Source organism: Winogradskyella pacifica (assembly GCF_003386275.1).
Lineage (GTDB): Bacteria > Bacteroidota > Bacteroidia > Flavobacteriales > Flavobacteriaceae > Winogradskyella > Winogradskyella pacifica.
This window is the reverse complement of the sequence record NZ_QREI01000009.1, coordinates 57,672-115,342: the sequence shown is the minus strand read 5'-3', so window position 1 is coordinate 115,342 and position 57,671 is coordinate 57,672. Positions and strand designations below refer to the sequence as shown.

General features: G+C 33.8%; 52 protein-coding genes (2 of these 52 cut by a window edge). 17 read left to right on the top strand and 35 right to left on the bottom strand.

The genetic code is table 11. The features are described from left to right. From DFQ09_RS16285 to DFQ09_RS16245, 9 genes are all read right to left on the bottom strand, one after another. A protein-coding gene (locus DFQ09_RS16285; protein WP_115812236.1) for an acyloxyacyl hydrolase crosses the window boundary here: on the bottom strand, positions 1-271 show its beginning. The gene continues 821 nt to the left of window position 1, outside the view; 271 of the gene's 1,092 nt are visible here — the first part of the coding sequence; its start codon is at positions 269-271; its stop codon lies beyond the left edge, outside the window. 256 nt (positions 272-527) lie between these two features. Further along, on the bottom strand, positions 528-857 hold the full coding sequence (locus tag DFQ09_RS16280) for a 2Fe-2S iron-sulfur cluster-binding family protein (RefSeq protein ID WP_179349664.1): 330 nt from the start codon (positions 855-857) through the stop codon (positions 528-530). Then, a complete protein-coding gene (locus DFQ09_RS16275; protein ID WP_115812232.1) occupies positions 857-1,906 on the bottom strand; it encodes an NAD(P)/FAD-dependent oxidoreductase in 1,050 nt (349 codons plus the stop codon). Before DFQ09_RS16275 ends, DFQ09_RS16280 begins: the two co-directional genes overlap by 1 nt. 3 nt (positions 1,907-1,909) lie before the next feature. Further along, positions 1,910-2,488, bottom strand: a complete 579-nt coding sequence (locus DFQ09_RS16270; RefSeq protein ID WP_115812230.1) for a precorrin-2 dehydrogenase/sirohydrochlorin ferrochelatase family protein — start codon at positions 2,486-2,488, stop codon at positions 1,910-1,912. Between the two features lie 2 nt (positions 2,489-2,490). Next, a complete protein-coding gene (gene cobA, locus DFQ09_RS16265; protein WP_115812228.1) occupies positions 2,491-3,270 on the bottom strand; it encodes a uroporphyrinogen-III C-methyltransferase in 780 nt (259 codons plus the stop codon). Positions 3,271-3,280: 10 nt separating this feature from the next. Beyond that, on the bottom strand, positions 3,281-5,368 hold the full coding sequence (locus DFQ09_RS16260; protein WP_115812226.1) for a HEPN domain-containing protein: 2,088 nt from the start codon (positions 5,366-5,368) through the stop codon (positions 3,281-3,283). A gap of 9 nt (positions 5,369-5,377) precedes the next feature. Continuing rightward, a complete protein-coding gene (locus tag DFQ09_RS16255) occupies positions 5,378-5,998 on the bottom strand; it encodes a phosphoadenosine phosphosulfate reductase domain-containing protein (RefSeq protein ID WP_115812224.1) in 621 nt (206 codons plus the stop codon). Beyond that, the gene (locus tag DFQ09_RS16250) at positions 5,995-6,255 is read right to left on the bottom strand and encodes a DUF2061 domain-containing protein (protein WP_092470317.1); all 261 of its coding nucleotides are present in this window, start codon (positions 6,253-6,255) and stop codon (positions 5,995-5,997) included. Before DFQ09_RS16250 ends, DFQ09_RS16255 begins: the two co-directional genes overlap by 4 nt. Positions 6,256-6,379: 124 nt before the next feature. Then, positions 6,380-6,790: an RrF2 family transcriptional regulator gene (locus DFQ09_RS16245; protein WP_115812222.1), complete on the bottom strand. Its 411-nt coding sequence runs from the start codon at positions 6,788-6,790 to the stop codon at positions 6,380-6,382. A gap of 290 nt (positions 6,791-7,080) precedes the next feature. Here DFQ09_RS16245 and metK point away from each other — a divergent pair, with 290 nt between their 5' ends. Beyond that, positions 7,081-8,373 (top strand): methionine adenosyltransferase, encoded by a 1,293-nt coding sequence (gene metK, locus DFQ09_RS16240; protein WP_115812220.1) that lies wholly within the window; start codon positions 7,081-7,083, stop codon positions 8,371-8,373. Between the two features lie 102 nt (positions 8,374-8,475). Here metK and DFQ09_RS16235 read toward each other — a convergent pair whose 3' ends face one another. After that, positions 8,476-9,408: a dihydrofolate reductase gene (locus DFQ09_RS16235; RefSeq protein ID WP_115812218.1), complete on the bottom strand. Its 933-nt coding sequence runs from the start codon at positions 9,406-9,408 to the stop codon at positions 8,476-8,478. Between the two features lie 312 nt (positions 9,409-9,720). Here DFQ09_RS16235 and DFQ09_RS16230 point away from each other — a divergent pair, with 312 nt between their 5' ends. Continuing rightward, a complete protein-coding gene (locus tag DFQ09_RS16230; RefSeq protein ID WP_115812216.1) occupies positions 9,721-10,017 on the top strand; it encodes an isoamylase early set domain-containing protein in 297 nt (98 codons plus the stop codon). A gap of 64 nt (positions 10,018-10,081) precedes the next feature. Here DFQ09_RS16230 and DFQ09_RS16225 read toward each other — a convergent pair whose 3' ends face one another. The 6 genes from DFQ09_RS16225 to DFQ09_RS16200 all read right to left on the bottom strand — a co-directional run bounded on the left by DFQ09_RS16225 (position 10,082) and on the right by DFQ09_RS16200 (position 16,232). Next, a complete protein-coding gene (locus tag DFQ09_RS16225) occupies positions 10,082-10,918 on the bottom strand; it encodes an energy transducer TonB (RefSeq protein ID WP_115812214.1) in 837 nt (278 codons plus the stop codon). Between the two features lie 9 nt (positions 10,919-10,927). Further along, entirely contained in the window at positions 10,928-11,752 is an 825-nt protein-coding gene (locus tag DFQ09_RS16220) for a thymidylate synthase (RefSeq protein WP_115812212.1), read from the bottom strand. A 156-nt stretch (positions 11,753-11,908) separates the two neighbouring features. After that, entirely contained in the window at positions 11,909-13,621 is a 1,713-nt protein-coding gene (locus tag DFQ09_RS16215; protein ID WP_115812210.1) for a NupC/NupG family nucleoside CNT transporter, read from the bottom strand. Positions 13,622-13,637: 16 nt separating this feature from the next. Continuing rightward, positions 13,638-14,255: a bifunctional nuclease family protein gene (locus DFQ09_RS16210; protein ID WP_115812208.1), complete on the bottom strand. Its 618-nt coding sequence runs from the start codon at positions 14,253-14,255 to the stop codon at positions 13,638-13,640. Positions 14,256-14,440: 185 nt separating this feature from the next. Continuing rightward, positions 14,441-15,403 (bottom strand): electron transfer flavoprotein subunit alpha/FixB family protein, encoded by a 963-nt coding sequence (locus tag DFQ09_RS16205; RefSeq protein WP_115812206.1) that lies wholly within the window; start codon positions 15,401-15,403, stop codon positions 14,441-14,443. A gap of 82 nt (positions 15,404-15,485) precedes the next feature. Next, positions 15,486-16,232 carry an electron transfer flavoprotein subunit beta/FixA family protein gene (locus DFQ09_RS16200; RefSeq protein WP_115812204.1) on the bottom strand — a complete coding sequence of 249 codons (747 nt, stop codon included), beginning with the start codon at positions 16,230-16,232 and terminating at the stop codon, positions 15,486-15,488. A gap of 315 nt (positions 16,233-16,547) precedes the next feature. On the opposite strand from DFQ09_RS16200, the gene DFQ09_RS16195 reads away from it, so the two are divergent. Beyond that, entirely contained in the window at positions 16,548-17,525 is a 978-nt protein-coding gene (locus DFQ09_RS16195) for a pyruvate dehydrogenase complex E1 component subunit beta (protein WP_115812202.1), read from the top strand. Between the two features lie 90 nt (positions 17,526-17,615). Beyond that, positions 17,616-20,126, top strand: coding sequence for a DUF5686 and carboxypeptidase-like regulatory domain-containing protein (locus tag DFQ09_RS16190; protein ID WP_115812200.1), 2,511 nt, complete (start codon positions 17,616-17,618; stop codon positions 20,124-20,126). A gap of 59 nt (positions 20,127-20,185) precedes the next feature. Here DFQ09_RS16190 and cysM read toward each other — a convergent pair whose 3' ends face one another. Beyond that, positions 20,186-21,064, bottom strand: a complete 879-nt coding sequence (gene cysM, locus DFQ09_RS16185; protein WP_115812198.1) for a cysteine synthase CysM — start codon at positions 21,062-21,064, stop codon at positions 20,186-20,188. Position 21,065: 1 nt separating this feature from the next. Beyond that, positions 21,066-21,854 carry a serine O-acetyltransferase EpsC gene (gene epsC / locus DFQ09_RS16180; protein ID WP_115812196.1) on the bottom strand — a complete coding sequence of 263 codons (789 nt, stop codon included), beginning with the start codon at positions 21,852-21,854 and terminating at the stop codon, positions 21,066-21,068. 240 nt (positions 21,855-22,094) lie between these two features. On the opposite strand from epsC, the gene DFQ09_RS16175 reads away from it, so the two are divergent. Continuing rightward, positions 22,095-22,622, top strand: coding sequence for an inorganic diphosphatase (locus tag DFQ09_RS16175; protein ID WP_020895505.1), 528 nt, complete (start codon positions 22,095-22,097; stop codon positions 22,620-22,622). Between the two features lie 145 nt (positions 22,623-22,767). Beyond that, positions 22,768-25,188: a sodium-translocating pyrophosphatase gene (locus tag DFQ09_RS16170; RefSeq protein ID WP_115812194.1), complete on the top strand. Its 2,421-nt coding sequence runs from the start codon at positions 22,768-22,770 to the stop codon at positions 25,186-25,188. A gap of 189 nt (positions 25,189-25,377) precedes the next feature. On the opposite strand, the gene DFQ09_RS16165 is transcribed toward DFQ09_RS16170, so the two are convergent. From DFQ09_RS16165 to DFQ09_RS16150, 4 genes are all read right to left on the bottom strand, one after another. Beyond that, positions 25,378-28,104: a TonB-dependent receptor gene (locus tag DFQ09_RS16165; RefSeq protein ID WP_115812192.1), complete on the bottom strand. Its 2,727-nt coding sequence runs from the start codon at positions 28,102-28,104 to the stop codon at positions 25,378-25,380. A gap of 76 nt (positions 28,105-28,180) precedes the next feature. Further along, the gene (locus DFQ09_RS16160; RefSeq protein WP_115812190.1) at positions 28,181-29,053 is read right to left on the bottom strand and encodes a GLPGLI family protein; all 873 of its coding nucleotides are present in this window, start codon (positions 29,051-29,053) and stop codon (positions 28,181-28,183) included. A 110-nt stretch (positions 29,054-29,163) separates the two neighbouring features. Further along, the gene (locus DFQ09_RS16155; protein WP_115812188.1) at positions 29,164-30,012 is read right to left on the bottom strand and encodes a GLPGLI family protein; all 849 of its coding nucleotides are present in this window, start codon (positions 30,010-30,012) and stop codon (positions 29,164-29,166) included. Then, complete coding sequence (locus DFQ09_RS16150; protein WP_115812186.1) at positions 30,012-30,404, bottom strand: hypothetical protein; 393 nt, start codon at positions 30,402-30,404, stop codon at positions 30,012-30,014. The genes DFQ09_RS16155 and DFQ09_RS16150 overlap by 1 nt, the downstream gene beginning before the upstream one ends. A gap of 124 nt (positions 30,405-30,528) precedes the next feature. On the opposite strand from DFQ09_RS16150, the gene DFQ09_RS16145 reads away from it, so the two are divergent. The 5 genes from DFQ09_RS16145 to DFQ09_RS16125 all read left to right on the top strand — a co-directional run bounded on the left by DFQ09_RS16145 (position 30,529) and on the right by DFQ09_RS16125 (position 34,739). Continuing rightward, positions 30,529-32,070 carry a sensor histidine kinase gene (locus DFQ09_RS16145; RefSeq protein WP_115812184.1) on the top strand — a complete coding sequence of 514 codons (1,542 nt, stop codon included), beginning with the start codon at positions 30,529-30,531 and terminating at the stop codon, positions 32,068-32,070. Then, positions 32,060-32,743 carry a response regulator transcription factor gene (locus tag DFQ09_RS16140; RefSeq protein ID WP_115812182.1) on the top strand — a complete coding sequence of 228 codons (684 nt, stop codon included), beginning with the start codon at positions 32,060-32,062 and terminating at the stop codon, positions 32,741-32,743. Before DFQ09_RS16145 ends, DFQ09_RS16140 begins: the two co-directional genes overlap by 11 nt. A gap of 127 nt (positions 32,744-32,870) precedes the next feature. Next, entirely contained in the window at positions 32,871-33,665 is a 795-nt protein-coding gene (locus DFQ09_RS16135; protein WP_181897201.1) for a hypothetical protein, read from the top strand. 3 nt (positions 33,666-33,668) lie between these two features. Further along, positions 33,669-34,283, top strand: a complete 615-nt coding sequence (locus DFQ09_RS16130) for a deoxynucleoside kinase (RefSeq protein ID WP_020895516.1) — start codon at positions 33,669-33,671, stop codon at positions 34,281-34,283. After that, on the top strand, positions 34,284-34,739 hold the full coding sequence (locus tag DFQ09_RS16125) for a glycosyl-4,4'-diaponeurosporenoate acyltransferase CrtO family protein (protein WP_115812180.1): 456 nt from the start codon (positions 34,284-34,286) through the stop codon (positions 34,737-34,739). On the opposite strand, the gene DFQ09_RS16120 is transcribed toward DFQ09_RS16125, so the two are convergent. Beyond that, complete coding sequence (locus DFQ09_RS16120) at positions 34,732-35,736, bottom strand: App1 family protein (RefSeq protein ID WP_115812178.1); 1,005 nt, start codon at positions 35,734-35,736, stop codon at positions 34,732-34,734. The two genes, DFQ09_RS16125 and DFQ09_RS16120, sit on opposite strands and share 8 nt — an antisense overlap. Before the next feature lie 163 nt (positions 35,737-35,899). Between DFQ09_RS16120 and DFQ09_RS16115 the strand changes: the two genes are divergently transcribed. From DFQ09_RS16115 to lspA, 4 genes are all read left to right on the top strand, one after another. Beyond that, positions 35,900-38,455 (top strand): S9 family peptidase, encoded by a 2,556-nt coding sequence (locus DFQ09_RS16115; protein WP_115812176.1) that lies wholly within the window; start codon positions 35,900-35,902, stop codon positions 38,453-38,455. A 131-nt stretch (positions 38,456-38,586) separates the two neighbouring features. Continuing rightward, complete coding sequence (locus DFQ09_RS16110; protein WP_115812174.1) at positions 38,587-40,140, top strand: NAD(P)/FAD-dependent oxidoreductase; 1,554 nt, start codon at positions 38,587-38,589, stop codon at positions 40,138-40,140. Between the two features lie 96 nt (positions 40,141-40,236). Continuing rightward, positions 40,237-41,130 (top strand): ACP S-malonyltransferase, encoded by an 894-nt coding sequence (gene fabD / locus DFQ09_RS16105; protein ID WP_115812172.1) that lies wholly within the window; start codon positions 40,237-40,239, stop codon positions 41,128-41,130. Positions 41,131-41,141: 11 nt separating this feature from the next. Further along, complete coding sequence (lspA, locus tag DFQ09_RS16100) at positions 41,142-41,645, top strand: signal peptidase II (protein ID WP_115812170.1); 504 nt, start codon at positions 41,142-41,144, stop codon at positions 41,643-41,645. 10 nt (positions 41,646-41,655) lie between these two features. On the opposite strand, the gene DFQ09_RS16095 is transcribed toward lspA, so the two are convergent. From DFQ09_RS16095 to DFQ09_RS16080, 4 genes are all read right to left on the bottom strand, one after another. After that, positions 41,656-41,847, bottom strand: a complete 192-nt coding sequence (locus DFQ09_RS16095; protein WP_020895523.1) for a hypothetical protein — start codon at positions 41,845-41,847, stop codon at positions 41,656-41,658. 189 nt (positions 41,848-42,036) lie between these two features. After that, the gene (locus tag DFQ09_RS16090) at positions 42,037-43,314 is read right to left on the bottom strand and encodes a metal-dependent hydrolase family protein (protein WP_115812168.1); all 1,278 of its coding nucleotides are present in this window, start codon (positions 43,312-43,314) and stop codon (positions 42,037-42,039) included. 15 nt (positions 43,315-43,329) lie between these two features. Continuing rightward, a complete protein-coding gene (gene galE, locus DFQ09_RS16085) occupies positions 43,330-44,349 on the bottom strand; it encodes a UDP-glucose 4-epimerase GalE (RefSeq protein ID WP_115812166.1) in 1,020 nt (339 codons plus the stop codon). Positions 44,350-44,440: 91 nt separating this feature from the next. Further along, entirely contained in the window at positions 44,441-45,589 is a 1,149-nt protein-coding gene (locus tag DFQ09_RS16080; protein WP_115812164.1) for a DegT/DnrJ/EryC1/StrS family aminotransferase, read from the bottom strand. A 124-nt stretch (positions 45,590-45,713) separates the two neighbouring features. On the opposite strand from DFQ09_RS16080, the gene DFQ09_RS16075 reads away from it, so the two are divergent. Next, on the top strand, positions 45,714-46,952 hold the full coding sequence (locus tag DFQ09_RS16075) for a 3-deoxy-D-manno-octulosonic acid transferase (protein ID WP_181897200.1): 1,239 nt from the start codon (positions 45,714-45,716) through the stop codon (positions 46,950-46,952). On the opposite strand, the gene DFQ09_RS16070 is transcribed toward DFQ09_RS16075, so the two are convergent. From DFQ09_RS16070 to DFQ09_RS16060, 3 genes are all read right to left on the bottom strand, one after another. Next, positions 46,953-47,555 (bottom strand): alpha-ketoglutarate-dependent dioxygenase AlkB family protein, encoded by a 603-nt coding sequence (locus DFQ09_RS16070; protein ID WP_115812159.1) that lies wholly within the window; start codon positions 47,553-47,555, stop codon positions 46,953-46,955. Positions 47,556-47,583: 28 nt separating this feature from the next. Continuing rightward, positions 47,584-48,873: a T9SS type A sorting domain-containing protein gene (locus DFQ09_RS16065; protein ID WP_115812157.1), complete on the bottom strand. Its 1,290-nt coding sequence runs from the start codon at positions 48,871-48,873 to the stop codon at positions 47,584-47,586. 157 nt (positions 48,874-49,030) lie between these two features. After that, entirely contained in the window at positions 49,031-50,353 is a 1,323-nt protein-coding gene (locus tag DFQ09_RS16060; RefSeq protein ID WP_115812156.1) for a M20/M25/M40 family metallo-hydrolase, read from the bottom strand. Between the two features lie 206 nt (positions 50,354-50,559). Between DFQ09_RS16060 and DFQ09_RS16055 the strand changes: the two genes are divergently transcribed. Further along, positions 50,560-51,009 (top strand): hypothetical protein, encoded by a 450-nt coding sequence (locus DFQ09_RS16055; protein WP_115812154.1) that lies wholly within the window; start codon positions 50,560-50,562, stop codon positions 51,007-51,009. Positions 51,010-51,068: 59 nt separating this feature from the next. On the opposite strand, the gene DFQ09_RS16050 is transcribed toward DFQ09_RS16055, so the two are convergent. The 5 genes from DFQ09_RS16050 to DFQ09_RS16030 all read right to left on the bottom strand — a co-directional run. Beyond that, positions 51,069-52,082, bottom strand: a complete 1,014-nt coding sequence (locus tag DFQ09_RS16050) for a LacI family DNA-binding transcriptional regulator (RefSeq protein WP_115812152.1) — start codon at positions 52,080-52,082, stop codon at positions 51,069-51,071. 268 nt (positions 52,083-52,350) lie between these two features. Further along, positions 52,351-53,940 carry a T9SS type A sorting domain-containing protein gene (locus tag DFQ09_RS16045; protein WP_115812150.1) on the bottom strand — a complete coding sequence of 530 codons (1,590 nt, stop codon included), beginning with the start codon at positions 53,938-53,940 and terminating at the stop codon, positions 52,351-52,353. Between the two features lie 1,004 nt (positions 53,941-54,944). Then, a complete protein-coding gene (locus DFQ09_RS16040) occupies positions 54,945-55,853 on the bottom strand; it encodes a glycoside hydrolase family 17 protein (protein ID WP_115812148.1) in 909 nt (302 codons plus the stop codon). Positions 55,854-55,875: 22 nt separating this feature from the next. Then, positions 55,876-57,288, bottom strand: a complete 1,413-nt coding sequence (locus DFQ09_RS16035; protein WP_115812146.1) for an MFS transporter — start codon at positions 57,286-57,288, stop codon at positions 55,876-55,878. 6 nt (positions 57,289-57,294) lie between these two features. Continuing rightward, positions 57,295-57,671 carry the end of a glycoside hydrolase family 30 protein gene (locus DFQ09_RS16030; RefSeq protein ID WP_115812144.1) on the bottom strand. It continues 1,129 nt past the right edge of the window, so the window shows 377 of its 1,506 coding nt (coding positions 1,130-1,506); its start codon lies beyond the right edge, outside the window; its stop codon occupies positions 57,295-57,297.

Here is a 57,671-nt window from a genome sequence, read left to right as displayed (position 1 = left end):
ATGTCTCATTTTTTAAATCTTGATAAATAAAAGATGCCCCATAATCTGGATAATTATAACGTTGTTCCCAAGCTTCGTTTCCAAATGTTTTTTTATTCCAACTAAAAACAAAACCTTCTGGATGGCCTTTTATTAAGTGTGCAATACTGTTATTGTGAAGTGCGATATTGCCAGCAAAATAATTGAGATCAAAGTATGTATTATCTTTTTCTTGTTGTCCATAGAGCACTATAGACATTAGTAATAAAATTGAAGATAACAGATTTCGCATTGGCAATTATTGAGGTGCAAAAATAGTCAATAATTACAATTAGACACTTAGGTAAGGGACAAGACTTTACACAAATAAAGTAGCGATTAACGCTATAGCTGTTAACACTAAAAGTTGCAAAGCAAATCTAAAATCTGATTTATACTTATTTATTAATTTCATGATTACGGGCTTAATAATAAAGTGCAAATATCTAACTAAATGAATATTCTTCTGTTAATTAAAACCTAAGAAATTGTTATCTATTTAATCCCTTTTAGGACTCTGGCGCTAATTCTATTTCTAAGCCATTTAAAATATCTGAAATCGGAATTTGACAACTCAGTCTGCTATTATCTTTTACATTAAAAGCTTCAGATAACATCGCCTCTTCTTCGTCTTCCATTGTATTTAACTTATGCGCTGAGTTCACATAACATTGACAAGAGGCACACATTGCCATACCACCACAAATTCCGATTGTCCCTTCTGGTGCCAACTCATAAGAACGTATTACCTCCATTAAATTCATGGCCATGTCTGTTGGAGCTAAAATGGTGTGCTTTTCACCATATCGGTCCGTAATATGAATGGTAACATCTTGCATTATACTATTGCCTTTACGACTGCTTTTGGTGATTCTTTTCTTGTACCATCAAAACCATTTATACCACTTACGGTTGTATATTTTAGAACGAATTTCTTTCCTGGATTTAATCGTTTGTATGCTGATTGACACATTAAGGTGGCTTCATGAAAACCACAAAGAATTAATTTTAATTTTCCTTCATAGGTATTGACATCGCCTATGGCATATATACCGGGAATATTCGTTTGGTAATCTACTGTATCTACCTTAATTGCATTCTTTTCAATCTCCAATCCCCAATCTCCAATTGGCCCTAATTTTGGTGATAAACCAAAGAGTGGAATAAAAGCATCTGCCTCTAAAATTTGAGTGTCTCCATCTTTAGTCACCGCTACTCCTTCAATTTTATGTTCACCGTGAAGTCCTGTAATTTCAGCTGGTGTAATGATGTTGATTTTGTTGAGTAATTTTAATTCTTGAACACGTTCTACAGAATCTAAAGCCCCTCTAAATTCATTTCGTCGGTGAACCAAAGTCACTTCTGAAGCGACATCTGCTAAGAAAATACTCCAGTCTAAAGCAGAATCTCCTCCTCCTGCTATTACCACTTTTTTATCGCGATACACTTCTGGATCTTTAATAAAATATGCTAAACCGTTATCTTCATAGATAGCAATATTTTCTAATTGTGGTTTTCTTGGCTCAAAACTTCCTAAGCCACCAGCAATTGCTATAATTGGAGCGTGATGTTGTGTACCTTTATTTGTCGTAACTATAAAACTTCCATCGGCTAAAGTCTCAATGGTTTCTGCACGTTCACCTAAAGTAAAACCAGGTTGAAATTGTTTGCCTTGTTCTAATAAATTAGCGGTTAAATCACCGGCTAAAATTTCAGGAAATCCCGGAATATCATAAATTGGTTTCTTAGGATATAATTCGGAGCATTGACCACCAGGTTGGGGCAATGCATCAATTAAATGGCACTTTAATTTTAGCAATCCAGCTTCAAATACTGTAAATAAACCTGTTGGTCCTGCTCCTATAATAAGTATATCTGTTGTAATCATAATCTACATTTTTTCGACTAAACCTTTAGTGAATTCGTTTAATTTTTCAACTTTCTGCTCAAAGTCTCCTTTAATTGTTTTTCTATATATATTGAGATTCTTTACTAAATCATCAATATTTTCTGGTATGACATCTTCAAAAAACTGACGTAATCGTTTGGCTGTAGTTGGTGATTGTCCATTAGTGGAAATCGCCACTTTTACATTGCCTTTAGTTACGATGCCTCCCATATAAAAATCACAATATGGCGGATTGTCTGCCACATTAACCAATTTGTTTTGTGAGCGACAATCCTTATATATTTTGATATTTACTTCGGGCTGATCTGTTGTTGCAATCACCATATGATGCCCTTTTAAATAGCCGTTTTTATAAATATCGTCAACACGTTTTACGTTTCCGGTGTTAGCAATTGCAATCGTTCCTTCTCTATACATTGGTGATACCATAGTGACATTTGCATCTGGACTCGATTTTAAAAGAAACGTTAGTTTTTCTTCTGCGACATTACCACCTCCCACAATCAAGACATTGAGGTTTTTAGCTTTTAAAAAGATGGGATATAAATTATTCCGTTCCATAACTAAGCCGTTTGTTTTTGTATATTATACTGTGCTAAATCTGCTTTAGTATAAATATCTGTGAGATCGACGCGCTGATTTACAACTTCGCCGATAATAATAATTGCAGGATTAGATAATTGTTTGTCTTTAACAATAGCTTCGATATTAGACATTTTACCAATACCTACATTTTCATTTGGTCTTGTTCCATTTTGAATAATAGCAATAGCTGTTTCGGACTTTCCTTCCTTAGAAAAAATCTGAACAATTTCGGAAAGTTTACTCATTCCCATTAAAATAACCACAGTAGCTGTCGATTTTGCTGCTAAAGCAATATCTCCAGAAATTTCATGAGATTTTGTGGTTCCTGTAATGACCCAAAAACTTTCAGCGGCATTCCGCTTCGTTAATGGAATACCTTGATACGCTGGCACTGCAGCCGATGATGAAATACCTGGAACAATAGCCACTTCTATCGCATATTCCTTAGCATAATCTAATTCTTCTGCACCACGACCAAAAATAAAAGGATCACCTCCTTTTAAACGCACCACATGACCAAATCTTAAAGCGCGTTGCACTATTAATTCGTTAATTTGATTTTGCTGGTACGCATAACACCCTTTTCGTTTACCAACAAAAATTAACTCTGTATTTGGCGCTGCATATTGTAACAATTCTACATTTACAAGTGCATCATACATAATGACATCTGCAGATTTTATGGCTTTAATGGCCTTTACAGTAATTAAATCTACATCTCCTGGGCCTGCGCCTACTATGGTTAATCTTGGTGTCATACTCTTAGTTTTATGCAACAATTTGTCTATCTCTAAAAGCTCTGACACTTTTTAAAAATTGTTCTGCTGCGTTTATATAATTATTGGCAAAGTCTTTAGTTGGAGGAAATACTTTGATTTGATAAATAAGATCTGAAAAAGATGTTCCTAATTCTATTTTTTTAGTTTCTACAAAAAGTTCATCAAACTGTGAAATAATACCAGCTTGCGTATTTGTGCTGATATTTTCTGAAAGCAAAATGGCTTTTGCTGAATTTACCATAGAACGATACGCTTCATAAATCGCACTCGAATATACTTTGTTAGAATAAGCCTCTTTTGATTCTTCAATTTTCTCATCGCTTTCTAGGAATAGTGTGGCAATTAAATCGATAACAACTCCGGCACACTCACCTATTCCAATAGCTTTTACATATTGTTCTTCTGTTCCCCAATCGATAAAATCTTCTTGAGTCAAATTTTCAGTGTCCGATAAATCCGTTAACAAGTGATAGAAATACTTTTCGCCTTTTTCTTTATAATAGTCGACGAATTGTTTGCCTTCCGCATTTGCTTCAAAATCGTTTAGTATTCTTCTTAAAGCGTCTGGTCCTCTTCTACTCGGAATTTTAACCACCTTATCCGCGAAATACGCATTTCCGTTTCCTAAGTTTCCACCTCCTAAAAGCACTTGCAATGCCGGAGCTACTAATTTATCTTTCGTCCGAATTGACATCCCTTGAAAACCAATATTTGCCATATTATGTTGTCCACAAGCATTCATACAACCACTGATTTTAATCATTAAATCAGAATTTTCGAGATACTGAGGATACTCCGTTTTAATAACACGTTCTAATTCTTCGGCTATCCCAGTACTACTTGCAATCCCTAAGTTGCAAGTATCAGTACCAGGACATGCTGTTATATCGACAGCTTTATTATAACCCGCTTCAACGAAACCTAACTTCTCTAATTCAACATAAAAAAATGGCAACAAATCTTCTTTTACAAAAGGGATTAAGATGTTCTGACGTAAACTCAATCGCAATTCACCTGCAGCATAGTGCTCAACCAAATCGGCTAATAAGCGTGCTTTATCAGTGTAGAAATCACCCAATAAAACTTTGATTCCAATGGCAACATACCCCTCTTGTTTTTGAGGAATTACATTGGTCGATTTCCATAAATTATACGCCTCCGTATGTTTAATTTCTACATTTGGAGCCGTTACAGAAACTGGTTTTGACACCTTATAGTTTGAAGTATCAATCGTTACTGATTTAAATTCTATGGCATTTTGTTCTTCTTCAACCAAGACTTTAAAAGCGTCTAATCCTAAATCTTTTATCAAGAATTTAAGTCGTGCTTTGGCTCTACTTTTACGTTCTCCATAACGATCGAACACTCGCAGAACTCCTTCCATCAACGGAATAATTTTATCTGACGGTAAAAATTCATAAAACAAATCGGCATGTCTTGGTTGTGATCCTAATCCGCCACCTAACATTACCTTAAAACCTTTAACTCCATTTTCAATTTTGGCGATAAAACCTAAATCATGCATGTACGATAACCCTGTATCTTCATCTGATGCTGAAAAGGATACTTTAAACTTTCGACCCATTTCTTGACAAACAGAATTCCGTAAAAAGAACTTGAATAAGGCATCTGCATAAGGAGAGACATCAAAAGGTTCGTTAGTGTCAATACCGGCTGTTTCAGATGCTGTGACATTTCTAACCGTATTACCACAAGCTTCTCTAATAGTGACATCATCGCGCTCCAATTCTGCCCAAAGTTCTGGTGTTCTATTAATATCCACGTAATGAATTTGAATATCTTGACGTGTTGTAATATGCAATCGACTTCTAGAATATTCATCTGAAACTTCAGCAATACGGCGCAATTGATGACTCAAGACTTTACCATAAGGTAATTTGATTCTAATCATTTGTACACCTTCTTGGCGTTGACCATAAATTCCTCTAGCCAAACGAAGGCTTCTGAATTTTTCTTCGTCAATTTTCCCCTTTTGAAAAAGCTCAATTTTATTGGCTAATTCAAGGATATCCTTTTGTACTACTGGATTTTCTAATTCTGTTCTAAAACTCTGCATCTGTTCTATTTATTGAAAATGTATACCACATTCTCTATTGAGAAGTGCTTTTATAGGATCGAAATAATAGTTGTTTTTCGCTAATTGGTTATCCTCTATATATTGATCTAAATCCGAATCGCTCCAATAGTAAAACGGACTCACTTTAAGAATACCATCCTTACTATAACTTAAAATATTTTTCTTGTCTCTATACTCTGTTTGTCTTACTCTTATATTGGTAAACCATACATCTGGATTCTGCTCTTTTAAAGCACGTCTAAACGGCTCTAGCTTCACAGCTTCTGAAAAAATCGCGTGATTATCATCCTCTAAACTTGGTAATCCTATGGTTGAATCAATCTCTTCTCTAGTATACAAACTTTGATACTTTAGAATATTAAGTTTATATTTTTCGATCAACTTAGAAGCATGTTCGTAAGTTGTTGGTTGATTATATAAGGTATCGCACCACACTACTTTTATATCTTTATCGAGTTGAGACATTGTACTCAATAAAACCGAAGAATAGATTCCAAAACTAGTTGTCACAATCTTATTATCAGACAACTTTAAAGCCCATTCTGCAATTTCATTCGGAGTTTTATCTCGTAATTTTTTATTCCAAACGTCTATATCTATGTCTATCATTTTCCCCATTTTATAGAATTCCAAGTACGTTCATGAAAGAAATAAAGCACCATTTTAGATACTAATTCTATACCTCCAATTGAAAATGCTAAGGCCAAAGTCCCGGTAACTAGATAAGAAATGGTTACTGTTGCTAATGTGCCAACAACTCTCCAACTTATAGTTTTTACGATGCTTCTCTTAATATTCTCTTGAGTAGTATTAGATTCTTGTTTATCATTTTCTAAACTTAAATCTGCTTGTAATACACGATTCATAATTGTTATTAATTTTATAATCCTTTTACCCTATGGATTTAGTAGGATAATGCAAACATAGAAATTAATTACAGTTTAAGACCTAATAATTTCGAAAAAAAAGGATAAAAAAAATAAGAATATACTAATTAGACAAATCAGCTAAGGTTGTATTACGGAATATTTCGAGTGTATTATCGCGTACTTTGAGCATTAATTTATTTACAGCGCAAGCGTCTTCATCCAAGCAGTCATCGCACTTTTCATAAAAATTTAAACTCACACACGGCACCATTGCAATCGGACCTTCTAATAATCGCATCACTGTTGTCATAGGAATTTCTTTTGGATCCTTTAATAAGTAGTATCCTCCACCTTTTCCTTTTTTAGACCCCAATAATCCGTTTTTTCTTAAGGTTAATAATATACTTTCCAGAAATTTTTGAGATATATTTTCTGTTTTTGAAATTGTAGATATTTGAACAGGAACACGATCTTTCTGTCTTGCCAAGTGTACCAAGGCTTTTATTCCGTATTTTGTTTTCTTTGAAAGCATGATGTAAATCTAGCACTTTTTTATAAACTTCGAATACTAAATTGTACTTCAGAATACATCAAAACCTAATAAATTCATAAAAAAAGGGAATTAAAATTTCATTCCATATAATTTTTCTACTTTTGTACCATCAAAAATTGAGAGGAAAAATTTGATCTGATTGCAACCTCTGACGCGGAATTTTATTCTGCTGAAACAAAAAATGCTAAAGCAGTAAGTTTTCTACTTCTCTAGCGACCAAGCAATCTGAAATTTTTCCGTAGATTTAATATAACCTAAACATAGGACATATGCCATATTTATTTACTTCAGAAAGTGTATCTGAAGGACACCCAGACAAAGTAGCAGATCAAATTAGTGATGCTCTAATCGATAACTTTTTAGCTTTTGATCCAGAATCGAAAGTTGCTTGCGAAACTTTAGTAACTACAGGACAAGTTGTTCTTGCTGGTGAAGTTAAATCTAACACGTATCTTGATGTACAGAAAATAGCAAGAGATACCATTAACAAAATAGGCTACACTAAAAGTGCTTATATGTTTGATGGCAATTCTTGTGGAGTATTTTCTGCCATACATGAGCAATCTGAAGAAATTAATCGTGGTGTAGATAGAGCCTCAAAAGAAGAGCAAGGTGCTGGTGACCAAGGTATGATGTTTGGTTATGCAACCAACGAAACCGAAAATTATATGCCTTTAGCTTTAGACTTATCTCACAGAATTCTAAAAGAATTAGCTGAGATACGTCGCGAGAATAAAGACATTAAATACTTAAGACCAGATTCTAAAAGTCAGGTTACCATAGAATATAGTGATGATAATGTACCACAGCGTATTGATGCTATCGTGGTATCGACACAGCATGATGATTTTGTATCACCTAAATCACAATCTAAAGCTGATATTGCAGCTGCAGATGATGAAATGTTAGCTAAAATCAGAAAAGAGATTATTGAAATCTTAATTCCTAGAGTTATTGCTAAGTTACCGGAGCATATTCAAGACTTATTTAATGATGATATTACTTATCACATTAACCCAACAGGGAAATTTGTAATTGGTGGACCTCATGGTGATACTGGCTTAACAGGTCGTAAAATTATTGTGGATACTTACGGAGGAAAAGGTGCACATGGTGGAGGAGCTTTCTCTGGAAAAGATCCAAGTAAAGTAGATAGAAGTGCGGCTTACGCAACAAGACATATTGCTAAGAACTTAGTTGCTGCGGGTTTATGTGACCAAATTTTAGTGCAAGTTTCTTATGCTATTGGTGTTGCTAAACCAATGGGTATTTTTGTTGATACTTATGGTACTTGTCATTTTAATTTAACAGATGGTGAGATTGCAAAAACCGTTGAAAACCTATTTGATATGCGACCAGCTTTTATTGAAGAACGTTTAAAATTACGTCAACCAATGTATAGCGAAACTGCGGCTTATGGTCACATGGGAAGACAGAACGAAGTGGTTACTAAATCATTTGAGCAACCGAATGGTGAACCTATTACATTAAACGTAGAGTTATTTACTTGGGAAAAGTTAGACTATGTTGATAAGGTAAAAGCTGCTTTTGAAATAGTTTAGATTTTAGATCATTATAATATATAATAAAACACCCTAACTTAATTTTAAGTTAGGGTGTTTTATTATAAGCAGTTCTTAAAATTAAGTCAATATTTTAAATTTTTATTTTCTTAAATACGTAATAAATGAAAACGCATACGCATGCTTTTCATCAGCATCATGCGTTGTTCTATTTACTTCTTGCCATTTGGTCTCATCTATTTCCGGGAAAAACGTGTCCGCATTTTCAAACTCAGCATGTACGCGTGTTATTTCGAGCTTATCCACTAAAGGCATGGATTGCTTATAGATTTCACCTCCTCCAATAATAAATGGTTGTTTATCTGATCTCGCTGCGTCTAAAGCATCATGAAGTGAATTAACAACAATAACATCACTGGGAACTTTATAGCCGTCTTGCCTTGTAATAACAATATGAGTACGGTTTGGTAACGGTTTCGGGAAGCTTTCAAACGTTTTACGTCCCATAATAATATGATGACCGTTAGTTAAGGATTTAAAATGTTTAAGATCGTCACTTAGGTGCCAAATTAAATCGTTGTCTTTCCCAATAGCATTATCTTCACCTGCAGCCACAATAATGGTTAACTCAGAAGTCTTTTTTTTTTGTAGTGTGGTTTCTTTTTTACTCGTTTCTGTATACGCTTGCGTCTGAGCAATTTTAGTCTCCTCTTTAACAAGGTTCTGTTTTAACTTATCTATGCGTGCTTGTTGTTGATTTACTAGCTTTTCAAGTTGTTGCTTTTCCCAGTCTTTACCCATAAATTTATTGATAATAAAAACACTTACAAAGTGATAAATAAATAGAAAAAACCATGCTAAAATCGCGTATACAAACCAATCAATACCAGCAGGTTTAAAAGTTTCTCCAATTTTTAAAACGGTATTTGCTAAAATTAAAAAGACGGCACCAATTAAAAAGATGACGAAATGAACATACAATCGCTTCTTTTGCTTGATGCGTTTTTGAGCATTTTCAATGAGCTCTAATTGATCTTTATCTATGGTTGTAACTTGTTTTTTTTTGCCGAACATAATCGTAATTTAATAAGATAAAGATACTTTATTTTCACTAAATCGATTGGGAGATTTTAGCCGTTTTCTACTTTTTTCTTTTCGAAAACGATATCACTGAAAATCAATACAATATGAATAAGTTCTTTTGTTATTAATCTATTAAAATAAGCATAGAAATTTTACGTAGAATATGATTAATTGAATCCAATATTATTAAATCCATAAATCTTTAGTTTTTAGACAATTAAACATTTACAAGTACTGTATTCTTTTCTATTTTTGTTTTATAATTAATTCTATTATTAAAATTTATTATTAAAATTTATTATTATGGCAATAAAAAAACAGTATTTAAAGTCTAAACCTGTTTGTAAAGTAACATTTTCTGTTCCTGCAAAAGAGGCAAAAAATGTAGCAGTTGTTGGAAGCTTTAACGAGTGGAATACTGAAGCTACTGAATTAAAAAAACAAAAGAACGGAACTTTTAAAGGCACTTTAGATTTAGCTAAAGGTACAACTTATGAGTTTAGATACTTGGTTGATGGTGCGTACATCAATGATGATCAAGCAGATTCTTATGCATTCAACGCATTTGCAGGAGAAGAAAATTGTGTAATCAATTTATAGGTTTTTTCTATAAAATAAAAACATTTTAAAAGCGTCTCGATTTAGTTCGAGGTGCTTTTTTTGTTTACCCTAACAACCTAATATTCACTAAAGCACTAAAACGTGTCTCAACAGGTTTTCCATCGCTCGATCCTGGTGCTTTAAATTTTGGCATTCGTTTTATAAGCTGAATCACATCTACAGCAATAGCTTTATGGTGTGCCTTAACATTAATTTGCTCGGTTCTCCCCTTTTTATTAATCACAAACTCTACAAAAAATTTAGTGGTTAAATCCGTTGGAAAGGCCTTATCTGCGAGTTCATAATTAAAACTCACTTTAAGATAATCTATAATTTTATCTGAAGTACATTGTTTAGTCTGCTCAAAACTTAACTCTTCACTACAGCCTCTATACACCGGATAGGTTACATCTGTTATTTGATCATTTTTATTACTTACAATCGCGATTATAGGAAAAGAGAAAGGTACTTCAATCGGTTCACCCCTAAAATAACCAGGTGATGCGAACTTTGGCAGTAATTTTAAAACACGTAATGCTTCATTTTCCAAATATTTATCTGGGCCTTCTGCTGTGCCATCAACAATATTGGCTTGTTCATCAACGTTAAATGCAACTAATATTCTAACTTTTCCTGAAGGGACTTTAGAATCGTCTGGTAGTATTGTGTTGAAATTTTCTTTAAAAAACTCACCTAACTTTTGATTTAAACATTCCTTTTTTTCAGAATATGTCTTACTATTTTCACACCCTTTATATATAGGAACATCTTCAACAATATTAAAGCTTTTTATATCATTTGTAGCCGCTATAGAATCTAATTCAGACTGTTTAGGCACCTCTTCTTGAGCACATAATAACAAACTACCTAGAAATATAATAAAAGTAAAAAAGTATTTCATGTACTAAACTTATATTGCCACTTTACCTTTAATATGTGGATGTGGGTTGTAATCTACCAATGTAAAATCTTCAAATTTAAAGTCGAAAATATCTTTTACTTCTGGATTTAATATCATTTTAGGCAACGGTCTAATCTCTCTCGACAATTGCAATTCTAGTTGCTCCTTATGATTATTATAAATATGAGCATCACCAAACGTATGGATAAAATCACCTGCTTCATAGCCACAAACCTGAGCCATCATCATAGTAAATAAGGCGTAAGATGCAATATTAAACGGCACGCCTAAAAACGTATCTGCACTTCGCTGGTAGAGTTGACAAGATAATTTTCCATCAGCTACATAAAATTGAAAAAAGGCATGGCAAGGAGGCAAAGCCGCTTTTCCATTAGCTACGTTTTCTGAAAAAGATTTAGACGTATCTGGTAACACTGACGGATTCCAAGCCGAAACTAACATTCTACGGCTATTTGGATTATTCTTTAAAGTTGTAATGACTTCTTTAATCTGATCGATTTCTTCACTAGCCCAATTTCGCCATTGATGACCATAAACGGGTCCAAGGTCCCCATTTTCATCCGCCCATTCATTCCATATTTTTACACCATTTTCAGTAAGATAATCGATATTAGTATCGCCTTTTAAGAACCAAAGCAATTCATATATTATAGATTTTAAATGTAACTTTTTGGTCGTTACCATTGGAAATCCTTCACTTAAATCGAAACGCATTTGGTAACCAAAAACACTTTTTGTTCCAGTACCAGTACGATCTCCTTTTTCGTTGCCTTCTGCTAAAATATGCTTTACTAAATCGTGATATTGTTTCATAACATTTCCCACGAAAGTGGGAATCTCTTTTAATTAAACTTTACTGTAATTCTAAATTACTGATTAGATTATCAGCAATACGAAAATAAGAAAAAAAGCACCAAATGTGATATCTGATGCTTTAGTATATGTGAAATATTATTTTTTATAATTCTGTTACCCAATAATCATTCCCGCAATAGTCGCAGAAATTAAAGAAGCAATTGTTCCACCGATTAAAGCTTTCATTCCAAATTTAGACAATTGTGTACGCTGTCCTGGTGCTAAAGAACCAATACCTCCAATTTGAATACCTATAGATGCGAAGTTGGCAAAACCACATAACATATAAGTGGCCATAATAATAGACTTTTCATACGTAAGATGGGTTGCGTTCGCTGCATTTTTTAAATCAGCCAATTGTATATAACCGATAAACTCACTTGCCGCTAGTTTAATTCCAAGCAACTGTCCCATCAAAGCCATATCTTCAGACGCCACACCTATAAGCCACATTAATGGGGCAAATAAATACCCTAAAAGAAATTCTAATGATAAACTGTCGTATGGCGTATTACCTGCTATAATTTCATTTAGAGACGTAAAATGCCAATCTATATTTAAGGCCGTAATGGTAAGACCATCAAATCCCGCAAGACCTCCAAGAATTCCATTTATCATAGCAATAAAAGCAACGAATACTAATAACATTGCACCAACATTAACCGCTAATCGTAAACCTTCCGTTGTTCCGTTAGCTATAGCTTCTAAAATATTAGAACCTATCTTTTCTTGTGATACGGTAACGTCTGTATTGACGTCTTCTGTTTGAGGGAATAATATTTTTGAAATGACTATCGCTCCTGGCGCTGCCATTACTGAGGCTGCCAATAAATGCTTCGCATAAAATAATTGTAACGCTTCATCTTCACCTCCTAAAAAGCCAATATAAGCGGCTAAAACAGCACCTGCAACGGTTGCCATTCCACCAATCATAACTAACAGAATTTCGGACTTATTCATTTTCTCCAAATACGCCTTAATCAATAAAGGTGCTTCCGTTTGACCTAAGAAAATATTACCTGCAACACTTAAACTTTCTGGACCAGAAATTCCAAGAACCTTAGATAATAACCATCCCATACCTTTTACAACTTTCTGTATGAGCCCTAAATAGAATAGAACAGAGGTTAAAGCTGAGAAGAATATAATGGTTGGTAATACTTGAAACGCAAAAATAAACCCGAAAGAGTTGATATCTAACATCCCTCCAAATAGAAATTCACTACCTGCTTGGGTAAATCCAAGAATAGCAATAAAACCTTGCCCTATATATTCAAAAACTGTCTTTACAAAATCTACTTTTAAAACTCCAATTGCTATAACTAGTTGAAACACTAATCCGATACCGACAGTTTTCCAATTAATAGCTTTACGGTTACTACTGAACAGAAAAGCAATGAAAATCAAAGTTACCATTCCTAAGATCCCTCTCCATAAACTGGTAAATGAAAACCCTTGATTGGGTATTATTTCACCTAGAGTAACTTCGGGGCTCGCAATAATTTCTTCTTTTTTAGACACTAAATTGAAACGCATCTCTTTACCAGAGAAAACTAATGTAGAATCTGTTAGTTCTGATATTTTATATCTTTTAATTGAGTTTAATGAATCGTTGTGATAAAGTACCAATAAGTTATTTTGGTACATATAATCACCTTTAAGACTGTTTACTGAATTTGAAGAAAAATTAAATTCTCCGTCCTTAAACTCTAAAGTAGAGTAACTACTTTCGGGAGCTTTAGACTCCCATGTCTTCTCAAGTTCCTGAGCCGTTATTGATGAAAACCCAATAAAAATAGCCAGAAAAGCCTTGAAAAACTGATTCATAAAAGAGGGGTATTAGTTAGCGTTTAGAAATTTCGTCTCTTACTTTGGCTGCCTTTTCATAATCTTCATTATTAACAGCCTCATTTAAGAGTTCATTGAGTTCTTCGAGAGATTTATTTTTATACCCTTCTTGCTCTGCAGATGCAGCCTCAATTTCTTCAACAATAAGGTCATCAACAAGAATACTATCTTGCTCTTCATCATCTTCCTTTTTAGGATTGACTTTAAGATAGATTCCTGCTTTATCTAAAATATTTTTATAAGTAAAAATTGGAGCTTGAAAACGTAGCGCTAATGCAATTGCATCGCTGGTTCTAGCGTCTATAATTTCTTCAATTTTATCGCGTTCACATATTAAGCTTGAGTAGAACACACCATCAACCAACTTATGAATAATCACTTGCTTGACAACAATATCGAAACGATCTGCGAAGTTTTTAAATAAATCGTGAGTTAAGGGACGTGGAGGTCGGATTTCTTTTTCTAATGCAATAGCAATAGACTGCGCCTCAAAAGCACCAATTACTATTGGTAGTTTCCGATCACCATCTACTTCATTAAGTATTAAAGCGTAAGCACCATTTTGGGTTTGACTGTAAGAGATGCCTTTGATATTTAAACGAACTAAACTCATAATTTATAAAACACAAAGAACTGTTTAAATTTGGACTTTACCAACTGCATTGTGCAGATTTGGTTAATTTCCTCTATACTTTCGATAAAACGCAAGTGAATAAGAGGAATCTAAATTTAAACAGTCCTTATTAATACCACATCCTTTTTTTATGAATTGGTATTCAATATTACAAGGTAATAAAATTATGCGTTTGCAGCTTTAAAAGCCTTTAATTTTTCTATTAATTTAGGCACAACTTCAAATGCATCTCCTACAATTCCATAGTCTGCAGCCTTAAAGAAAGGCGCTTCCGGATCTGTATTTATTACCACTTTTACTTTTGAAGAGTTAATACCAGCCAAATGCTGAATCGCTCCAGAAATACCAATAGCAATATAAAGGTTAGATGCAACAGGTTTTCCTGTTTGACCCACGTGTTCTCCATGTGGTCTCCATCCTAAATCTGATACAGGTTTAGAACATGCCGTTGCTGCTCCTAAAACTTCTGCAAGTTCTTCAATCATTCCCCAGTTTTCCGGACCTTTTAATCCTCTACCACCAGAAACAACGATTTCCGCATCTGCAATACTTACTTTATCTGTTGCTTTATCTACAGACTCAACTTTTACCCCAGATTCTGGAATTGAAGGTGAAAAATCTTCTATTGACGCATTGCCGCCCGACTCTACCAATCCGAATGAATTATTAGATAAACCAACAATTTTTACATCCGTAGCTATTTCTGTATTAGCAAATGCTTTATTTGTAAATGCCGAATGTTTTACTGTAAACGGCGATACGTTAGATGGTGCTGCAACCACATTAGACACATAACCAGCATCTAAACCTACTGCTAACAATGGTGCTAAATATTTACTATTGGCGCTTGCACTAACGACAACCACTTTTGATCCTTCATTTTTTGCAGCATCTTCTAAGATACCTGCATATTTTTTAGCGTTAAATGCTTTTAAAGATTCGTCTTTTACCAAAAGCACTTTAGAGGCTCCGTAGTTACCAAGCTCTTCTGCATTATCCGCATTAATAGCCACAGCAGTTACTGAAGTTCCCATTTGGTCTGCAACCGCTTTAGCATAAGACACAACTTCTAAAGCCGCCTTTTTAAATTTTCCGTTTTCGGATTCTGTATATACTAGAATTGACATAATATTTTTTAAAATTTAAAATTTCAAGCACCAAATCCCAAAGACTGAGCGATTGGATTTTGGAATTTGAGATTTGGTTTTTTTATATAACTTTAGCTTCGTTATGAAGTAAGTTTACTAATTCGTCTATATTATCGGCATCAACCAATTTAACGGCACCTTTAGGAGCTGGTTTTTCAAAACTCACTGCCTTAGTTTCTGCATTAACATCTGTAGGCTCTACAACCGTTAACGGTTTTTTACGCGCCATCATAATACCTCTCATATTAGGAATACGAAGATCACTTTCTTCAACTAATCCTTTTTGACCACCAATAACTAAAGGTAATGAGGTACTAACCGTTTCTTTACCTCCATCAATTTCCCTAACAGCTTTTGCGTTGGTTCCATCAACTTCTAAATTAATACAATTAGCAACAAAATTTGCACCAATCATTCCTGCTAACATACCAGGAACCATGGCTCCATTATAATCAATAGATTCTCTACCTGCAATAACTAAATCGTAACCACCATCATTAACAACTTTGGCTAATTGTCTTGCAACCGCATAACCGTCAGTGGCTGGTGTATTTACTCTAATCGCTGAATCTGCTCCTATAGCTAGAGCTTTTCTTAAAGTTGGCTCAGTTTCTGCTCCTCCAACATTAACAACATCTACACTTGCACCTTGTTTTTCTTTAAACCACATAGCGCGTGTAAGACCAAACTCATCATTAGGATTAATAACATACTGAACACCGTTAGTGTCAAACTTTGTATCTCCATCTGTAAAATTAATCTTCGATGTGGTATCAGGTACATGACTAATACATACTAATATCTTCATATAAAATAATTTATTTTAAACGTCTTATTCTTGAGTACGAAGATAAAAATAATAATTTGAATTTTACTATGCATGCATAGTAAATATTTGAAAAATTCATTTTTTCTGTATTAAACTATTGATTTTTCAAAAATTTGAAGATTTTTTGCTGATTCTATTACAATTTAATCTTTCTACATTTTAAATGTCTTAGTTAAAAATCAAATAAATCAGAAAAAACATAAAGCTTCAAAATATTTTCTTTTTTCACCTTAAATTTAATGTCATTATATAGTCTAGAATTATTATTTTTGTTTTTCGAATAAAAATTAGAAAATGAAGACAATTCAATTTAGAGAAGCTATTTGTGAAGCCATGAGCGAGGAAATGCGCAGAGATGAAAGTGTTTATCTTATGGGTGAAGAAGTAGCAGAATATAATGGTGCATACAAGGCATCTAAAGGTATGTTAGATGAATTTGGCGCTAAGCGCGTTATTGACACTCCTATTGCAGAACTTGGTTTTGCTGGTATTGCTATTGGATCTACCATGACAGGAAACCGTCCTATTGTAGAATACATGACGTTTAACTTCTCTCTGGTTGGTATTGACCAAATTATAAATAATGCGGCTAAAATTAGACAAATGTCTGGTGGGCAATTTAAATGCCCAATCGTGTTTAGAGGCCCAACAGCTTCTGCTGGTCAATTAGGAGCAACACACTCACAAGCTTTTGAAAACTGGTTTGCTAACACTCCAGGACTTAAAGTTGTTGTACCTTCAAATCCTTATGATGCTAAAGGTTTATTAAAATCTGCGATTAGAGATGACGATCCCGTTATTTTTATGGAAAGCGAGCAAATGTATGGTGATAAAGGCGAAGTACCAGAAGGAGAATATGTAGTTCCTATTGGAGTTGCTGAAATTAAGCGTGAAGGAACAGATGTTACTATCGTATCTTTTGGTAAAATCATCAAAGAAGCCTATAAAGCTGCTGACGAATTAGAAAAAGAAGGTATTTCTTGTGAGATCATCGATTTAAGAACTGTTCGTCCTATGGATAGAGCTGCAATTTTAAAATCGGTAAAGAAAACCAATCGTTTAGTTGTTTTAGAAGAAGCATGGCCTTTTGGAAATGTTGCCACTGAAATTACGTACTTAGTACAATCTGAAGCATTTGATTATTTAGATGCTCCAATAATTAAAATAAATACGGCAGATACTCCTGCTCCTTATTCACCTGTATTATTAGCAGAATGGCTACCAAATAGCGATGATGTTGTTAAAGCAGTAAAAAAAGTGATGTACAAATAAATAAAAAGCAAATATCTGCGTTTAGTAAACTTCATTCGTAACCCTCTAACTTATGTTTAGCACGGTTGTTGATGAAGTTTATTTTTTAATATGAAACTAAAACTACTTATCCCATTTATTGTTCTTGGAATTTTTTCTGCTATGGCTCAGACCAAAGTTAGCGGTCACGTTTTTGATGAAAACAACGTACCAATTCCATTTGCCAATGTATTATTTAAAGGTTCTACAGAAGGTACGATTACCAATGAAGACGGTAAATTCTATTTAGAATCCGATAACAGTTGGGATAACTTAATCGTTTCTTTTATTGGTTTTGAAATCCTAGAAGTGCCCCTCACTAAACCCGTTAGTTACGATTTAAAATTCATTCTTAAGGAGGAAGCCTCATCGCTAGATGAAGTACTTATTGTTACAGGAAAGCAATCCAAAAAAGCATCGGAGAATCCAGCAATTAGAATTCTTAAAAAGATATGGGAACGCAAACGCCAAAATGGCTTAAGTCAGTTTAAGCAATACGAGTACGACCAGTACGAAAAAGTAGAATTTGACCTCAACACTATTGATAGTGCTCTAATAAAAAGTAAGCTTTTTAAGGGTATGGAATTCGTTTTTAATGAAGTTGATACCTCTAATGTTACAGGAAAAACCTACTTACCTATTTTCTTAAATGAATCTGTAAAGAAAATATCGGGAGATAATATCCTTAACAAGGAACATGAAGATTTAAAAGGTAATAAAAACTCAGGGTTCAGCAATAACCAAACTATTATAGATTTTATAGACGACCTCTATTCTGAATATAATGTTTATAATAATTACTTAAAATTTTTCGATAAAAGCTTTGTAAGTCCATTAAGCAGAACAGGAGTTCAAACTTATAACTACGTATTATCCGATAGTGCTTTTATAGACAACAAATGGTGCTACAACATTATTTATTACCCTAGACGAAAAAACGAATTGACTTTTAAAGGTGATTTCTGGGTGAATGATTCTACATATGCTATTAAAGAAATTAATCTTCAAGCCTCAAAAAGCGCTAATATCAACTGGGTTAAGGAAATTTATATAGAACAAGAGTTTGAAGTATTAAACGATTCTGTATTTCTTATAAAACGCGATTATTTCCTTTCGGATTTCGCCATGAATAAAAAGGAAATGTCTAGAGGTGTTTATGGAAAACGAACAACTATCTATGACAATTATAAATTTGATGAACCTAAAGATCCTAAGTTTTATGATAAGGTTGTTTATAATTACGATGAAGATGTATACAACCGAGAGGATGATTTTTGGCAAAATAACAGACTTGAAGCTTTAAGTAAAGATGAAAAAGGGGTTTACAAAATGTTGGACACCCTTAAAACGGTTAAAAAATTTAAACGTATTTATAATTTAGCGAGCATTCTTGGATCGGGTTATATAGAATTTCCGAGTTTAAATCTCGATTACGGTCCTATTTTTTCAACCTTTGGTTATAACGAGGTTGAAGGTGTGCGATTACGAACAGGAGGAAGAACTTACTTTGGCCCTAACGATTTATGGCGAATTGAAGGTTTCCTAGCTTATGGTTTTAACGATGATAAATTTAAATACGGAATTTCTGGGAAGTGGTTATTAGACAAACGCAGTCGTTTAACTATTTTTGGAGGTAATAGGCGCGATATTGAACAAATTGGAGCAAGCTTAACGAGTTCTTCAGATGTTTTAGGTCGTAGTTTAGCATCATCAGCCGTCATTGGCACCGGAACAAATGATAAGCTTTCAAATATTAATTTGACTAATTTTGGAGCCTCTATAGAGCCTTCTCGAAATTTTGAAGTACGTATAGACGGTAGCTTCCGTACTATAAGTTCAGCCTCATCAACATTTAGTTTAGATTACAATGACCCTGAAGCTTTATCTGGAGTCTCTTCTGAAATAAAACAATTTGAATCTCGTCTATCACTAGGCTATTTCCCAAAACGTCAAATGACAGGTTTTGGAGTAGAGCGTAAAAATAAGAATGATAATTTCGCCAGACTTTTTGCACAGGTGAGTCGTGGAGATCGTAATTGGTTTGATAGTGACTTTGACTATACCAAAGTTCAGTTTTCATATATACAACCATGGCAAGTTGGTGGTTTTGGTAGATTAGTTACCTCTGTAGAATTAGGTAAAACATTTGGAGAAGTGCCTTTAGGATTGTTGAGTGTTGTTCCTGGTAATCAATCCTATTTTTCAATATACAATACGTTTACACAATTAGATTATTACGAATTTGTTACAGATACATATAGCTCTGTTCATTTAGAGCACAATTTTAATGGTCGTATTTTTTCTCGTATTCCCTTCTTAAAAAAATATAACTTAAGAGCTATTTTAGGGTTACGCGGTGTTTGGGGAGAACTCTCTGATGAAAATATGGCTTTAAACAGTACAGGTAACCTAATGGAAATTCCCTTAGTAGCCCCAGATACGCGCATGTATTACGAATACAGTTTTGGCGTGGCCAATATCTTTAAAGTATTGCGTTTAGACTTCAACTTTAGAGGAAATTATTTAGACCGACCAGACGCAAGACCCTTTGGTATTACTGGTAGTTTCGGGTTTTATTTCTAAAACAAAAGGATTTACTAAACGCAAATCCTTTTGTTTTTTTTAGAAAATGTGTTCAAAATTTATTCAAATAAATCCGAAGACAAATAACGATCTCCTCTATCACAAATAATACAAACTACGATTCCGCTCTCTAATCCGTCTACTAATTTTAGAGCTGCAGCTGTAGCACCTCCACTGCTCATGCCTGCGAGTATACCTTCTTCTTTGGCTAATCGTCGTGTCATTGCTATAGCTTCATCTTTACTGACTTCAATAGTTTTATCTACTTTAGACGCATCAAATATTTTTGGTAAATATTCTATGGGCCATTTTCTAATCCCAGGTATTTTAGAGCCATCCGTTGGCTGCACACCTACAACTTTTATCTCAGTATTTTGCTCTTTTAAAAATGTAGAGGTTCCCATTATGGTTCCTGTAGTTCCCATTGAAGATACAAAATGCGTAATAGTACCTTCGGTATCTCTCCAAATTTCAGGACCTGTGGTTTTGTAATGCGCTTTCCAGTTATCATCATTTTCAAATTGATTGAATGACAAATAACCTTCATTTTCAACCTTATTTATAGCATAGTCTCTCGCTCCTTCAATACCATCAGGATGCAATATAACTGTTGCACCATAAGCGCGCATCGTTTGTACACGTTCTTTAGTGGCTGTATCTGGCATTACAAGTTCTATATTCAACTTATAAATGCTCGCAATCATAGCTAAGGCAATTCCTGTGTTACCACTAGTAGCTTCAATTAATTTTGATGATGTATCAATTTGTTTAGAGTCTAGAGCACTTTTAATCATATTGTAAGCGGCTCTATCCTTTACGCTACCTCCTGGATTATTTCCTTCGAGTTTAAAATACAAACTCACATTAGGATTGCTATTTAATGCTATTGATTTAACTAAAGGAGTATTTCCAATGCGATCTATTAAGGTCTTATTCATATTACTTTTTTAATTTTGAAAAAATTTCAACCTGATGTTTATGAGTTACTACAGAGTTTTCAGGAACAGACTCTGTTAACCACGTGTTACCACCAATCACACTATTTTTTCCAATAATAGTATTACCTCCCAAAATTGTTGCATTAGCATATATGGTGACATTTTGCTCAATAGTTGGATGACGCTTCGTATTTTGATGCTGCTTTTTAACCGTTAGAGCACCTAAAGTTACACCTTGATACACCTTAACGTTATTATGTATTTCTGTAGTTTCTCCAATAACCACTCCGGTACCATGATCTATAAAAAAAGAGTCACCAATAGTGGCACCAGGATGTATATCTATCCCAGTAATAGAATGGGCATACTCGGTCATTAACCTTGGTATTAATGGCAGATTCAATTTAAAAAAGACTCTTGCCATTCTATAAATTGAAATTGCAAAGAACCCTGGATAAGCTAAATATATTTCTTCTATGGATTTCGATGCTGGGTCATTGTTAAAAATCGCTTCAGCATCCTTTTTTAAACTGCAATATAAATCGGGAATGTTTTCTTTAAAATCACTCCAAAGTTTACAAGGCTTATTCTTAATATCCGGACATGCCCTATTTCTAATCGCAATAAACAATATTTCCAATTGTTGCAATGCCAATTCGGCATCCGTATCACAATCATAAAACGCCTTAAAAAGCAGTTTTGTGAACCGTTGCGACTCTTCTTTTAAAGTCATCGAAACCTTAATTATTTCCTTGTGCTCATTTATGACCTTTACTACGTTCAAATTCATACTTAAATAACTCTTTTAAAAGACGTATAATTATAGTATCCATTACAGACTGAACGAATTTAGTGAAACAAATTGAACAAGAAAAGAAGACTGTCTAAATTGATAACAATTCAATAAACCACTATACAAATAATTAATTGTCTAACTCGTACAATATATTATCTTTGCGGAACTTAAATTTTAACAGAGAATATAATAATGGTTCTAAGTAAATTAGAACTCCCAAATACAAATTAAAACATGTCAGAATCAGAAGAATTAACTTTCGATGTACTAATTGAAATACCTAAAGGAAGTCGTAATAAATATGAATACGATTTCACATTACACAAAATAAGATTTGACCGCATGCTTTTTTCATCTATGATGTATCCAGGTGATTATGGCTTTATTCCAGAAACTTTAGCTTTAGATAGTGATCCTTTAGACGTTTTAGTATTAGGACACCAACCTACATACCCAATGGTAGTTATGGAAGTAAGACCTATTGGTGTTTTCCATATGACAGATGAAAAAGGACCAGATGAAAAAATTATCTGTGTACCTGTTTCAGATCCTATCTGGAGTAACAATAGAGATATAAGTGATTTAAATCCTCACAGACTTAAAGAAATTGAGCACTTTTTCCGTGTATACAAAGATTTAGAGAAAAAGAAAGTTGATGTTGGTGGATGGGGAGATGCTGAAGAAGCTGTGAAAATTTATCACGAATGTATTCAACGTTACGATGAAAGTGAACATAAAAAGAAACGCACTTTTACGATTTAACAGCCTTATTCAGGAATCTAAAGTTTTTAAGTAAAAAACTATTAAAAAAGCAATATCATTCAAATGATATTGCTTTTTTCGTAAAAATATGATTCATTTTACTACATTTACCTAGCTAATAACTAACTAAATTAAATATTATAATATGGAGTCAATGATGATTTATATGCCAATAGCTTTGGCACTTTTGGGCTTAATTTACATGCTAATAAAGCAATCTTGGGTTATGAAACAAGATGCTGGAGATGGCAAAATGAAAGAAATTTCAGATCATATATACGAAGGAGCCCTCGCCTTCTTAAATGCCGAGTATAAACTACTCGCTATTTTTGTAATTATTGTAAGTATACTTCTTGCTATTGTTACATTTATAGTACCAACAACACATTGGCTTATCGTAATTGCTTTTATTTTCGGTGCTGTATTTTCTGCATTCGCAGGAAACATTGGAATGAAAATAGCGACTAAAACAAATGTTAGAACAACACAAGCCGCTAAAACCAGTTTACCAAACGCACTAAAAGTATCTTTTGGTGGTGGAACTGTAATGGGATTAGGAGTGGCTGGTCTTGCCGTTTTAGGATTAACAGCATTCTTTATATTCTTCTTTTGGTTCTTTATGGGAAGCGAATGGACTAACACAATGGATATGACCATCGTATTAGAAACACTAGCTGGTTTCTCTCTTGGTGCTGAATCTATCGCATTATTCGCAAGAGTAGGTGGTGGTATCTATACTAAAGCTGCCGATGTTGGTGCCGATTTAGTTGGTAAGGTTGAAGCTGGTATTCCAGAAGATGATCCTCGTAATCCTGCTACAATTGCAGATAACGTTGGTGATAACGTAGGTGATGTTGCTGGTATGGGAGCCGATTTATTTGGTTCTTATGTAGCGACGGTTTTAGCTGCAATGGTTCTTGGTAACTATGTGATTAAAGATATGGGTGGCTCAATCTCTGATGCATTTGGAGGTATTGGACCAATCCTTTTACCAATGTCAATTGCTGGTGTAGGAATTATTATTTCTATCATCGGAACCATGTTGGTGAAAATAAAAAGTAATGACGCTAAAGAAGCTCAAGTTATGGGAGCTTTAAATATTGGTAACTGGACGTCAATTATTTTAGTAGCTGCTGCATGTTTCGGATTAGTAACTTGTATGTTACCAGAAACGATGCAAATGAATTTCTTCGGGGAAGGCTTACAAGAGATTTCTTCAATGCGCGTATTCTATGCAACCTTAGTTGGTTTAATAGTAGGTGCTGTTATTTCTTCAGTAACTGAATACTATACAGGATTAGGTAAAAAACCAATTTTAAATATTGTACAACAATCAAGCACTGGAGCTGGAACAAACATTATTGCAGGTTTAGCGACCGGTATGATTTCTACCTTCCCTTCCGTATTATTATTTGCTGGAGCTATTTGGGCATCGTATGCATTTGCAGGATTCTATGGAGTTGCCTTAGCGGCTTCTGCAATGATGGCAACAACCGCTATGCAATTAGCAATTGATGCTTTTGGACCAATATCTGATAATGCAGGTGGTATTGCTGAAATGAGTGAGCAAGAACCTATCGTTAGAGAACGTACAGACATATTAGATTCTGTTGGTAATACAACAGCTGCAACAGGAAAAGGCTTTGCTATCGCTTCTGCAGCATTAACGTCATTAGCTTTATTTGCTGCCTATGTAACATTTACAGGAATTGATGGAATTAATATCTTTAAAGCACCAGTATTAGCGATGTTATTTGTTGGTGGTATGGTACCAGTAGTATTCTCTGCTTTAGCAATGAATGCTGTAGGAAAAGCAGCTATGGAAATGGTTGAGGAAGTACGTCGTCAGTTTAGAGAGATTCCAGGTATTATGGAAGGTACAGGAAAACCAGAATACGATAAGTGTGTCGCTATTTCTACAAAAGCATCTTTAAAAGAAATGATGTTACCTGGCTTATTAACTATAGGTTTCCCATTAGCAATTGCATTTATTCCAATGATTTTTGGAATGGATCCTTTAGCGATTGCTGAAATGTTAGGTGGTTATATGGCTGGTGTTACAGTTTCAGGGGTGCTTTGGGCGATCTTCCAAAACAATGCTGGTGGAGCTTGGGATAATGCTAAAAAATCTTTTGAAGCTGGAGTTGAAATTAATGGTGAAATGACATACAAAGGTTCTGAAGCTCACAAAGCTGCAGTAACTGGAGATACCGTTGGAGATCCTTTTAAAGATACCTCTGGCCCTTCAATGAACATCTTAATTAAGTTAACCTGTTTAATCGGTTTAGTCATTGCGCCTATTTTAGGTGGTCATGCTGATGAAACTGGTTTAGCAAATAATGACACAAACGTTTCTATTGAAATGACTGTTGACTCTAAAGATTTAGCTAAAGCAACTGTTAATTATTCCACAATTAAAGAAGGAAAGAAAACATCTGAAGTTATTATTTTCGAAGGCACACAGGTCGAAGTTGAAAAAGAATTAAATGCATTTGAAGCATCGCTTACAAACGAGGCTGGTGACGTTATAAAAGTTATTGAAAAAATAGATATTTCTAAAAGTTAAATTTTAGAAATAGACGTATTTAAAAACCCTCAACATGATTAAAAATGTTGAGGGTTTTATTTTTTTAGATACATAGATCATATAGAAAGAATCTAAAATTCTGAGAGACCACTTGGGGTCTCAATACATAAACAAAAAAGCCTCACATTTTGTTTTAAAATGTGAGGCTTTTATTATTACAATTATATTCTATAAGGTGTAAGTCAACCTAAATGTAATCAATCTTGGTAGAATAAATGTTTCTGAGCTATATACAGAAATATTATTAGACCCATTATTAACTTCAGAATCTATATTCAATAAGTTGGTGGCTCTAAGTTGGTATTCCCATTTAGCATCTTGATCTTTTCTATACGCTAAACTCCCATTCCATGTTTGATACGATTGTGTATCACTAACATTACTACTTTGACTTGTGTATGAGTAATCCGTTCTAAACGTTAAAGCCTTCCAGATGTAAGCATCAAATTCTACAGAAGGAGCATTAGTGGTAAACTGCGTATCATTGTCTCCTTGCTTTGTATCTGAAACGCTATATCTATACTTTAAAGTTACGTTTGGCGCCTCTCTAAAGTTAGTACTTAATTCTGGCGTATATGTCTGAGAAAACGTCTCATTTACAGATCTAACATCTTGTACAAATTGATTACTCTTGCTATAATTAAGACCAACACGCATACTGGCCCTTAACTTACCAAAAGTACGTTGTATACGACCACTCGCCGACACACTCTCATCCGCAAAATTTGAATTGAAATACGTATTGGTTCTGATCACATTATCAAAATTAGTAAGTGATCTTATTTGATCGATATTCTTGTTATAATTAATAAACGCAAATATATTAGTGTAATTAAACAAGTTAAAACTAAAGTAACGTAAGTTTAAGTTATGCGATAATGAATTCTGTAAGTTTGGTTCACCATATTGCACACTGTTATAATTATTTAAAACCAAACCTTCAGCTAAACTAGTAACATCCGTAAATGAGTTTTGCATGTTATAACGGAACGTTAAACTCTCGCTCTTTTTAAATTGAATTTGCGTTTCAAAATCTGGTAATATTCTAAAGAAGTTGTCTTCATAAGTTTCACCAAACTGTGTGTTTTTGTTGCCGTAAGCGTGAACTGAGAACCCAGGTGTAATTGTAAATTTCCCTGTTTTCAATCTGTAATGAAATCCAAGATAAATATCGCTAAAATTATATTCTGTATCGTTTTCATTTCTTAGCAAGTCACCTTCTTTATTAGTTAAGTTTGCTGTAGGGTCAAAAAATGAGCCATCATCTAAAAACTGAAAAATGTTAGAGTTGAACTTCTGATTACTCAAAATAGTACCTAAGGTAAAATTGATATTACTCTTAGAATTTAAGATATTATAATAATCTAATTTAGCATCTAACTGGTTAGATTTAATACGACGCTCTTGATTAAGATCATAATTAGCCTGACTTGTATTTAAACCTAAACTGGTTGCTGTAGTTTCAAAAGCACCTTCATCTTTTAATCCAATTACATTGTAAAAAGGATCTTCATCTTTAATTAAATGCTGCGCTTCAAAAGCAAAAATATTCTTCTCATTTAGCGTGTAATAATAATTCACATTTTGATTAATACTAAATGGTTTTGCTTCATTCAACTCATTGGTATTTCCAACTACAGTAGAAAATTCATTTTGCATTTCAGAATCGCTAGAAATACGACCCAAAACATCATAGTTTAATTGGTTATTAGCATTTGGCTTATAACTCGCACTTAATTTTGCTAAACCTTGGTTGGTAGCTTCTCTTCCTGTTTGTACTGTTTCTTCATCAGGAATTCCTAATTCTGGATTTGTATAACGTACAAAGCTTTCTTGTCTCGTTTTTAAACGGTTTGCATTATAAATTAAAAATCCACTAAGATCTAAGGCTTCGTTTGGAGAATAACTAAAGTTCATAGCTCCTAATTTAGATTCTATCGTTTGTGCATCTCCAAGATTTGTTAAGCCACTTAATCCATTATCTCCAAGGTTAATACTTGTTCCACTACTAGAACTCGGACTTCTAAAACCACCACCGAAATTACGAATATCACGGCCTGTTAATGCGACTTCTCCTATATTATTGATATCACCAATAACATTAATACTGTATTTAGGACTGTAGTAAAATAGTTTTGGCTGTACGAGATACAAATTATCATTTGGCGATGGAGCAACACCTCCACCGGCTGTAACATCTCCAAACCAGAAATTTTCTTTTCCTTCTTTCAATTTAATATTAATAGCAACGTTGTCTTGGTTATTTTGAACGCCACTTAATTGACCTACCTCAGCGTAATTACGTAAGACTTGAATTTTATCTACCGCATTTGAAGGAATATTTTTAGTAGCTAGTTTTGAGTCTCCATCAAAGAAATCTTTACCATTTACCATCAGTTTGGTGACCTCTTTACCTTCAACTTCAATTTTTCCTTCAGCTGTAATTTCTACACCAGGTAATTTTTTTAAGACGTCTTCAAGCTTCCGCTCTGTACCATTTTTAAAGGAATCTGCATTATAAATTAAGGTATCTCCTTTAATTGTTACAGGCATATCATACGTCAACTCAACAGCATCGAGCATATTATCAGAATACAAATTAAAGTTTTTTGTAAGATCAACTTCTTTTGTTTCTACAGTTTCATCCACCGATTTTAAACCGATATAACTCACTTGAATATTGTACATTCCATTTTTACCCAGTGAAATCACATATTTCCCACTAGCATCAGTAATGGCATAAGATTCTAATGTATTAGATTCTTTATTAATGGCAATAATATTGGCCAATTCTAAAGGAGAGCCGATGCTATCTTTTACAATACCTGTCAATTTAATTTGAGCAAAAGAACTCATAACTACTAAAGTAAATAGTAGCGCTAAAATATTTTTCATATAAATAATGTCTTTGGTTGGTAAGTGAGAACGTAGTTTATACGCTTTGCCTCATTAGAGTTTAATTATAATATGCTTAGTTTCTTCCGCGTCCGCCGCCTCTACCGTTACGTCCACCATACATTTCGCGCATTTCTTCCATTTTCTTTGTAGTGATATCAGTGTACTCTGCTTGTGTAACTTCTTGTCCTTTTTTAGGCTTATCAATAGACTCCTTTTCTTTTGGGTTTAATACAATCTTAGTACAAAGTATGGTTGTACGATCTGCATTTATTTCTAATATTAATCCTGGTAAACCCCAGTAATCATCTGGACCTTGGTTTACAGGAATCTGTGGAGTGTACCAAGCTACAACTTCAATTGTTTTTGGTGCCTTAGGCTCATTTGAGTCTATAGAATCTTTAGCTTTTTCTTCGTTATTTTGATTTCTCCCTCTTGATCCTCTAAAACTACTAAAGTCAACCCCACTAGGAACGACAGTTGCTGTAGCTTTAAAACAGGTATATTGACCAATTAGTTTGGTTTCCGTACCCATTTTCCATTCTAAATCTTTTAATTCATCTTTAACTAAAAACTGCTTCCCAAAAAACTCCTGATCTTGGATAACTTCTTTTGTTTGAACATTTTTATATTTTGGACCTCCGGTTAAACTTGCACCAAAGCCACCTCTTCGACCGCTTCCACCTGGTGCTGCTAACTTTTCTTCTTCTTTATAAATAGACTCAGATTTTGTAAACGTTAGCGTATACTCCTTCTCTAAAAAGCTCTTCATACGTTCTTCAAATTGCTTTTTTCGCTCTGCACTCATGTCTTGTCCTCCAAATTGATCGAGATCCATAGTGGTTTTAGATATGTAATATGCTTTGCCTTGAAAATCTTGAGCAAACAAATTAGAACTGGCGAAAAGCACAGTTAAGAGGAATGCAATTTTTAATGGTAATTTCTTCATTTTTAATAGTCTAGTTAAATTTAATAACAAATTATGTTAATCTTACTTCCATAAGACTCTACAAATGAAGAAAAGTTAAGTTTAGGTTTGTTAAATTTATGTTAAGAGAATTAACCACCTATAGAAATATGAATCGCACCGTCTTTAGACCCTCTGCTTGGCGCATAACGCTCCATCATTTCTTTGGTTTTCTTATCCATAATATCATCATACTCTTTTTGGGTCACTTCTTTTCCTTTCGTTGGTTCTTCAATCTCAATTTTATCTTTTGGGTTGATGACAATTTTACTACAGATCACCGTTAGCTTCCCATCGTGTATTTCTAAAATCAAACCAGGAAGTCCTTGGTATTTTGCAGGCCCATTACTAACAGGAATTTGAGGAGTATACCAAGCTGTAATTGTACGTTCGGTCATTTCTGGTTCTTTTTCCTCTTCATTGTCATCATCTATACTTGAAATGTTACTAAAATTCATATTAACTTTAGGCACTTGTTCAGTATACGTTGCTTTGAAGCACATGTATTCCCCAATATGTTTGGTATCGGATTCTAGCTTCCATTCGATTGGGGAAATAGAATCTTTAATTAAGAATTTCTTACCCATTGTTTCCTTGTGATCTACATAGTTATGATCCTTTATATTTTTATAAAACACATCTGACCCACTATTGCCAAAAGACATTTGAATGCCTCCTCCAACTTGTGGTTTATCTAATTCTGCTTCCTGTTTATATAAAGATGACGATTTATCGAAAGTTAAAGTATACGTTTTCTGAAACTGCTTTTTCATCATTTCCATCATTTGCTTTTGCATTGCATCGTTCATTTTGGTACTATCCATTTTAATATCAAAATCGCGATGGGTTCTATAAGTGGCAATACCTTGGAAATCTTGTGCATTAATAGATGAAACGACTCCTATTAATATCAAAATTAGAATTCTAGTAATTGTTGTCATTATGTTCTATTTTTTAAATTATAAAATTTCAATGCTGTAGCTTTCATTTTTTCAATATTCTTTAGAAATTTCGTTTTTTCATTTGCCCTTCCTGTAACAGTATAAGTCATGTTTCCTTCTAAATTATCCTTAGCCTCTGAAAAGCTACAGTTTAAGGTTAAACTCAACTCTTCATTGTTATCCATCATTTCTAATAACTCATCTAAATCTTCCGCTTTAAAAGTGGATTCTAGTTCTTCAAGAGAATCAATTGTAACCTCAATACTAAACGCATCAATTTTTACTGATTTGTCTTCAACTTTAGACTGACTAAATCCAACAACAGAAATTAACAACACTAAACAAGTGAGCACTTTTTTTAGACTAAAACAGTCACGCATCTTTGATTTCATTTTTTATGGTTTTATAATTAATACCCTACAAATATCTCAACACCAATTCGTTTTTTAGGTTAACTAGTGTTAACGTGTGTTAACCGATAACTTATACTAAATAATAACTTTATACATTTGAAACATGAATGATAAACGGTATCGCCTAATTTTATACACCATCATTGCCGTAATCACGGCTACGATTGGCATACAAGTCTATTGGAACTATAAAAACTATCAAACCAATAAACAGCAGCTGATTAACGATGTGCAAATTAGTTTAGATAAAGCGGTAGATGATTATTATACAGCTTTAGCAGAGCGCACCACTTTTGGTTTTATTCTTGAAGGCGACCAGCAAAAAAAAGCTTTTGAAGACGGTGGTGAGCTGGAAAATTTTTTTAAAAACATTGATGAATCTCATAAAGAGTTTACAAACCTTGATTCTTTAGATACAAATAGTATTAAAGGTATAACGGTCTTTAGAGGATTTAAGGCAGATTCAATGTCAGAGGCTCATGATAAAACACACAACCCCTTATCAAGAGATCAACTAAAATTAAAAATAGATAGTCTTAAAAGCAACAATAAAGATGTCAATTTAAAAAATGCCGAATTTCTGACCTCTAAAGTGATGATTTCGATAAAAAATGACACACTTGATGTAAAGGCTGTTGAAGAATTAATAGCGATAGAACTAGAACGCAAAAGCATTAATGTCGATTTTTACCTAGACTATAAAGACCCCGAACGTAACGTTGACTATTTTATGGTAAACGGATCCTTACCAGAATTAGATCCTAATCACATGTCTGATGATTACCTTCAAACGGATACAAAATCTAGATTCTTACCAAAAGGCACGTTTTTAACCATCTTATTTACCAACACCACCAAAGCTATTTTATATCGCATTCTCGGAGGCATCTTAATTTCAACCCTCTTAGTTTTAGCGGTAATTAGCTGTCTATTCTATCTATTAAAAATCATTAAACATCAAAAGCAACTCGCCGAAGTTAAAAATGACCTTATCAGCAATATTACGCACGAGTTTAAAACTCCAATCGCAACTATTAGCGCAGCAATAGAAAGCATTAGTAATTTTAATGCTATTGACGATAAAGCCAAAACTAAAAAATACCTCAACATGTCTTCCGAGCAATTAGGAAAGTTGAATGTTATGGTCGAAAAACTATTAGAAACCGCAACTTTAGATAGTGGTAATTTAGAATTGAATAAAGAAAATTTCGATATCATTAGTTTACTTGATGCTTTGGCTAGTAAGTATAAGATTCAATTTCCAGATAAGACATTCAACAGCAATATTCAGCTCGAAAGTTTAATTATTAATGCTGACATCTTTCATATTGAAAATGCCCTAAACAACATTTTAGATAATGCCGTAAAGTATGGAGGAGAGATTATTTCAATTGAATTAAAAACAAAGAATACTAATTTTGAAGTTTTAATTTCAGATAATGGTCATAGTTTAACTCATGAAAACAAACATCAAATTTTCGATAAATTCTATCGTGTCCCAAAAGGGAATACCCACGATGTTAAAGGGTTTGGTATTGGCCTTTATTACACCAAAACTATAATTGACAAGCACAATGGTTCAATCAACTTAGAACTCAATAAAAATTTAACCACATTTAAAATCACGCTTCCAAATGGCTCATAAAATTAAACTGTTATTGGCTGAAGACGAAGCCGCTTTAGGACAAATACTAAAAGAAAGTCTTGAAACAAGAGATTTTGAAGTCATACTTTGCGAAAACGGAGACAAAGCCTTTGACAAGTATAAATCTGAAGCTCCAGAAATTTTAGTCTTAGATGTGATGATGCCCAAAAAAGATGGTTTCACATTAGCAAAAGAAATCAGAGCTATTGACGATAGTATTCCTATTATATTTTTAACAGCAAAATCGCAAACCGCAGATGTCGTAGAAGGCTTCTCAATAGGTGGTAATGATTACCTCAAAAAACCATTTAGCATAGAAGAATTGATCGTTAGAGTTCATAATTTGGTAGACAGAACTAAAACTCAAAAGACCACCGAAATCATAAATATTGGTAAATTCACCTTCGATTTAGCAAAACAGCAATTAAAATTTAAGGATGACGAATCGATTCAGTTAACTCATAGAGAATCGCATTTATTATTTCATTTAATAAAAAATAAAAACCAAGTTTTAGATCGCTCTTTAATTCTGAATAAACTCTGGGGAACAGACGACTTTTTTACTGCCAGAAGTATGGATGTTTTTATCAGTAAATTACGAAAGCAATTGATTAAAGATAAAAACATTCAAATTATTAATGTCCGTGGTTTTGGGTACAAGTTGACGGATTAACTTAAAAGCACCAATCCCTATTATTTAAAATCTAATTTCGAGTTCGTTCAATTTAGTATAACCTCAAAGCTCTGTAAAGAGAAATTGGAGTAATTGTTGTATTTTTCAAGCTTATTCGCCCACAATCATGCAAAAGCTAGTCTTTATATTTCTGTTTTTTAGTTTGTTCAGTTTTTCGCAAGATAAAACGCAACGGCAAATTACAGCGACTTTAAAAGATTCAACACAGCTTAAAGCTAAAGCCATTTTTGGAATTGATAATTTTGGGACATTCTATTATGCTACGGAAAATAATTCCTTTCATAAAAAAACAAAAGATACCATTATTACGTACGCCAATTTTCAACTTGGCGACATAACATCGGCAAACACCTTTAATCCTTTAAAAATAAATCTATTCTATAAAGACTTCAATACGGTTGTGATTTTAGATAATCGTTTGGCTGAAATTAAAAAAGTAGACTTCAACACACTTCAACCTTACAAAAACGTCTCTTTTATATCTTCTGGTTATGATAATTCGCTATGGTTATTTAATCAAGATTATCAGTATTTAGAATTATACGATTTTAACGCTAATAAAATAAAACTCAAAACTGTCCCTGTTCAATCTGAAGTTCTAGATTTAAAAAGCGATTATAATTATTGCTATTTATTGACTAAAAATTACCTCTACGTTTATAATTACTTTGGAAGTTTAATACGAAAAATAGAAAATTCAGGCTACGACAGTTTAGCATTTAACGAAGCGCATTTGGTCTTAAAAAAAGGAGAATCATTATTTATATTAGAAAAAAACGAGGCTATAATTCACCCTATAAAACATCCTAAAATGTTAATAAAACAGTTTTTGGTAACCAATGAAACGGTGTATATTTACGGCTTAAATTTACTACGTCATTACCAATTAAAAATAGAATAGATTATGCATGTTGCTGTTGCAGGAAATATAGGAGCTGGAAAAACAACGCTCACAAAATTACTCGCCAAACACTTTAAATGGGAGGCGCAATTGGAAGACGTTGTAGACAATCCGTATTTAGATGATTTTTATAATCAGATGGAACGTTGGAGCTTCAATTTACAAGTCTATTTCTTAAACAGCAGGTTTCGCCAAGTCAATCAAATTCACGATAGTGGAAAGGACATTATACAAGACAGAACGATTTATGAGGATGCACATATTTTTGCTCCTAACTTGCATGCTATGGGGTTAATGACCAATCGTGATTTCGAAAATTACTCGTCATTATTCCAACTTATGGAATCATTTGTAAAAGGGCCAGATTTATTAATTTACTTACGCAGTTCTATTCCTAATTTAGTAGCTCAAATTCATAAAAGAGGTCGCGATTATGAAAACACCATCAGTATCGATTATTTAAGTCGTTTAAATGAACGCTACGAAGCATGGATTTCTAAATATGACAAAGGTAATTTACTTATAATTGATGTAGATAATCTCGATTTTGTTGCAAATCCTGAAGATTTAGGAGACATCATTAATAGAATTGATGCTCAAATAAATGGGTTGTTTTAATTGATAATTTTACTCTACATTCTTCAGGCCATCACACTCACTTTTATATCTTGGACTGTTGGATTATTGCTTAATAATGCCATAAAACTTAGAACGTTCTATGGCAGAATATCACATCTAAACTTTATAAAAAATGACGTCCTAAGTAAGTCGATTGGATTAAGTAAATTTGGCTGGATCATTAAAAACAGCTTCTTTAGAGTCTTTAATAAAAATTTAAACCTTAAAAGCAGGCCAAACAGAGACGATTTACAACGCCTTAGAACTGAAATGGTTTATGCAGAAATAGGTCACCTAATTGGCTTTGTTTTTCTACTTAGTGTTATCGTTATAAAACTATGGAATGGACTGTTTTTGTCCGCCTTAATACTATTACTGTTCAATATTATCTTTAATCTTTACCCTACTCTATTACAACAACAGAACAAAACACGGATAGACGATATTCTTAGATAATAAACCCACTTTGTCTAGCATGTTCAATAGCTTCTTCACTATTCTCTACTAACAACATTGGTGTTACTTTATAACCATCCACAATACCTTTAACACGTAACATTTTCTTCTTGTGCTTTACACTACGCAAATAAATTGCTAAAATTCGCCCTGGAAATTCTTCTACAATTTCCATATAAATATCAGGATCGTGCTCTCCACTATCTCCAATTAATATAAACGGTAAATGAGGGTATGTTTTTAATAGATTGATTATTTCCTTTTGTTTTTGTGGCTTTTCATCTTGAGATTTCTTTCTAAGAAGATTACTTAGACTTCGCAATAAAATAGGGCCTTTAGGGAAATTATTTTGTCTTAAAAAAAGTTCTAAGTAGCGGTATAAATTCCAAGGACTATGGCTCACATAAAAAATAGGATTCGAATTTTTACCAGAGACTCCACGGTGTAACTTGTGATAAAATTCTGCCGACCCCTCTAAAGGAATTCTGTTCTTAGCATGTTTAAAAATGGAATTATAAATCACCTTCCATTTTAGAATAGACACCACACCTGTATGTAATATAGTATCATCGATATCACTTGCAACACCAAATTGGGCTTTGCTAGACGGAATTAATAATTCACCAGGAAATCTATTTTTATTCTGAATAGTGCGTTTAATATTAACGTCATTATACGAAAGTTCAAAAGAAAGCCAACCTTCTTCATTTGCTAAATCTTTTAAGTTTTCTATATTTTCTTCAGCAATAAAATAACCATTTTCGTCCGTGTTGACTTTTATAATCTTATTATTAGGCAACTTTAAATCTAAACCGACATGTTTAATTTCGTCAGTTTCAAATCGTTTCCAAGTATTCACTATAAGGTGCCAAATATGTTGGTCGTCTAAATCAATAGATTCATCTTCCAAAGCTCTACCTCTAGCATAAAAATGGGAATTTGTTCCATAACTCTGAAACGCAATAATTTGTAAAGGGTCTTTTTTTAACCAGCTCAATTATGATTTATTTTGAGGTTTCAAGATAGTAAAATCAGTTCATAAGAAAAATATTCCCCCTACTAAATCGTTAGGCTAATGTTAAATATTTACCAATTTTATAATATTACAAGTAATTTAGTCAAATCTAGAAACTAACCCCTCTTAAATCACTTAACAAAGCATGCAAAAATTAATACTTCTACTCTTTTTAAGCTTATCCTTTAGTTTAATAAATGCACAAAACAGCGAAAAGGAAAGTACCACGCCAACACCAAATTATAGAGCTGCAGCTAAATATTCCCCAACTAATTTAGGAAAGTTAGTTCATTCTACTTCAGTAAGACCAAATTGGTTAAAAAACGGCAATAAATTTTGGTATCAATACAAAACAACAGAAGGTTCTAATTACTATATTGTAGATGCTGATAATCGCAGCAAAAAAGCACTTTTTGATAATGAAAAAATGGCTAAATGGCTGACTGAAATCACGAAAGATCCTTACGACGCTCAGCACTTACCTAAATTTGATTTTGAATTTGTAAAAAATGAAACAGCGATACGTTTCTATGTAACATCAACAGAGAAAGTTGATGAAGAGAAAAAAGACGATGACGTAAACGAAGAAAAAGAGAATACAAAAGAAACAGATTCTACAAAAACAGATAAAAAGAAAAAAGGCAAAGCTAAAAAGGCGGAAAAAGTAAATAAAGTATATCACTTTGAGTATCGTCTTGGCGGTAATGGCTTAACCATTATTAGCAATAAAAAGAAAGAAAAAGAAGATTGGAAAAAGTGGGCTAATATAGCACCAGACAGTTCTGTAGTTTTATTTTCTAAACACTACAACTTGTATTGGATGGATAAGGAAAACTTCTTAAAAGCTGTAAAAAACGAAAAAGATTCTACTATCGTTGAAAACCAATGGACAACTGATGGAGAAGAAAATTATGACTATGGCGGAAGCAGTCGTGGAGAAAATAATGAGGAAAAATTAAAGAATAAAGACAAGCGCAAATCAGTTAGAGGAGTTTGGTCTCATGATTCTAAAAAGTTTGTATTTCAAAGAACAGATTCTAGACACATTAACGACTTATGGGTAATTAATACCACTTCAGGAAAACGCCCAACTTTAGAATCTTACAAATACCACATGCCAGGTGAAGACGACTATTACAAAACAGAACTGCATGTTTTTGATATTCCTTCAAAATCAAATATTCAGGTGCAATTAGATACGGTAAAGCAGCAAAGCATTCAAGTGTATCGTGAGCCGAGATTAAAATCGAGCTATAACGATGACTTCAACCCATCATTACTATTATCTAAAAAAGGTAAAATCTATTATAATACAATTAGCAGAGATCGTAAAAAACTAGATATCTGTGTGGCTGATATTAATACAGGAGAAACAAAAGTTTTAATTGAAGAACGTTTTAACACCTATATAGAATCGCGCCCTTTAGTATTGTTAAATAACGAAACTGAAATGCTGCATTGGGCAGAACGTTCGGGTTGGGCACACTATTATTTGTATGACACCGAAGGAAACTTAAAAAACGAAGTGACCTCTGGTTCATACCATGTTGAACGTGCTATTGGTGTGGATAAAAAAAGCAGAACGCTTTACTTTACGGCACATGGTATTGCAAAAGATCAAGACCCTTATTACGAACACCTTTATAAGGTGAATCTAAATGGTTCTGGCTTACAAGCGTTAAACCCTGGTGACTATAACTCTAGTACAGACATGGCAGATTCTAATGCCTACTTTGTGAGTAACTACTCTAGAGTGAATACGGTTCCTAAATCAGAATTAAGATCTAATACTGGTAAGCTTATTATGAATTTAGAAGAAGCCGATTTATCCCAATTAATGGCAACAGGCTATCAATTTCCTGAGACTTTTAAAATGAAAGCAGATGACGGTATTACTGACATTTATGGTGTAATGTATAAGCCTTATGATTTTGATGAGTCTAAAAAATATCCTTTATTAGAATACGTCTACCCAGGTCCTCAAACCGAAGCTGTAAACAAATCGTTTTCTGTTAGAATGGATCGTTTAGACCGTATGGCACAAGTCGGATTTATTGTAGTGACTATGGGTAATCGTGGTGGACATCCAGACCGTTCTAAATGGTACCATAATTATGGTTATGGTAACCTTAGAGATTACGGTTTAGCAGATAAAAGACATGTCGCAGAACAACTTGCAGATCAACATGATTATATTGACATTAATAAAGTTGGAATTTACGGCCATTCTGGTGGTGGCTTTATGTCTACTGCAGCCATGTTAGTGTATCCCGATTTCTTTAAAGCGGCCGTGTCTTCTGCAGGAAATCATGATAATAGTATTTATAACAGTTGGTGGAGTGAAACACATCATGGTGTACAGGAAGAAATGGATGACGATGGTAATGTTAAATACAAATACCTTATTGACAACAACCAATCTTTAGCACAAAATCTAAAAGGAAATCTAATGCTCATTACGGGTGATGTCGATAATAATGTACATCCTGGAGGCACCATTAGAATGGTAAATGCATTAATAAAAGCGAATAAACGTTTCGATTTTATGCTTATGCCAGGTCAACGTCATAGTTTTGGAAACATGACAGAATATTCATTTTGGCTAAGAGCCGATCATTTTAGCAAACACTTTCTTAATACAGAAGCTACAGACATTGATATTACAGAAATAAATAGAGATCAACCAAAAACGAAATCTTAACACCGTTGAGATAAAAAATGAAACCACGTTAATTAACGTGGTTTTTTTTATGCTTATATTGAAACGTAAGCATTACAACTTATTACTATTTAAAAAGTTTTGATAACATTTCTTTTCTTTAATTTTGCAACATGATAAAAGCCTTACAACTACGCATTAATTTACAGCAAGAAAGACAACCCGATGGTTTGCTTAATAAAGCAGCCTATGATTTGGGAATGAAATCTTCCGATATTTCAGGAATAAAAGTTCTAAGAAAATCGATTGATGCACGTAAGCGCAATATTATGTTCAACTATAAAGTTGAAGTGTACATCAATGAACCTGTACCTGAAACTTCAGATTACCATTTTGATTACAAAGACGTTTCTAATGCAAAACCTGTACACATTATTGGTTTTGGACCGGCAGGCATGTATGCGGCATTGCGTTGTATAGAACTAGGTTTTAAACCTATTGTTTTAGAGCGCGGTAAAAATGTACAAGACCGTCGACGTGATTTAAAGGCCATTAACCAAGATCATTTTGTAAACGAAGATTCTAATTACTGTTTTGGTGAAGGAGGTGCTGGCACGTATTCTGATGGTAAATTATACACGAGAAGTTTAAAACGAGGAGATGTTAGACGAATCTTTGAAAACTTAGTATTTCATGGTGCAACAGATCAGATTTTAGTTGATGCGCATCCACATATCGGAACTAATAAATTACCAAGAGTTGTTCAAAATATAAGAGAGAATATCATCAAGTTTGGTGGTGAAGTGCATTTTGAAACGCGTGTGACTGATTTCACGATTAAGAATAGTAAAATTGTTGCGATTCAACTTAACAATGACAATGAACTCGATGTTGAAAAAGTCATTCTAGCCACAGGCCATTCTGCAAGGGATATTTTTTACTTATTGAATGACAAGAAGATTAAGCTTGAAGCAAAATCCTTCGCCATGGGAGTCAGAGTTGAGCATCCACAAGAAATAATTGATGGCATCCAATACCATTGTAAAGGTGAGCAACGCGACGCGTTATTACCTGCCGCATCTTACAGCTTAGTGCAACAAGTAAATGACCGAGGTGTATATTCATTTTGTATGTGTCCTGGTGGATTCATTGTTCCTGCAGCCACAGCCAATGGTGAAGTTGTAGTCAATGGGATGTCGCCTTCCAAGCGAAATAATAAATTTGCCAATTCAGGTATTGTTACAGAAATTAATGCGGATAAAGACCTTTATAAATACGAACATTTCGGACCTTTAAAAGCCTTAGAATATCAAAAAGATTTAGAACGTTTAGCCTTTACAGCTGGGGGACGTAGACAATCTGCTCCTGCTCAAAGATTAACGGATTTTGTTGAAGGAAAATTATCGTCAAGTTTAAATGAAACCTCTTATCAACCTGGTTTAAATTCAGCACCATTACATTCTTTATTACCAAAAATAATTGGAGGCTCCTTACGTAAGGGATTTAAAGCTTTTGGTGAAAAAATGAAAGGCTATTATACCGAAGAAGCTAATGTCATCGGTGTAGAATCGCGTACCTCATCACCAGTAAATATTCCGAGAACAGAAACCTTAGAGCATCCTGAAATCACTAATTTATTTCCATGTGGCGAAGGTGGAGGTTATGCTGGGGGTATTATTTCTGCCGCTATGGATGGTGAACGTTGTGCGGAGGCGGCTTGTTCGTAGAGTTTTCAGTCAATTACACACTAACTGAAAACTGCGCCTGAATACTGTAAACTGAAAATATTAATTCCTATTTTTGCAACTTAAATTAAAACACACATGAACGCATATATATTTCCAGGTCAAGGTGCTCAATTCTCAGGAATGGGATTAGACCTTTACGAAAATTCACCTTTAGCTCAAGAATTATTTGAAAAAGCCAATGACATTTTAGGCTTTCATATTACAGACATTATGTTTGAGGGTTCTAAGGAAGATTTAATGCAAACTAAAGTGACTCAACCTGCTATCTTTTTACATTCTGTAATTTTAGCAAAAACCCTTGGAGATAGCTTTAAACCAGATATGGTTGCTGGTCATTCTCTCGGAGAGTTCTCGGCGTTGGTTGCTGCTGGAGCATTAACGTTTGAAGACGGACTTAAATTAGTTTCTCAACGTGCCCAAGCCATGCAAAAAGCCTGTGAATTGCAACCAAGTACAATGGCTGCCGTTTTAGCTTTAGAAGATAACGTTGTTGAAGACATCTGTAAAACTATAGACGGTGTTGTAGTTCCTGCAAATTACAATTGTCCTGGTCAATTAGTGATTTCTGGAGACGTTGAAGCTATTAATAAAGCTTGTGAAGCGATGAAAGAAGCTGGTGCAAAACGTGCTTTAGTATTACCTGTTGGTGGTGCTTTTCATTCACCATTAATGGAGCCTGCGCGTGAAGAGTTAGCGGCTGCCATAGAAAACACAACATTTAGCAAGCCTAACTGCCCAATATACCAAAACGTAACAGCATCTGCTATTACTGATGAAAACGAAATTAAAGCCAATTTAATTTCACAATTAACGGCACCTGTACGTTGGACGCAATCTGTACAGCAAATGGTTGCCGATGGAGCATTACATTTTACTGAAGTTGGTCCTGGAAAAGTATTACAAGGCTTAGTAAAGAAAATACATCGTGAAGCAGAAACGGCTTCAGCTACTTTTGAAATTAATGCCTAAAACTCACTGATTTGAACAGAACACTATTTATCATAATACTCATCGCATTTAATATTGCTATTGACCAAATTTCTAAAGTAATTGTTAGAACCACAATGATTAAAGGTGGGAGAGGGCAAATCAATGTAATACAAGATTATTTTCAACTCATTTGGGTAGAAAACAAAGGCGCTTTTTTAGGTATGGGAAGTGATATGAATCCAACTCTTAGATTAATCTTCTTGTTAATTTTACCAACCCTTGTTTTAGCTTATGTGATTTATTATATCATAAAAACTAAAGAATTAGACCGAATGAGCCTTATTGCGTTTTGCTGTATTGCAGGAGGAGGTATAGCCAATGTCTTTGACCGTATTGTATTTGGCCAAGTCACTGACTTTTTCTATATTAATTTAGGTGGTGTATTTAAAACAGGAATCTTTAATGTTGCTGATATGTCTGTTACCCTAGGAATGGTTATTCTACTTTTCAGTGGAATATTTAACAGCAAGAAGAAAGAAAACGTTTCTGTTTAGAGTTTTAAAACTAACGCGCTAATTTACAGTCTTCGCAATCTTTAACTTCACCATAATACGTTTCTCTGTATTTATGAAGTGTTTTGTAAGGAATACTTAAGAATTGCTTTTTAATGTAGGTAACATTAGTTAACATTACACCCATTTTTTTCGTGAAGCGACCTTCGGTTTTGGTCTCTCTTTTAATACTAATCAATTTCATGTTGTTCAATTATCATTCACTACAAAGCAACGAAGATTGATGACCAACTCCAAGGAATCAGTGTTAAAACCTAGCTAACGGCTTTTGATATTATCATATTGAAAATCAGACACTAAAAGAATTAACATATTCGCAACGTTGTAGCTTGTCATTTACATATTCAATAAACGAAAAAGCACCTAAATTTGGCTATTTTTTGTAAATAACACCGTTTTTCATAACAAAAATGACGTTTTCCATTGTAGAAATACTTGAAATTGGGTCGTCATTTACAGCAATAATATCAGCTATGTAATTAGGTTTTAGCTGCCCAATTTGGTCTTCCATACTTAGTAACATGGCATTGGTAATTGTCGCAGATTGAAGCGCTTCAATTGCTGGCATACCAGCTTCAACCATATAACCAAATTCTTTTGCATTGTCACCATGATAAAATACTGCTGCATCTGTTCCGAAAGCAATTTTAACTCCTGCTTTGTAGGCTCTACCAAACATATCTTGAATTTTAGGTCCAATGTCTAAAGCTTTAGGCACAATGATTTCCGGATAATACCCTTCAATTTTTGCTTTGTCTGACACGAATTTTCCTGCTGTAATGGTTGGTACTAAATACACATCGTGCTTTTTCATTAATTCCATAGTCTCAGCACTCATTAAAGTGCCATGCTCAATCGTTTTAACCCCACCTAAAATGGCACGTTGCATGCCTTCATCTCCATGTGCATGTGCTGCCACATGAAAACCATAATCTTTAGCCGTCTCACAAATTGCTTTGATTTCTTCGATTGAAAATTGTGGATTCTGGCCGCTTTTAGCCACACTTAAAACTCCTCCTGTTGCTGTTATTTTAATTAAATCTGCACCATTCTTATAACGTTGTCTTACAGCTTTCTTGGCGTCTTCTACCCCATTTACTACACCTTCTTTCGGCCCAGGATCACCCATAAGATTTTTACTAGAACCGTTTGTTGGATCGGCATGACCACCTGTAGTCGCCAAAGATTTACCTGCAGTAAAAATTCTTGGACCAACAATTTTTCCTGAGTTTATAGCATTTCTTAAGGCGATATTTACTCCAGAGCCTCCTAAATCTCTAACGGTTGTAAATCCACTCATTAAAGTTACTTTCGCATAATTTGTAGAATTAAAAGCGACATCAGCATCATTCAAGGTGTATTTATTGAGATAAGATTTTGGACTCGTTTCGCCTTCAATATGCACATGCATATCTATTAAACCTGGCATTACGGTTTTAGATTTTAAATCAACTGTTACATCTTCAGAATTTGTTGGATTGACATAACCGTTTTCAATTGAAATAATTTTATCTCCAGTAACAACTATTGTTTTCTCTATGAGTACTTTTCCAGATTTTGTATCAATTAATTTACCACAATGTAAATATGTAGTCTGTGCCGTAAGCGTTACTCCACAGAGCAATACTAAAATCTTGAAAAAAGTTTTCATCTGTTGCTATTTCGTTTATTTCGTTCTAATTTTCTGTTCCCATTTCCAAGCGGAAGCCATAGCATCATCTAAGTTTAATTCTGTTTTCCAACCTAAAACACTGTTTGCTTTAGACGTTTCAGCATAAGCCGCAATAACATCACCTTCTCTTCGATCTACTATTTTATAATTCAAAGATGTTCCTGAAACACGCTCAAAAGACTGAACAGCTTCTAAAACAGTGCTTCCTGTTCCTGTGCCAAGGTTAAAAAACTCATAATTAGAATCATTTTTAACATCTAACAAACGCTGTAAAGCTATGACATGGGCTTTAGCTAAATCCACCACATGGATATAATCTCTTACACAGGTACCGTCTGACGTTGGATAATCGCCTCCAAACACAGATAATTGCTCTCGCATACCAATAGCTGTTTGTGTTATAAAAGGCACTAAATTTTGTGGAACTCCAATTGGTAGTTCACCTATTTCTGTTGAATCATGCGCTCCAATTGGATTAAAATAACGCAAAGCAATTGCTTTTATATCTCCATTTACACGACAAGTATCTCTAATAATTTCTTCACCAATCTGCTTTGTATTTCCATAAGGAGACTCAGCAGGTTTCACAGGTGCATTTTCCGTAATTGGTAATTCATCGGCTTGTCCATATACAGTACAAGACGAACTAAAGATGAAATTCTTCTTACTCAAACCTTTTAATTCTTGAAGTAAATAAACCAATGTAGTTATATTGTTTTCATAGTACATTAAAGGTTCGGCAACACTTTCTCCAACCGCTTTATTGGCTGCAAAATGAATGACACCCACAATATCGTTATGACGTTTAAAAAAATCTTGAACGTCTGGTTTTACTTTCAAATCTAATTTCTCAAAAATTGGTTTTTTGCCTGTAATAGCTGTGATACCATCTAAAACTTCGATTGAAGAATTAGATAAATTATCTATAATGACAACGTCGTAGCCTTCGTTTTGTAATTCTACTACGGTATGCGATCCAATAAAACCTAAACCACCTGTTACTAAAATTTTCATGTGTTCTTTATATAATTTTCTCAAATGTCACATGCTGTTCACTAGTAATCAACTCATTGATTAACAAAGCTCTTAACATGCTCGTTTTATATTATTTATTTGAATCGATAAAACTTAAAACTGTACTTGTAATACATTCAATTTGCTCATCATCTAACTCCGTATGCATTGGAAGCGAAATCACAGATTTAATTAACGCATTTGTAACCGGAAAATCTGATTCATTATAGCGATCATCCATATACGCTTTTTGTCTGTGCAACGGTATTGGATAATACACTCCACATGGAATATTTTTTGATTGTAAATGTGCCACAAGAGCATCTCTATCCACGTCTTTTAAATTAAGTGTATATTGATGAAATACATGGCTATCATCACCATCATTAGCCTCTAAACCTGTTGGAGTAGTTATATTTGAATGGTTTTTAAAGGCTTCATTATATTTTTTTGCTGTATTGCGTCTCGCTGTATTGTAAGTATCTAAATGCGGTAATTTAGCATCTAAAACAGCAGCTTGAATAGAATCTAAACGTGAGTTTACACCAACAACATCATGATGATAACGCTCGTACATACCGTGGTTTACAATACCTCTAATTGTATGCGCTAACTCATCGTCATTAGTAAAAATTGCTCCACCATCTCCGTAACAACCTAAGTTTTTTGATGGAAAAAATGATGTTGAAGCCACATCTCCTATAACTCCTGCTTTGGTTTTACTACCATCTTTATGTGTGTAACTTGCTCCAATGGCTTGTGCATTGTCTTCAATTACGTATAGGTTATGTGCTTTTGCTAAAGCCATAATAGCATCCATTTCTGCCGGAAGTCCAAATAAATGAACAGGAACAATAGCCTTAGTTTTTGGCGTAATTGCTTTTTCAATCGCAGCGACATCGATATTAAACGTTACCGGATCTACATCAACTAAAACCGGAGTTAATTGCAATAATGCAATAACCTCAACAGTGGCAGCAAATGTGAAATCTGCGGTAATGACCTCATCTCCTGGTTGCAAACCTAAACCCATCATGGCAATTTGTAAGGCATCCGTTCCGTTAGCACAAGGTATAACGTGTTTAACACCTAAATAATTTTCAAGATTTTTTTGAAACTCATGTACTTTAGGTCCATTGATAAAAGTGGCATTATCCATTACTTCTTGAATCGAAGTATCTACTATATCTTTAATTTTGGCATATTGACTTTGAAGGTCAACCATCTGTATTTTTTTCATTGTGAAGACTACATTTTAGTGTAAATATAAAAAAGCGTAAAGCTATTAGCGAAAATACAAAATTGTAAGCGCTATGACAACGCAATTAATTGAAAGAAATGTATTTTAGCACAAATCTTTGTTTTTGAAAGGACTCTATTCTATAGGAATTTACTTAGCCAGTTTTGTTGTTAAAATTGCAGCTTTATTCAATTCTAAATTGAAACAAGGTGTCATTGGTAGAAAAAATACCTTTTCAAAGCTTCAATATATTATCAAGTCAAAAGATAAAACCTTTTGGTTTCATTGTGCATCATTAGGAGAATATGAACAAGGGTTACCTGTTTTTGAAGCTTTAAAAGCCAAACATCCTAATTACAAAGTGGTGTTATCATTCTTTTCCCCTTCTGGTTATGAAGTTAGAAAAAACACAAAAATCGCTGATGTTGTTGTTTACCTCCCTCTAGATACTACAGCAAATGCTAAACGGTTTTTAGATTTAGTGAATCCGGATTATATCCTATTTGTGAAATATGAAATCTGGCCTAATTTTCTACATGAAATCAAAAAGCGTGACTTAAAAGCGATCTTAATTTCTGCTGCGTTTCGGGAAGATCAAGCCTTTTTTAAATGGTATGGAAGCTATGCAAAGTCTGCTCTGTTTGGCTTCAATCATATTTTTACACAAAACGAAAATTCTAAAACATTACTTAATAGTATTGATTACAATGCTGTTTCTGTTTCTGGTGATACACGATTTGATCGGGTTTCAAATCAATTAAAAGTTGACAATACGGTTTCTTTTATTGAAGAATTTAAAGATGACAAATTATGTGTGGTCTTTGGAAGTTCTTGGCCAGATGATGACAAATTATATATGGATTTCATAAATTCTTATACTAATTCAGAAGTAAAGTTTGTAATCGCTCCACATAATATAAAGGCTAGTTACGTGGCTTCTTTAAAATCGCAATTAAACGTAAAAACGATTTGTTATTCAGAATTAACTGAACATCAAAATTTAGCCGATTACAAGGTCTTTATTTTAGACACTATTGGTTATTTAAGCAAAGCTTACAGCTATGCCGACATTGCTTACGTTGGTGGAGGTGCAGGAACAACTGGTTTGCATAATATATTAGAACCTGCAGTATTTGGAATCCCGATTCTTATTGGCAAGAACTACGACAAGTTTCCTGAAGCTAAAACGCTTATTGATTTAGGAGGAGTTACTAGTTTGGCTAGTTCTTCAGCCTTCAACGCTACTTTAAACGTGTTGCTAACAGATGATGTATTGAGAAAAAAACAAGGTGATATTACTAAATCTTATATTGAATCTAATATTGGTGCTGTTGTAAAAATCATGGACTATTTAGAATCCTAATTAAGATTCTATAGTCCGAAACGTTAAATTTATCCGTGGTGTTTTCACTTTTTTAGTTGGTGGTAAGCGGTGTAACCAATGGGTTTGAGTTGATCCTTTCATCACTAACAAACTGCCTTTTTCCAATTGAACAGAAACGTTTTGCTTAGTCTCTTTATGTTTAAATAAGAATCTACGTTCTGCACCAAAACTTAAAGACGCAATGGCTCCGTTCTTTTTTAAATCCTTTTCGCCATCACTATGCCAAGCCATACCTTCTTCTCCACTATGGTATAAATTCAGTAAACATGAGTTAAAAGTTTCTCCTGTTTTGGCTTCTACCATTTTCTTGAGTTCTAAGAGCTCTTTATTCCAAGGTATTGCCGATTTCGTAGTTTTAGAATAGGTATAATCGAAAGGTTGATCTCCATACCATGCTACTTTTCGTTTCGTAATAATTAGTTTTCCAAAAATGATCGCTTTATCATTCTCCCAATCAATATGTTGAAGTAACTTTTCGTAATATTTTTGTGCTTTTTCAATAGTCATTATGGAGCCATAATAATTGACTTCGCCATCAAATGGTAAAAGATTAGCATCTATTTCAGAATTAAATAAGTCCATGGTTTCAAAATAATTCAATCTAAACGCTCTATTTTTTCACAAGTCTTAAAACTTGAGTAGCAGAATCACTTTTCAATTTTATAAAATAAATTCCGGAACTTAAAGATGCCGTATTAATAGTATTATTTGATTGTAATTTTACAGGAATCGTATTTCCTAAAATATCTATGAGTTGAATTGAATTCAATATCACATCAGATTCTATTTGAATACTATCTACAAACGGATTTGGATATACTTTGATGTTAGCCATTTCAAATTCTGAAACGGATAACGTACATTGTGGATTAGTACCAGCTACTGATATAAATACACCATTATTAACGGACCAATCTCTCCATTCTCCTCCATTACCTGTTTCCCAATCGGATAAATCGAAATAATTTACGCCTGATTCTGTTCCTGGCACTTTGTAAACTTTAATAGCTTCCCCACCTCTATTCCATGTTAAAGGAACGCCTGCAGTACAGTTTTCAGGTTCAAAATCAGTTACACAATTGGCTTGTAAGAAATACACAAACTCATCGTAAGCAGGATACTCTCCATACACATAAGCTTTACCATCTGCGCCAATACAAACGGCTGTGTATTCATTACTTCCAATTCCGAAAGAACGCGTACCATTGTCTGTTGCTAGTCTAGCTAATAAAACGCTATGTCTTGCTCTACGGTCTGGATTGTCGTAATGTGAATCTGTAATTAAATTGTTCAAATAGGGCACATTCAAAAAGTCGTTTTCTCCAATGGCCACTCTTGGATGGTATGGATTACTTAAAGCGACTTCACTAGACAAGGTTCCGTATTGTGCAGAAAAATAGTTACCTCCTAAAATTGCTAATCCTGCGCTTGTTCCACCAATGACTCCTTGTTTGGTATTCACAAAGGTATTTAACGCGTCTTCCATAGCATTATCTTTAAAATAACTGACATAATCGTATTGATCGCCTCCTGCAAACCAAATGGCTTCAGCGTCAGCTACTTTTTGTAGGACAATTGGATCTATTGCTCCAACTGCATTATTGATAACAAATGTGGTTACTGAGTTAATTGGCGTATTTAAATCTGATGCTAAATCGGTATAAAAATAATCGTTATAACCATCACTTCCAGATGCTCTAAGAACTACAACATCTCCACCATTTGCTTTATTTAAAAACCAAATCATAGCATCTTCTTGTTCTGTAGCTCCCCCCATTAAACAAACTCCAGCTTCATGATTAGTGATAGCATCTGTATTACTTCCTGTATGATATTCTGTATAATTTTGAGCAAATCCAATTTGTAAACTCAACAAACATAATAGGGTAATTTTTTTCATAGCTTTCTATTTCAATAATTTACTTATTATATGACGAAAAATGAAATGTCACATTGAGCGCAGTCGAAATACTATTAAAACTAAGATTATTAAGGTCTTCGACTGCGCTCAGACTGACATAATATTTATCATTCGTTTTTGTAATTGACTTAGTTATTTACAATTTAGAATTCACTAACCGGTACATCAAAACTGCGGTTATTTTTGCTTGTATTGCCACCGTATTTAAATCGCCGGTTTCATTAATTGTATGGTCGTCTCCACCTCCTGTAAGTCCTAAACCATCGATTGCCATGTCGACATATTCTGAAGTAAATGAAATATCTGCAGCACCTGCATTTCTTGGATTTACCGCCTTAACTGGTCCAAAGCCTAAATCCTGACTTACGGTATTATAATACCCCAATAACTTCACATTACCATCGGTTTTTGCTAATGGAGGATACGCTCCTGCTGAAAATGTTAATTCAGCATTCGTTTTTGGATAATTTTCAGAAACTATTCTTTCCATAGTCGCTTTAGCTTTTACTAATTGATCTAAAGACACCGCTCTTAAATCTCCTCTAACCATAACGTCTTGAGATACCACATTCGTTTTCCCAAAGGCATGTCCTCCCGTTCCGTCTTCATCGGGTTGTAGCGTTGTACCTCCAATAATAAATCCTGGATTAAAAGTTAAATCTTTTTCTTTGGCTAACTGAACGTAGAATTCATTTAAAATTCTAGACGTTTCATATATGGCTCCTGCTCCAATCGCTTCTGTAAAAATTTGTGAAGAATGTGCTGGATTTCCATTTACTTTAAGTTGCCAATCTGCAGAACCTCTTCTAGACACTACAATGGTTTTTGGATTATTATCCCCATTTTCGAAGCCTAAAGCAATATCTGCTCGTTTTGCGGCATCGATTAAGGCTTTTTTTGACAACTCTAAAGGATCTCCACTTTTTTCTTCGTCGCCAGTCATGACGATTTCTATAGACATATCGTCTAAAAGTCCGGCTTCGTGGAGCGCTTGCATGGCTAAAATGATGATAACGTCACCACCTTTCATATCGGCAACTCCTGGACCTTTCATTATAGAATCGTTAAGCATGGTGTAGTCTTGAAAAGGACTATCCAATTCAAAAACAGTATCCAAATGACCAATCATTAAAAATTTTGGCCCTTTTTTCCCTTTTCTTGTTGCTATTAAATGTCCGGCTCTGCCATAAGCATCACCATTTGTTAATTCGGTTTTAAAACCTAATTTGTCTAATTCCTTTTGAAATAAACGTCCTACGGTTTTTACACCTTCGAAATTCATAGTACCACTATTAATATTGACTGACTCTTTAATCAAGTCAATAGCGTTTTCCGAATGTTTATCTACTGCTTTTATAATGCTTTTTTCTATTCGGTTATTCTGCGAAAAGCTCATAATTGAAAATAAAATTAAAGCAATGAATTGCAGCTTTTTATAATTGGGTCTTTTAATAATCATATCTGTTAATTGTAAAAATTATCTGAGGTAAAAATATATTTAATATAATAATTAAAATTAAAAAAAATTCACAAAAAAGAATCCAAATGCATTACTACAAACGTATATAGCAACGATGTACGAAGATTAATCAATAAAAGATATTGATAATTCAGCTAAATTACTATTTTCGTATATTAACATAAATTAACACTAAAACCAATAAAATGAAAAAAGTTGTATTAAGTTTAGCACTAGTTGCTGTATTAGGATTATCATTTACGTCTTGTAGAGAAACTAAAGCAGAAAATACTGAAGACGCTATTGAAGACGCAATGGATGATGCAGGTGATGCATTAGACGATGCTGGTGACGCGATAGAAGACACTATGGATGACGCTGGTGACGCAATGGAGGATACTATTGATGATGCTGGTGAAGCTATGGACGATGCTAAAGATGCTGCCGGTGATGCAGTTGATGGCGCTAAAGAAGGAGCTAATGACATGGCTAATGATGTAAAAGATGCTGCTAACAACGCAGTTGAAGGTGCAAAAAAAGCAGGTACTGACGCCGTAGATTCAGCTAAGAAAGCAGGTACTGATGCAGTAGACTCAGCTAAAAAAGCTGGTGACGATGCTGCAACTAAAGCTGCAGATAAAGTTAAAGGTTTATAAGACCTAACTTCCTAAAATAAAAAGAGCTTGATTTTATCAAGCTTTTTTTATGTCTTTTTTTAAAATTCAGTTTTAGACGATTCACTTAGCTTTAACTCACTAGGCACAACAATAGTTTGCATTTTTAAATTTTCATCTTTAATATTATCGATCAATAATTTTGTAGACATCTCGCCTATTTTATGCGCTTTTTGATGAATAATTGAGATTTTTGGACTCGATAATAATTGGGTATGCTCGTAACCAAAACCAACAACTGATAAATCTTTAGGGATTTCTTTACCTAACTTCTTAGCCATATTAATGGCCACAATTCCTGTAACGTGATCTATAGATAGAATCGCATCAATTGACGTATTTTGTTCTAAGTAATCATATATTTTCTTTTCAACATCTGTATCCATAGCATTATCTAATTTTAAAATATGAAGCTCTAAATTATGATCTTCTAATGCTTTTGTATACCCACTTATTCTAAGCTGACCAACACTAAGCTCTTCAATATTACTTACTAGAAGAATATTTTTACGTTGTTCTTTTACTACTAAATGCTCAGTAGCGTCGTACACAGATTGAAAATCATCTACTATTACTTTATTACACTCAATATCATCTACGACTCTATCAAACATTAAAACAGGTAATTTACTTTTTATAGCAGACTTTATATGATCGGTTTGTTCTTTTACTTGGCTCTCTCTTGCTACAGCTATAATAAATCCATCAACACTTCCGTTTGCTAAAAGATCCAAACTTCGTTTTTCTTTGTGCAACGTTTCGTTTGATAAACAAACAATAATATCATAATCATTATTAGTTGCTGTTTTTTCAATACCGTGTAATACTTCAGCAAAGAATGGATTGGTAACCGTCGGAAGAATGACACCAATAATTTTAGTTTTATTCGTTTTTAGTTGCTGCGCTATTCTATTGGGTCTATAGTTTAGCTTTGTGGCCAACTCCTTAACTCGTATCCTTGTGTTTTCACTAATTTCATGACTGTCATTTAACGCTTTTGAAACTGTAGAAACTGAAATATTCAACAGTGCTGCTAATTCTTTGAGTGTTGTCATTTTATTATTTTTTTAATTCTAAAGTAAGGGATCTATTACTACTTTCACAAGCTAATTATAGCATCATTATTTGATGCTGATGTAATTTAATATTAAAATAGTTAATACTACAAATAATACAAGCTAATTAAAGTAGACTTTTTCAATATTAATAAGTAATACTCAATTATACATCACTAATTTGAAAATATATAAAGTTAATTCATAAAAAAAGCGTGTTTAAATACTATAAACACGCTTTTTGTTAAAAATAATCTTGCTATTAATATTATTCTTTTATAAGCTTTACACTTTTTGAACCATTAACACCTTCAACTCTAGCAAAATAAACACCAGATTTTAATGAAGACGTATTAATTACAGCTTCAGTTGCATTTGGTTTTACGACACTTACTTTTTTACCTAAAATATCAAATACAGTAATAGAGTTAATTGTTGTATTACTCTCTATATTCCAGTTATTTTTAGTTGGGTTAGGGAACACCTTAAAAGCAGTTGTTTCAAAATCAACTGTACTTAATGTACAATCATCACCGACTTCGTAAGTGAAATATTTGGTTACTGATTGACCACCTGCGTATGCAAATTTACATGCGTAGCTAACCTCATCACCAACAGTTAAATCATTTATCGTTGTTGAAAATGCTCTATCTCCAAGACTAGTCATAGGCACCTCATTAAAAGGTGATTGTCTCCATAAATAAGCAACTACACCTGCTTTATCATCTAGTAGCTGGAATGTAAACTCGACACTAGTACCTGTAGTAACAAAAGCATAGTTATAGCCATCTGTAAATTCACCTTGTTGCGCCTCATCTGTTTGGCCTGCACAATCTGTATTAACAACCGGTTCTGGTTCTTCCTCTTCTGCATCAGCACCAGGTGCTAAAATATCATCAAATAAATACGTTCCAATAACCGCTGCAGAATTTCCTAAACCTGAATCTACAAAAATTACTAATTTACCATAAGACGATAATCCTGAACCAAAATTTAACTCAATATCATGCCAGTCAGTTCCTGTTGTAGAAAACTCTAATTGTACATCACCACCAGCGGTTGCTTGCTCAAGTTTAAAAAGATGATCATTTACTTCTCCAGGAGCTGCTGTAGTTGATCTTACTCTAAATCTCATTGTGTTATTAGCATCATCGGAAAGATCAAGAGGTGCAACGAAAGTTGCCTGAGCATGATCCCAATCTCCACCAGAACCTATAACCTGTAATACATTATTTGTGGCATCATCTGGATCTGTAACGATACTAACGGTAGCATCACCACCAAGCATCATATCATTAAAGTCATCACTAAAATCTACTGGTAGACTAAATTCAGGAAGTATAGATGTATGAGATGCTCCTGCGATATCATCAATTAAATACGTTCCTACTGCTGTATTAGCAGAACCAAAATCAGTAAAAATAACCATCTTCCCATAACTTCCAAGACCAGCAGGGAAATCTAATGAAATATCCTTCCACTGATCATCTTCTGTTGTAAATACTAATTCAGTATTTGGACCAGTACCATTTTCAAACTTTAATGCATGTGTATGCACACCATCATCAGCAATGTTTTTAAATCTGAACGTAATTGTATTATTACTGTCATCAGATAAATCTAAGTTATTAGCAAAAAGAACCTGAGCATTATCCCAATCGTTACCACTACCTGTTATTGATAGTACATCGTTAGTTACATCATCTGGATCAAGCGCATTTGCAATAATAACCTCAGGGACATCGCCTATAATTCCATGTAGAGTTGGAACACCACCATCGGTAAAAGTAAATGGCAATTCTTGACTGTAACCAAAGGCTCCAATCAGCAAAGCAAACAAAAAAGTAATTTTTTTCATAATTCTTATATATTAGTTTAGTTAAATAGTTCAACATCATCGTTCATTACCTGTTTCTATTAAACATTTTTAATGATCTTAAATGTTGTTAAAACCAAAACTAAGATGAAACATTAGTGATTCCTAAAAAAATCACCGTACAAAAAACATACACCGCAATAAAACCTTGATTTAATTAAGAGTTTAGCAATTATAGCGTAGGTTTTAACGTATTTAGAAGAATTCGTTAACATTCTAAAAATCAAACAAAAAACAACCTTTGTATAGGTAATGTTGTGCTCCATATATCACTATTTTAGCTAGACACAACTGTTAAAATAAATAGCGTCTTTATATACTAAGTTGTATTGTGATAAAATCAGAGTTATGTTCTAGAAGGGATCAAAATTCTCCCTTAATTTACCCACTCTTATACTTCACTGTCGCTTAATCGTTTAAAAAACGATTAGATAAATACTAAGAAATTAATCAACTATTACAATTCAAAAAAAAGAATCAACTTTCATTTTTAAAAACTAAATAGAAACTGTTGCGGACGTAAAATGTAGAACACATAAGTAGTTTACTTTTATTACAAATGAAGTTCTCATGTTTTAATAAAAATTTAAGGACTTACTAAACTACAATCTAAAAATGCGACACTATTAGAAAATAAAAAAAAGAGTATATAATTGTTATATACTCTTTCTAAATTAGGCTTAAAAACTAAATTAGGGAATTAGTTTTCAACTAATTTAATGGTCTTTATAAAATGACTTAAGTTAATTTTTGACTATAAATACCGTTTAATAATCTTGAAGCGTCAACTGTAATTTCTGATGCATTAGACGGTACATTTATGATTTGCTTACATAACGAATTAAACACTTGTGCTGTATTGGTAGTCCTGTTATTAGCATTAACATTCCAAGTTGAATTTAGAGGCTAAGAGTAGTAGATTCACAACTAACTAATTACGACGCCCATAGGTATACATTGGGTTAATTATACTTTTGAAGTCAACTTTAATATTTTAGAGTTTGTTTCTCATATTTGAGCTTCTCGTTTTTATCCCAAATTCCCCAATATGACCCTACATCTCCTTCTGTTCTAGCTTTCCAAGATTCATCAAAAGAAGAAAAAAAGAACATTTCAATCTTCTCTTCTTTAGACCATTTTTGAGAATTTAAAAAGTATTTAATTGCATTTTTTTCAGAAGGGAAAGCACCTTCTAAGTTGGTTCCTTTATTTGGCCAGCCTGTTTCTGTAATAATAACTTTTTTTCCGTTTCCTGCTTTTAGCGCTCTTTGGTACATATCCTTCATATATAATAATGAATAATCTTGGTCACAACCTTCCCAAAAAGGATAGCAATTTGCCAAGATGATATCGCAAGCTTCTGTAACGTTTGGACGATTAGAAAATTCATAATAAGCATCTACATAACCTACCGGTATATTTGTGCTAATAGATTGCTTAACGTTGTACATTTGCGCTAATAATTCTTCCTCGGTTAAATCACCACGATACATCACTTCATTACCAACAGCTGCAATATCAACATAGCCATGGTTTGCTAAATCAATTAACCCTTTTACTTCTTTTGCATTAATCGCTTTATCATCACCTAACCAAGCACCAACAAGTGTTTTAATACCATATTCTTTCGCAATCTTAGGTATAAGCTCATTACCGTCTGTACAAGAGAATGAACGTATCCATTTGGTATAAGGTTTTATGATTTTGATACGTCTTCTTATTTGCGACTCAGACAATTCATCACCTGGCTCTTGTCCTTCTAGATAAGGACTAAAGCAAAGTCCGTGAATTCCATCAGACAATACGTTTCTATATAATTCTTTTAATCCTTCTATATCTTTATCAGCATAATCGATAGATGCTAATGCTAGAAATTTCTCTTCTCTTAAAGACATAATACAATATTAGGTTACTTAGTTAAATAGTCGTTTTACGTTGATCTAATTCTGCTCTAATTTCATTAGCGCGTTCTTCTGTAAGATCGTAATTACGCATAATATACATGGCTAAAAGTGTACCGACTATTGGTAATCCTGAAAAGAATAAACGTAAACCTGTAATTGCTCCTTCTGGCTGTACTTCGAGTACAGAATCGAATCCTATAACAGTCAAAATTGTACCACTTAATCCACCTGCAATTCCAAAACCAAATTTTACCATCCACCAGTATATAGCACCGAAAACTCCTTCTCTACGTTTCCCCGTTTTTAACTCATCTAAATCAATAACATCTGCTGTCATAGACATCATAAGGGTAAATAATCCACCGATTCCAAAAGAGAAAAATGGTAATGCAAATAAAAACATATAGGGTTTACCAGGGATAAACAGAAACCAGAGCATAATATACCCTATAACAGAAACACCTTGTGATACCATAAAGGCCTTTTTCTTACCTAAAACTTTCGACATTTTAGCCACTATTGGAATTACTAAAAACGTCGTCACCAAAGCACCAATGCTTCCAAATAAAGTAGGCCAAATACCTGCAGCTGTAGCATCTCCATTAAAGAGGTAATACACAATGATAAAAAATGTAAAACTAGCTACGGTATTAAAAGCATTGAACACAAAAAATGTAGCAAAGCAAAGCTTTTTAAAAGGTACTGATTTAAAAGCCTCAACAAAGTTACTACCGATTTCCTTTAAGCTACCACCAATATTTTTAAGCGTCAGCGGGGAATAATCTTCATTGACTGTTGATCTACTTTTAATAAAAATAGCAGGAACCATTGCGCAAATTGCAAATATAATGCCGACCCAAATAGCCAATTCTCTTACAGCCACATCTGCCGACGGATACCATTCTGGATCATACATAATAACCCAAAACCAAGGAGCTATTACCCAAGCCCATTGACCAATCCATTGTGAAACTGCCATGATACTCGTACGCTCATGAAAATCATCACTCATTTCATAACCCATTGCTACGTAAGGCACGCTAAAAATGGTTAAACCCAAATAAAACAGAAACGATGTCAATAAAAAATACCAAAAATTATAATCGAGCGAACTCTCTCTAAATAATTGCCACATAATGATAAAGGCAATCCCCATAATTATAGCCCCTATAAAAACATATTGTCGTCGTCTTCCCCAACGCGATTTGGTATTATCAGAAATATACCCCATAATTGGATCTGTAATAGCATCAAAGATTCTTGGAGCTAGTGATACCACTCCCCACATCCAACCTGGAAAACCTAAATCCTTAACTAAAACCACAATGAATATACCAATAACAGCTGGAAACATTTGGTTAGCAAGCATACCTAATCCAAAAGCGATTTTCTGGCCTAAAGGAACTTTATTGGCTATGGTAGACATAATTATTTAGTTTTTAGTTGGAATTATTATTGTCTGAATAGCTTGTTGATTAATGTTCACACTTACCGTTTCCTCCCCTAGAGTCAACCTAAAATCTTTTGAGTCTTTACCTTCATTAAATATGACTACAGCAATAGTTCCGTCTAGGTTTTTAGCTGCAGTAACCATTAGATCTTTATCTGCATTATCAACTCCAATAACTTCTGCTCCTGGTCTAATATATTTACTAAAATGAGCCATAGTGTAATACAATGGAGTAAAATAAACGGCATCTGCATCTGGATCTACAATTACCGGTGCAACACACCAATTCTCGAACCAGTTTGGACCACCTTGACGGTCTAAAACCATGTTCCAATCTACCCAACCATCTACCCAATTGT

Bases quoted from the DNA above. Each gene is read 5' to 3' on its own strand.
- DFQ09_RS16280 (WP_179349664.1), bottom strand. From the start codon at position 857: ATGCAAGATGTTACCATTCATATTACGGACCGATATGGTGAAAAGCAC.
- DFQ09_RS16190 (WP_115812200.1), top strand. From the start codon at position 17,616: ATGAAACTAAAACTACTTATCCCATTTATTGTTCTTGGAATTTTTTCT.
- DFQ09_RS16145 (WP_115812184.1), top strand. From the start codon at position 30,529: ATGAATGATAAACGGTATCGCCTAATTTTATACACCATCATTGCCGTA.
- DFQ09_RS16060 (WP_115812156.1), bottom strand. From the start codon at position 50,353: ATGATTATTAAAAGACCCAATTATAAAAAGCTGCAATTCATTGCTTTA.
- DFQ09_RS16110 (WP_115812174.1), top strand. From the start codon at position 38,587: ATGATAAAAGCCTTACAACTACGCATTAATTTACAGCAAGAAAGACAA.
- epsC (WP_115812196.1), bottom strand. From the start codon at position 21,854: ATGAATTTGAACGTAGTAAAGGTCATAAATGAGCACAAGGAAATAATT.
- DFQ09_RS16065 (WP_115812157.1), bottom strand. From the start codon at position 48,873: ATGAAAAAAATTACCCTATTATGTTTGTTGAGTTTACAAATTGGATTT.
- DFQ09_RS16160 (WP_115812190.1), bottom strand. From the start codon at position 29,053: ATGAAGAAATTACCATTAAAAATTGCATTCCTCTTAACTGTGCTTTTC.
- DFQ09_RS16245 (WP_115812222.1), bottom strand. From the start codon at position 6,790: ATGCTTTCAAAGAAAACAAAATACGGAATAAAAGCCTTGGTACACTTG.
- DFQ09_RS16215 (WP_115812210.1), bottom strand. From the start codon at position 13,621: ATGAATCAGTTTTTCAAGGCTTTTCTGGCTATTTTTATTGGGTTTTCA.
- DFQ09_RS16210 (WP_115812208.1), bottom strand. From the start codon at position 14,255: ATGAGTTTAGTTCGTTTAAATATCAAAGGCATCTCTTACAGTCAAACC.
- DFQ09_RS16050 (WP_115812152.1), bottom strand. From the start codon at position 52,082: ATGACAACACTCAAAGAATTAGCAGCACTGTTGAATATTTCAGTTTCT.
- DFQ09_RS16200 (WP_115812204.1), bottom strand. From the start codon at position 16,232: ATGAAGATATTAGTATGTATTAGTCATGTACCTGATACCACATCGAAG.
- DFQ09_RS16035 (WP_115812146.1), bottom strand. From the start codon at position 57,288: ATGTCTACCATAGCCAATAAAGTTCCTTTAGGCCAGAAAATCGCTTTT.
- fabD (WP_115812172.1), top strand. From the start codon at position 40,237: ATGAACGCATATATATTTCCAGGTCAAGGTGCTCAATTCTCAGGAATG.
- DFQ09_RS16150 (WP_115812186.1), bottom strand. From the start codon at position 30,404: ATGAAATCAAAGATGCGTGACTGTTTTAGTCTAAAAAAAGTGCTCACT.
- DFQ09_RS16080 (WP_115812164.1), bottom strand. From the start codon at position 45,589: ATGAAAAAAATACAGATGGTTGACCTTCAAAGTCAATATGCCAAAATT.
- galE (WP_115812166.1), bottom strand. From the start codon at position 44,349: ATGAAAATTTTAGTAACAGGTGGTTTAGGTTTTATTGGATCGCATACC.
- DFQ09_RS16095 (WP_020895523.1), bottom strand. From the start codon at position 41,847: ATGAAATTGATTAGTATTAAAAGAGAGACCAAAACCGAAGGTCGCTTC.
- metK (WP_115812220.1), top strand. From the start codon at position 7,081: ATGCCATATTTATTTACTTCAGAAAGTGTATCTGAAGGACACCCAGAC.
- DFQ09_RS16055 (WP_115812154.1), top strand. From the start codon at position 50,560: ATGAAAAAAGTTGTATTAAGTTTAGCACTAGTTGCTGTATTAGGATTA.
- DFQ09_RS16195 (WP_115812202.1), top strand. From the start codon at position 16,548: ATGAAGACAATTCAATTTAGAGAAGCTATTTGTGAAGCCATGAGCGAG.
- DFQ09_RS16140 (WP_115812182.1), top strand. From the start codon at position 32,060: ATGGCTCATAAAATTAAACTGTTATTGGCTGAAGACGAAGCCGCTTTA.
- DFQ09_RS16255 (WP_115812224.1), bottom strand. From the start codon at position 5,998: ATGATAGACATAGATATAGACGTTTGGAATAAAAAATTACGAGATAAA.
- DFQ09_RS16205 (WP_115812206.1), bottom strand. From the start codon at position 15,403: ATGTCAATTCTAGTATATACAGAATCCGAAAACGGAAAATTTAAAAAG.
- DFQ09_RS16225 (WP_115812214.1), bottom strand. From the start codon at position 10,918: ATGAAATACTTTTTTACTTTTATTATATTTCTAGGTAGTTTGTTATTA.
- cysM (WP_115812198.1), bottom strand. From the start codon at position 21,064: ATGAATAAGACCTTAATAGATCGCATTGGAAATACTCCTTTAGTTAAA.
- DFQ09_RS16070 (WP_115812159.1), bottom strand. From the start codon at position 47,555: ATGGACTTATTTAATTCTGAAATAGATGCTAATCTTTTACCATTTGAT.
- DFQ09_RS16090 (WP_115812168.1), bottom strand. From the start codon at position 43,314: ATGAAAACTTTTTTCAAGATTTTAGTATTGCTCTGTGGAGTAACGCTT.
- DFQ09_RS16040 (WP_115812148.1), bottom strand. From the start codon at position 55,853: ATGTCTTTAAGAGAAGAGAAATTTCTAGCATTAGCATCTATCGATTAT.
- DFQ09_RS16235 (WP_115812218.1), bottom strand. From the start codon at position 9,408: ATGTTCGGCAAAAAAAAACAAGTTACAACCATAGATAAAGATCAATTA.
- DFQ09_RS16175 (WP_020895505.1), top strand. From the start codon at position 22,095: ATGTCAGAATCAGAAGAATTAACTTTCGATGTACTAATTGAAATACCT.
- DFQ09_RS16230 (WP_115812216.1), top strand. From the start codon at position 9,721: ATGGCAATAAAAAAACAGTATTTAAAGTCTAAACCTGTTTGTAAAGTA.
- DFQ09_RS16270 (WP_115812230.1), bottom strand. From the start codon at position 2,488: ATGGAACGGAATAATTTATATCCCATCTTTTTAAAAGCTAAAAACCTC.
- DFQ09_RS16045 (WP_115812150.1), bottom strand. From the start codon at position 53,940: ATGAAAAAAATTACTTTTTTGTTTGCTTTGCTGATTGGAGCCTTTGGT.
- cobA (WP_115812228.1), bottom strand. From the start codon at position 3,270: ATGACACCAAGATTAACCATAGTAGGCGCAGGCCCAGGAGATGTAGAT.
- DFQ09_RS16130 (WP_020895516.1), top strand. From the start codon at position 33,669: ATGCATGTTGCTGTTGCAGGAAATATAGGAGCTGGAAAAACAACGCTC.
- DFQ09_RS16135 (WP_181897201.1), top strand. From the start codon at position 32,871: ATGCAAAAGCTAGTCTTTATATTTCTGTTTTTTAGTTTGTTCAGTTTT.
- DFQ09_RS16260 (WP_115812226.1), bottom strand. From the start codon at position 5,368: ATGCAGAGTTTTAGAACAGAATTAGAAAATCCAGTAGTACAAAAGGAT.
- DFQ09_RS16170 (WP_115812194.1), top strand. From the start codon at position 22,768: ATGGAGTCAATGATGATTTATATGCCAATAGCTTTGGCACTTTTGGGC.
- DFQ09_RS16250 (WP_092470317.1), bottom strand. From the start codon at position 6,255: ATGAATCGTGTATTACAAGCAGATTTAAGTTTAGAAAATGATAAACAA.
- DFQ09_RS16275 (WP_115812232.1), bottom strand. From the start codon at position 1,906: ATGATTACAACAGATATACTTATTATAGGAGCAGGACCAACAGGTTTA.
- DFQ09_RS16115 (WP_115812176.1), top strand. From the start codon at position 35,900: ATGCAAAAATTAATACTTCTACTCTTTTTAAGCTTATCCTTTAGTTTA.
- DFQ09_RS16165 (WP_115812192.1), bottom strand. From the start codon at position 28,104: ATGAAAAATATTTTAGCGCTACTATTTACTTTAGTAGTTATGAGTTCT.
- DFQ09_RS16220 (WP_115812212.1), bottom strand. From the start codon at position 11,752: ATGAAACAATATCACGATTTAGTAAAGCATATTTTAGCAGAAGGCAAC.
- DFQ09_RS16155 (WP_115812188.1), bottom strand. From the start codon at position 30,012: ATGACAACAATTACTAGAATTCTAATTTTGATATTAATAGGAGTCGTT.